At 71.9% G+C, this 55,603-nt stretch carries 51 protein-coding genes and 1 pseudogene (2 of these 52 cut by a window edge); 23 read left to right on the plus strand and 29 right to left on the minus strand.

The features are described from left to right. Both ACIBQ6_RS39615 and ACIBQ6_RS39620 read left to right on the plus strand, forming a co-directional pair. On the plus strand, positions 1-1,150 hold the 3' portion of the coding sequence (locus ACIBQ6_RS39615; protein WP_397218307.1) for a hypothetical protein. 488 nt of this gene lie to the left of the window's left edge; the window shows 1,150 of its 1,638 coding nt (coding positions 489-1,638); its start codon lies off the left edge, out of view; its stop codon occupies positions 1,148-1,150. 29 nt (positions 1,151-1,179) lie between these two features. Further along, positions 1,180-3,060: a glycosyltransferase gene (locus ACIBQ6_RS39620; protein WP_397218309.1), complete on the plus strand. Its 1,881-nt coding sequence runs from the start codon at positions 1,180-1,182 to the stop codon at positions 3,058-3,060. A gap of 9 nt (positions 3,061-3,069) precedes the next feature. Here the strand turns inward: ACIBQ6_RS39620 and ACIBQ6_RS39625 are convergent, their stop codons facing one another. Together ACIBQ6_RS39625 and pseB are read right to left on the minus strand one after the other, a co-directional pair. Next, complete coding sequence (locus tag ACIBQ6_RS39625; RefSeq protein ID WP_397218311.1) at positions 3,070-4,197, minus strand: DegT/DnrJ/EryC1/StrS family aminotransferase; 1,128 nt, start codon at positions 4,195-4,197, stop codon at positions 3,070-3,072. Beyond that, on the minus strand, positions 4,197-5,174 hold the full coding sequence (gene pseB, locus ACIBQ6_RS39630) for a UDP-N-acetylglucosamine 4,6-dehydratase (inverting) (protein WP_397218313.1): 978 nt from the start codon (positions 5,172-5,174) through the stop codon (positions 4,197-4,199). The genes ACIBQ6_RS39625 and pseB overlap by 1 nt, the downstream gene beginning before the upstream one ends. 105 nt (positions 5,175-5,279) lie before the next feature. Between pseB and ACIBQ6_RS39635 the strand changes: the two genes are divergently transcribed. Then, on the plus strand, positions 5,280-6,008 hold the full coding sequence (locus ACIBQ6_RS39635) for a cytidylyltransferase domain-containing protein (protein ID WP_397218315.1): 729 nt from the start codon (positions 5,280-5,282) through the stop codon (positions 6,006-6,008). Next, positions 6,005-6,979: a PseG/SpsG family protein gene (locus ACIBQ6_RS39640; RefSeq protein WP_397218317.1), complete on the plus strand. Its 975-nt coding sequence runs from the start codon at positions 6,005-6,007 to the stop codon at positions 6,977-6,979. The genes ACIBQ6_RS39635 and ACIBQ6_RS39640 overlap by 4 nt, the downstream gene beginning before the upstream one ends. On the opposite strand, the gene pseI is transcribed toward ACIBQ6_RS39640, so the two are convergent. Beyond that, positions 6,972-8,015, minus strand: coding sequence for a pseudaminic acid synthase (pseI, locus tag ACIBQ6_RS39645; protein ID WP_397218319.1), 1,044 nt, complete (start codon positions 8,013-8,015; stop codon positions 6,972-6,974). The two genes, ACIBQ6_RS39640 and pseI, sit on opposite strands and share 8 nt — an antisense overlap. After that, positions 8,012-8,536, minus strand: coding sequence for a GNAT family N-acetyltransferase (locus ACIBQ6_RS39650; protein ID WP_397218322.1), 525 nt, complete (start codon positions 8,534-8,536; stop codon positions 8,012-8,014). The genes pseI and ACIBQ6_RS39650 overlap by 4 nt, the downstream gene beginning before the upstream one ends. A 124-nt stretch (positions 8,537-8,660) precedes the next feature. On the opposite strand from ACIBQ6_RS39650, the gene ACIBQ6_RS39655 reads away from it, so the two are divergent. The 3 genes from ACIBQ6_RS39655 to ACIBQ6_RS39665 are packed head-to-tail and all read left to right on the plus strand — an operon-like array spanning position 8,661 to position 12,077. Next, complete coding sequence (locus ACIBQ6_RS39655) at positions 8,661-10,118, plus strand: glycosyltransferase family 2 protein (RefSeq protein WP_397218324.1); 1,458 nt, start codon at positions 8,661-8,663, stop codon at positions 10,116-10,118. Positions 10,119-10,166: 48 nt separating this feature from the next. Continuing rightward, entirely contained in the window at positions 10,167-11,024 is an 858-nt protein-coding gene (locus tag ACIBQ6_RS39660) for a CDP-alcohol phosphatidyltransferase family protein (RefSeq protein WP_397218326.1), read from the plus strand. 21 nt (positions 11,025-11,045) lie between these two features. Continuing rightward, positions 11,046-12,077: a sulfotransferase gene (locus tag ACIBQ6_RS39665; protein WP_358282256.1), complete on the plus strand. Its 1,032-nt coding sequence runs from the start codon at positions 11,046-11,048 to the stop codon at positions 12,075-12,077. On the opposite strand, the gene ACIBQ6_RS39670 is transcribed toward ACIBQ6_RS39665, so the two are convergent. The 8 genes from ACIBQ6_RS39670 to ACIBQ6_RS39705 form a co-directional block, all read right to left on the minus strand. Further along, entirely contained in the window at positions 12,074-13,135 is a 1,062-nt protein-coding gene (locus ACIBQ6_RS39670; RefSeq protein ID WP_358282257.1) for a glycosyltransferase, read from the minus strand. The two genes, ACIBQ6_RS39665 and ACIBQ6_RS39670, sit on opposite strands and share 4 nt — an antisense overlap. Continuing rightward, positions 13,132-15,765 (minus strand): CDP-glycerol glycerophosphotransferase family protein, encoded by a 2,634-nt coding sequence (locus ACIBQ6_RS39675; protein ID WP_397218328.1) that lies wholly within the window; start codon positions 15,763-15,765, stop codon positions 13,132-13,134. Before ACIBQ6_RS39675 ends, ACIBQ6_RS39670 begins: the two co-directional genes overlap by 4 nt. An 89-nt stretch (positions 15,766-15,854) precedes the next feature. Continuing rightward, positions 15,855-16,553 (minus strand): SRPBCC family protein, encoded by a 699-nt coding sequence (locus tag ACIBQ6_RS39680; protein WP_397218330.1) that lies wholly within the window; start codon positions 16,551-16,553, stop codon positions 15,855-15,857. Between the two features lie 75 nt (positions 16,554-16,628). Continuing rightward, positions 16,629-17,483: an FAD binding domain-containing protein gene (locus ACIBQ6_RS39685; protein ID WP_397218332.1), complete on the minus strand. Its 855-nt coding sequence runs from the start codon at positions 17,481-17,483 to the stop codon at positions 16,629-16,631. Further along, positions 17,480-19,825, minus strand: coding sequence for a xanthine dehydrogenase family protein molybdopterin-binding subunit (locus tag ACIBQ6_RS39690; protein ID WP_397218458.1), 2,346 nt, complete (start codon positions 19,823-19,825; stop codon positions 17,480-17,482). Before ACIBQ6_RS39690 ends, ACIBQ6_RS39685 begins: the two co-directional genes overlap by 4 nt. A 50-nt stretch (positions 19,826-19,875) precedes the next feature. Further along, positions 19,876-20,358 (minus strand): (2Fe-2S)-binding protein, encoded by a 483-nt coding sequence (locus tag ACIBQ6_RS39695; RefSeq protein WP_352362730.1) that lies wholly within the window; start codon positions 20,356-20,358, stop codon positions 19,876-19,878. 72 nt (positions 20,359-20,430) lie between these two features. After that, on the minus strand, positions 20,431-20,634 hold the full coding sequence (locus ACIBQ6_RS39700) for a hypothetical protein (RefSeq protein ID WP_358282264.1): 204 nt from the start codon (positions 20,632-20,634) through the stop codon (positions 20,431-20,433). Then, positions 20,624-22,351 (minus strand): PspC domain-containing protein, encoded by a 1,728-nt coding sequence (locus ACIBQ6_RS39705; protein ID WP_397218334.1) that lies wholly within the window; start codon positions 22,349-22,351, stop codon positions 20,624-20,626. Before ACIBQ6_RS39705 ends, ACIBQ6_RS39700 begins: the two co-directional genes overlap by 11 nt. A gap of 114 nt (positions 22,352-22,465) precedes the next feature. Here ACIBQ6_RS39705 and ACIBQ6_RS39710 point away from each other — a divergent pair, with 114 nt between their 5' ends. The 3 genes from ACIBQ6_RS39710 to ACIBQ6_RS39720 all read left to right on the plus strand — a co-directional run bounded on the left by ACIBQ6_RS39710 (position 22,466) and on the right by ACIBQ6_RS39720 (position 25,370). Further along, positions 22,466-23,674: a PspC domain-containing protein gene (locus tag ACIBQ6_RS39710; protein WP_358282268.1), complete on the plus strand. Its 1,209-nt coding sequence runs from the start codon at positions 22,466-22,468 to the stop codon at positions 23,672-23,674. Then, positions 23,671-24,303, plus strand: coding sequence for a response regulator transcription factor (locus ACIBQ6_RS39715; RefSeq protein WP_352323887.1), 633 nt, complete (start codon positions 23,671-23,673; stop codon positions 24,301-24,303). Before ACIBQ6_RS39710 ends, ACIBQ6_RS39715 begins: the two co-directional genes overlap by 4 nt. A 176-nt stretch (positions 24,304-24,479) precedes the next feature. After that, complete coding sequence (locus ACIBQ6_RS39720; RefSeq protein WP_358282270.1) at positions 24,480-25,370, plus strand: L,D-transpeptidase; 891 nt, start codon at positions 24,480-24,482, stop codon at positions 25,368-25,370. 235 nt (positions 25,371-25,605) lie between these two features. Here the strand turns inward: ACIBQ6_RS39720 and pcrA are convergent, their stop codons facing one another. Further along, the gene (gene pcrA / locus ACIBQ6_RS39725; protein WP_358283894.1) at positions 25,606-27,828 is read right to left on the minus strand and encodes a DNA helicase PcrA; all 2,223 of its coding nucleotides are present in this window, start codon (positions 27,826-27,828) and stop codon (positions 25,606-25,608) included. A 125-nt stretch (positions 27,829-27,953) separates the two neighbouring features. On the opposite strand from pcrA, the gene ACIBQ6_RS39730 reads away from it, so the two are divergent. Beyond that, positions 27,954-28,673 (plus strand): PIG-L deacetylase family protein, encoded by a 720-nt coding sequence (locus tag ACIBQ6_RS39730; RefSeq protein WP_397165176.1) that lies wholly within the window; start codon positions 27,954-27,956, stop codon positions 28,671-28,673. A 21-nt stretch (positions 28,674-28,694) separates the two neighbouring features. Here the strand turns inward: ACIBQ6_RS39730 and ACIBQ6_RS39735 are convergent, their stop codons facing one another. From ACIBQ6_RS39735 to ACIBQ6_RS39755, 5 genes are all read right to left on the minus strand, one after another. After that, a complete protein-coding gene (locus ACIBQ6_RS39735; RefSeq protein WP_397218336.1) occupies positions 28,695-29,123 on the minus strand; it encodes a PIN domain-containing protein in 429 nt (142 codons plus the stop codon). A gap of 299 nt (positions 29,124-29,422) precedes the next feature. Then, positions 29,423-30,142 carry a CPBP family intramembrane glutamic endopeptidase gene (locus ACIBQ6_RS39740; RefSeq protein WP_358282278.1) on the minus strand — a complete coding sequence of 240 codons (720 nt, stop codon included), beginning with the start codon at positions 30,140-30,142 and terminating at the stop codon, positions 29,423-29,425. Positions 30,143-30,209: 67 nt separating this feature from the next. Further along, a complete protein-coding gene (locus ACIBQ6_RS39745) occupies positions 30,210-30,467 on the minus strand; it encodes a WhiB family transcriptional regulator (RefSeq protein WP_352323895.1) in 258 nt (85 codons plus the stop codon). A gap of 66 nt (positions 30,468-30,533) precedes the next feature. Then, positions 30,534-31,181: a neutral zinc metallopeptidase gene (locus ACIBQ6_RS39750; protein WP_397218338.1), complete on the minus strand. Its 648-nt coding sequence runs from the start codon at positions 31,179-31,181 to the stop codon at positions 30,534-30,536. Beyond that, positions 31,178-32,578: a glutamate--cysteine ligase gene (locus ACIBQ6_RS39755; RefSeq protein WP_358282282.1), complete on the minus strand. Its 1,401-nt coding sequence runs from the start codon at positions 32,576-32,578 to the stop codon at positions 31,178-31,180. Before ACIBQ6_RS39755 ends, ACIBQ6_RS39750 begins: the two co-directional genes overlap by 4 nt. A 191-nt stretch (positions 32,579-32,769) precedes the next feature. Between ACIBQ6_RS39755 and galE the strand changes: the two genes are divergently transcribed. Next, positions 32,770-33,747, plus strand: coding sequence for a UDP-glucose 4-epimerase GalE (galE, locus tag ACIBQ6_RS39760; RefSeq protein ID WP_397218340.1), 978 nt, complete (start codon positions 32,770-32,772; stop codon positions 33,745-33,747). 86 nt (positions 33,748-33,833) lie between these two features. On the opposite strand, the gene ACIBQ6_RS39765 is transcribed toward galE, so the two are convergent. Genes ACIBQ6_RS39765 through ACIBQ6_RS39775 form a run of 3 tightly spaced genes read right to left on the minus strand, consistent with a single transcriptional unit; the run spans position 33,834 to position 36,373 of the window. Further along, positions 33,834-34,718: a hypothetical protein gene (locus ACIBQ6_RS39765; RefSeq protein WP_397218342.1), complete on the minus strand. Its 885-nt coding sequence runs from the start codon at positions 34,716-34,718 to the stop codon at positions 33,834-33,836. 48 nt (positions 34,719-34,766) lie between these two features. Further along, positions 34,767-35,537 carry a hypothetical protein gene (locus ACIBQ6_RS39770; protein WP_397218343.1) on the minus strand — a complete coding sequence of 257 codons (771 nt, stop codon included), beginning with the start codon at positions 35,535-35,537 and terminating at the stop codon, positions 34,767-34,769. A 20-nt stretch (positions 35,538-35,557) separates the two neighbouring features. Continuing rightward, entirely contained in the window at positions 35,558-36,373 is an 816-nt protein-coding gene (locus tag ACIBQ6_RS39775; RefSeq protein ID WP_358282290.1) for a hypothetical protein, read from the minus strand. Positions 36,374-36,726: 353 nt separating this feature from the next. On the opposite strand from ACIBQ6_RS39775, the gene sucC reads away from it, so the two are divergent. The 3 genes from sucC (at position 36,727) to ACIBQ6_RS39790 (ending at position 40,624) form a co-directional block, all read left to right on the plus strand. Next, entirely contained in the window at positions 36,727-37,908 is a 1,182-nt protein-coding gene (gene sucC / locus ACIBQ6_RS39780) for an ADP-forming succinate--CoA ligase subunit beta (RefSeq protein WP_352323902.1), read from the plus strand. 3 nt (positions 37,909-37,911) lie between these two features. Then, positions 37,912-38,787 (plus strand): succinate--CoA ligase subunit alpha, encoded by an 876-nt coding sequence (sucD, locus tag ACIBQ6_RS39785; protein WP_125644468.1) that lies wholly within the window; start codon positions 37,912-37,914, stop codon positions 38,785-38,787. Between the two features lie 199 nt (positions 38,788-38,986). Continuing rightward, on the plus strand, positions 38,987-40,624 hold the full coding sequence (locus tag ACIBQ6_RS39790) for a DUF6350 family protein (RefSeq protein ID WP_358282292.1): 1,638 nt from the start codon (positions 38,987-38,989) through the stop codon (positions 40,622-40,624). A gap of 13 nt (positions 40,625-40,637) precedes the next feature. On the opposite strand, the gene ACIBQ6_RS39795 is transcribed toward ACIBQ6_RS39790, so the two are convergent. Continuing rightward, positions 40,638-41,057, minus strand: coding sequence for a hypothetical protein (locus ACIBQ6_RS39795; protein ID WP_352323906.1), 420 nt, complete (start codon positions 41,055-41,057; stop codon positions 40,638-40,640). 76 nt (positions 41,058-41,133) lie between these two features. Between ACIBQ6_RS39795 and purN the strand changes: the two genes are divergently transcribed. The 3 genes from purN to ACIBQ6_RS39810 all read left to right on the plus strand — a co-directional run bounded on the left by purN (position 41,134) and on the right by ACIBQ6_RS39810 (position 43,609). Then, positions 41,134-41,763, plus strand: coding sequence for a phosphoribosylglycinamide formyltransferase (purN, locus tag ACIBQ6_RS39800; RefSeq protein WP_352366616.1), 630 nt, complete (start codon positions 41,134-41,136; stop codon positions 41,761-41,763). After that, on the plus strand, positions 41,760-43,304 hold the full coding sequence (gene purH, locus ACIBQ6_RS39805; RefSeq protein WP_358282295.1) for a bifunctional phosphoribosylaminoimidazolecarboxamide formyltransferase/IMP cyclohydrolase: 1,545 nt from the start codon (positions 41,760-41,762) through the stop codon (positions 43,302-43,304). Before purN ends, purH begins: the two co-directional genes overlap by 4 nt. Positions 43,305-43,432: 128 nt before the next feature. Beyond that, on the plus strand, positions 43,433-43,609 hold the full coding sequence (locus ACIBQ6_RS39810; RefSeq protein ID WP_352323910.1) for a hypothetical protein: 177 nt from the start codon (positions 43,433-43,435) through the stop codon (positions 43,607-43,609). Positions 43,610-43,721: 112 nt separating this feature from the next. On the opposite strand, the gene ACIBQ6_RS39815 is transcribed toward ACIBQ6_RS39810, so the two are convergent. Next, the gene (locus ACIBQ6_RS39815) at positions 43,722-45,218 is read right to left on the minus strand and encodes an FAD-dependent oxidoreductase (protein WP_397218344.1); all 1,497 of its coding nucleotides are present in this window, start codon (positions 45,216-45,218) and stop codon (positions 43,722-43,724) included. Positions 45,219-45,580: 362 nt separating this feature from the next. On the opposite strand from ACIBQ6_RS39815, the gene ACIBQ6_RS39820 reads away from it, so the two are divergent. After that, positions 45,581-46,066: a MarR family winged helix-turn-helix transcriptional regulator gene (locus tag ACIBQ6_RS39820; RefSeq protein WP_397218345.1), complete on the plus strand. Its 486-nt coding sequence runs from the start codon at positions 45,581-45,583 to the stop codon at positions 46,064-46,066. Here ACIBQ6_RS39820 and ACIBQ6_RS39825 read toward each other — a convergent pair. Together ACIBQ6_RS39825 and ACIBQ6_RS39830 are read right to left on the minus strand one after the other, a co-directional pair. Continuing rightward, positions 46,063-46,185, minus strand: coding sequence for a hypothetical protein (locus tag ACIBQ6_RS39825; protein ID WP_397218346.1), 123 nt, complete (start codon positions 46,183-46,185; stop codon positions 46,063-46,065). The genes ACIBQ6_RS39820 and ACIBQ6_RS39825 overlap by 4 nt on opposite strands. A 233-nt stretch (positions 46,186-46,418) precedes the next feature. Further along, positions 46,419-47,321, minus strand: a complete 903-nt coding sequence (locus ACIBQ6_RS39830) for an ROK family protein (RefSeq protein ID WP_358282303.1) — start codon at positions 47,319-47,321, stop codon at positions 46,419-46,421. 247 nt (positions 47,322-47,568) lie between these two features. On the opposite strand from ACIBQ6_RS39830, the gene ACIBQ6_RS39835 reads away from it, so the two are divergent. Together ACIBQ6_RS39835 and ACIBQ6_RS39840 are read left to right on the plus strand one after the other, a co-directional pair. After that, on the plus strand, positions 47,569-48,414 hold the full coding sequence (locus tag ACIBQ6_RS39835) for a bifunctional methylenetetrahydrofolate dehydrogenase/methenyltetrahydrofolate cyclohydrolase (RefSeq protein ID WP_358282305.1): 846 nt from the start codon (positions 47,569-47,571) through the stop codon (positions 48,412-48,414). A 76-nt stretch (positions 48,415-48,490) separates the two neighbouring features. Further along, positions 48,491-49,642, plus strand: a complete 1,152-nt coding sequence (locus tag ACIBQ6_RS39840; protein WP_358282307.1) for a C45 family peptidase — start codon at positions 48,491-48,493, stop codon at positions 49,640-49,642. A 6-nt stretch (positions 49,643-49,648) separates the two neighbouring features. Here ACIBQ6_RS39840 and ACIBQ6_RS39845 read toward each other — a convergent pair whose 3' ends face one another. Next, positions 49,649-51,232 carry a thiamine pyrophosphate-dependent enzyme gene (locus tag ACIBQ6_RS39845; RefSeq protein WP_397218347.1) on the minus strand — a complete coding sequence of 528 codons (1,584 nt, stop codon included), beginning with the start codon at positions 51,230-51,232 and terminating at the stop codon, positions 49,649-49,651. Continuing rightward, positions 51,229-51,453: pseudogene (locus ACIBQ6_RS39850) on the minus strand (ABC transporter ATP-binding protein); the annotation flags it as partial. The pseudogene ACIBQ6_RS39850 and the gene ACIBQ6_RS39845, both read right to left, overlap by 4 nt. A 109-nt stretch (positions 51,454-51,562) precedes the next feature. Here ACIBQ6_RS39850 and ACIBQ6_RS39855 point away from each other — a divergent pair. Then, positions 51,563-52,333 (plus strand): IclR family transcriptional regulator C-terminal domain-containing protein, encoded by a 771-nt coding sequence (locus ACIBQ6_RS39855; protein WP_397218348.1) that lies wholly within the window; start codon positions 51,563-51,565, stop codon positions 52,331-52,333. 49 nt (positions 52,334-52,382) lie between these two features. On the opposite strand, the gene ACIBQ6_RS39860 is transcribed toward ACIBQ6_RS39855, so the two are convergent. Continuing rightward, positions 52,383-53,255 carry a MurR/RpiR family transcriptional regulator gene (locus ACIBQ6_RS39860; RefSeq protein ID WP_352328557.1) on the minus strand — a complete coding sequence of 291 codons (873 nt, stop codon included), beginning with the start codon at positions 53,253-53,255 and terminating at the stop codon, positions 52,383-52,385. After that, entirely contained in the window at positions 53,240-54,670 is a 1,431-nt protein-coding gene (locus ACIBQ6_RS39865) for a glycoside hydrolase family 3 protein (RefSeq protein ID WP_397218349.1), read from the minus strand. Before ACIBQ6_RS39865 ends, ACIBQ6_RS39860 begins: the two co-directional genes overlap by 16 nt. Before the next feature lie 205 nt (positions 54,671-54,875). Here ACIBQ6_RS39865 and ACIBQ6_RS39870 point away from each other — a divergent pair, with 205 nt between their 5' ends. After that, positions 54,876-55,603 carry the 5' portion of a family 10 glycosylhydrolase gene (locus ACIBQ6_RS39870; protein ID WP_358282318.1) on the plus strand. It continues 685 nt past the right edge of the window, so only the first 728 of its 1,413 coding nucleotides appear in the window; it begins with the start codon at positions 54,876-54,878; its stop codon lies beyond the right edge, outside the window.

A 55,603-nucleotide genomic window follows, 5' to 3' on the forward strand; every position in this document is an offset into this window, starting at 1 on the left:
GGCCAGGCCCGCCGACCGGGAGGGCGGCGACGACCAGTGGGCCCCGCACGGGTTCGACCCGAGCCATCCGAGCGGGCCTGGCGCGCTCGACGGCGCCCTTGAGGGGGCGGGGCTGAGCGTCGAGCGCTGTTACGCGGCCTATCCGGGGCGGCAGGCCCCCCGGGCGTTGCTGGCGCGCGAGGCGCTCGCCTTCGACCTGCCGGAGGCGATCACGTTCCCGCTGAGCGCCAAGGGCGGCGACCGCATGCTGGTGGCCGACCCGCTGCGGCTGACCCGGCTGGTGTTCCGCCACCGGCTGGGGGAGGAGCTGGCCCCGCTGTGGCTCGCCGTGGCCACCCGGCCGCCGTCGCCCCCGCACACGCCAGGCGCGGAGGAGGCGGAGGGCGCGGTCGAGCTGCCGCTCGGCCTGATCGAGGAGGGGGCCGTCGTCCACGAGCTGACCAGGGGCGGCATGCGGCGGTTGCCCGACGGCGCCGAGCGTCCGGTCCCGGCCGGCCGGGTGGTCGAGGAGATCCTGGTCGAGGCGTGCGCCCGCGAGGACACCAGGGCCGTGCGCGAGCTGCTGTCGGCGCTGGCCGACTGGCTGGAGACCGACGGCGGCCCGTGCGTGACCGCCGACGGCCTGGTGCACGACGGCGAGCGGTTCGCCGCCATCGTCCAGACCGCCGCGCCGGCCGTGCCGCCCGAGCCGCGCGTGGTGCTGTGCAGGGTCCTGTGGCGGTTCGCCGTACGGCTGCTCGCGGCGGGCCACCACCACCCGTGGCCGTGGCCGCTGGAGGCCGACCAGCTCACGCTGACCCTCTGCGGCATGGCCGGACGTCCCTGCGACCAGGGCGACCTCGACCTGGCCCGCAAGTTCGACGCCGAGCTGGGCCACCCGGCCGAGCACGCCGACCCGCCCACCTACCGTGACCTGCTCGGCGCCCGCGACCGCCTGGCCGACCAGCTCACCGCCGCCCTGGCCAGGATCTCCCGGCTGGAGACCAAGCTCTCCTACCGCGAGCGCGAGCTGGTGCGGGCCAGGTCCAAGCTGAGAAGGACCCAGCGCAAGACCGCCGCCTACCGGCGCACGCTCGGGTACCGCCTCTCCCGCCGTCTGGCCCGCCCGCGCAAGGTCGCCCGCCGGGTCTTCCGACTGCTGTCCGGCTGACGAGCCGACGACAACGCTGAGGAGTGCATGTGCCGGTTCTTTCGGTGATCGTCCCGTTCCACAACGTCGAGAAGTACATCGGCCCCTGCCTGGACTCCATCTCCGGCCAGACGATGTCCGACCTGGAGGTCATCTGCGTCGACGACGGCAGCCGCGACGACGGGTGCGCCGAGGTCGAGTCCAGGCAGGCGGCCGATCCCCGGATCCGTCTCATCAGGCAGCCCAACCAGGGCGTCGGAAAGGCCCGCAACGTCGGCCTGACCCAGGCCACCGGCCGCTACCTGGCCTTCGTCGACGGCGACGACACCGTGCCGCGGGAGGCGTTCAAGCGGCTGGTGTCCTCGCTGGAGTCCACGGGCTCCGACCTGGCCTGCGGGAACGTCATGCGGCTCTACCGCAACCTGCTCATCCCCTCCTGGGCCCATCGGGAGGCGTTCGCGACGCCGATGCGGCGTACCCACATCACCCGCCACCCGCTGCTGATCCGCGACCGCATGTTGTGGAACAAGGTCTACCGCCGGTCCTTCTGGGACCGGCTGGGCCTGAGCTTCCCCGAGCGCATGTACGAGGACCAGCCCGTCGCCATGGCCGCCCACGTGGGCGCCCGCTCGGTGGACGTGCTGTCCAAGGTCGTCTACCACTGGCGGCAGCGTGACGAGCCCGGCTCCTCGATCACCCAGCGCCGCCTGGAGCCGGGCAACCTGCGCGACCGGATGTTGTCGGTGCTGCAGACCGCCGACCTGCTGGCCCGCGACGCGCCGGGGCTCAAGCCCGACTTCGACCGCGACACGCTCGACATCGACATGACGGTGGCGGTCGAGGCGGCCGCCACGACGGGGATGCGGCCCGAGCTGCTCGACCTGATGGTCCGCTACCTCGACGGCGTGTCCCGCGAGTCCTGGCTGAGCGTCCCGTTCGAGCACCGGATCCAGGTGCACCTGCTGCACCGGCGGCGGCTGCAGGAGCTGGCCGGGGTGCACGAGCAGGCCCGCGAGGGCCGGCTGCAACCCCGCGTCAGACCGGCGGGCCTGCTGCGCAGGCGCTGGTACGGCCGCCACCCGGCGATCCCGGCGCACCTGTCGGAGGTCTCCGGGGAGCTGGCCCTCACCGCCCGCCTGGTGTCGCTGGAGTGGCGCGACGGCGTGCTGACCGGCGCGGGCCGGGCCGCGCTGGGCCGCTTCGACGCCGGCGCGCTGCGCCGGGTGCGCCTGCGCGCCTGGCTGGCCGAGCGCGCGACCGGCGAGATCATCCGCCTGTCGGACGAGGTGAGCGCCCCGGTCTGGGAGACCGTCGAGCTGGAGGAGGGCGTCGAGGCGCCCGAGCACGCCTTCCCGTTCGCGTTCGCGGTCGATCCCGCGGTGTTCACGCCCGTCCAGCTCGCTCGTCGCGGCCACTGGGACCTGCGCGTGCAGCTCAGGGGCCACGGGCTGAGGCTCGACGCCAGGGTGGCCGGGCCGCGCTGGCTGCCGCCGCAGGTGCCCGCGCCGCGCCGCAGGTCGGGCGTGTGGCTGGTGCCGGCGCGCGGTTCCAAGGGCGGGTGGGGGCTGCGGCTGCGCAACGCCCAGGCGCTCATCGGCGAGTGCCGCGTGGACGACGGCGACCTGGTGTTCTCGGGCCGGATCAACGACCTCGGCGACGGCGAGCCGGTGGTGCGGCTGCGGCGCAAGAGCGACGGCGAGGAGATGTACTTCCCCGTCGCGCTGGCCGGCCAGGACTTCTCGGCGCGGGTGCCGCTGGCCGGCATCGACGAGAGCGTCGGCCGCGAGTCGTGGTGGGAGGTGGTCATCGACCAGGGCCGGCCCATCCGCCCGCTCGTGCGGCGGGCCGGGCGCCAGGTCGCCACCGTGGACGACCGGCGCTTCCTCATCGACCGCAGCGAGGACGGCTGCCTGCTGCTGGCCGAACGCTGAGGGCCGGGCTCATCCGGTGAGGATCGAGGTGAGGGTTTCGACGACGAGGTCCTGCTCGCCGTCGGTCAGGTCGGCGAACAGCGGCAGCGACAGCTCCTCGGCGTAGTACGCCTCCGCGCGCGGGCACAGCCCACGCCGGTAGCCGAGGTCCTCGAACACCGGGTGCCAGTACGCCGGGATGTAGTTGACCTGCACGCCGATGCCCGCGGCCCGCATGCGGTCGTAGACCTCCCGGCGGCGGCCGTCGCGCACCCGGACGGGATAGAGGTGCCAGCTCGGCGTGACGTAGGCCCGCCGGCCGGGCAGCGTGAGGCCGGGCACGTCGCGCAGCAGCGTGTCGTACCGGGCGACCAGCTCGGCGCGGCGGGCGCGGAACCGTTCGAGGCGGCGCAGCTGGCTGACGCCCAGCGCGCAGAGCACGTCGGGCAGCCGGTAGTTGAGGCCGAACTCGTGCACCTCCTGGTGCCAGCCGCCGTGGCCGGGGTCGCGCTGCCCGGCCGGGTCGCGGACCAGGCCGTGGTCGCGGAACCGGGCGGCCCGTTCGAGGCGGCCGGGGTCGGCCACCGCCACCGCGCCGCCCTCGGCGGTCGTGACGGTCTTGGTGGGGAAGAACGAGAACGTCGTCAGGTCGGCCACCGACCCCACCGGCCGGTCCTTGTAGGACGCGCCGATCGAGTGGGCCGCGTCGGCCACCAGCACCGCGCCGGCCCGCTCGGCGACCGTGCGCAGCTCGTCGTAGTCGGCGGGATGGCCCGCGTAGTCGACGCCGGTGACGGCCTTCGTGCGGTGGGTGACCAGCGCGGCGACCGAGTCGGGGTCGATGTTGCCGGTGTCGGGCTGGACGTCGGCGAAGGCCACCCGCGCGCCGCGCAGCACGGCCGTGGCCGCCGTGGCGACGAACGTGAGCGGCGAGGTGATCACCTCGTCGCCCTGGCCGACGCCGGCCGCCACGTACGTGACGTGCAGCGCGGCCGTGCCGGACGTGACCGACACGCAGGGCACGCCGCCGGTCCAGCGGGCCAGCTCGTCCTCGAACAGCCGGACCGCGGGGCCCGTGGTCAGCCAGTCGCCGCGCAGCACCTCAGCCACCGCCTCGATGTCGGACTCGATGATGGACTGCCGTCCGTAGGGCAGCATCAGCCGGCCACCATGTCACGCAGGTCGCGCACGGACAACCACCGGTCGTTGGTGTCGGAACGGTAGGAGAAGCCCTCGGGCAGCAGCTCGCCGGTCTGCGGCGCCTGATAGCCCCAGGTCGCGATCGTGGGCTGGACGACGTAGCGGTCGGCCAGGCGGAGGGTGCGGCGGCCGTCGTCGGGGCCGATCATCTCCTCGTGCAGCTTCTCGCCCGGCCTGACGCCGATCTCGTAGACCGGGCTGTCGGGGGCCAGCGCCTCGGCCAGGTCGGTGATGCGCATGCTGGGGATGCGCGGCACGTAGAGCTCGCCGCCCTGCATGAGGTCGAAGGAGTCGACCACGAACCGCACGGCCTGGTCGAGGGTGATCCAGAACCGGGTCATGCGCTTGTCGGTGATCGGCAGGCTGCCGCCCTGCTCGGCCAGCCGCAGGAAGAACGGCACCACCGAGCCCCTGCTGCCCACGACGTTGCCGTAGCGGACGACGGCGAAGCGGGTCTCGTGGGCGGCGGCGTAGTGGTTGGCCGAGACGAACAGCTTGTCGGCGACCAGCTTGGTGGCGCCGTAGAGGTTGATCGGGCTGGACGCCTTGTCGGTGGACAGGGCGACGACCTTGCGCACGCCGCAGTCGATGGCCGCCTCGACCACGTTCTGGGACCCGGCGACGTTGGTGCGGACGTACTCGAACGGGTTGTACTCGGCGGTGTCGACCTGCTTGAGCGCGGCGGCGTGGACGACGTGGTCGACGCCGTGCATGGCGCGGGTGAGGCGGTCGCGGTCGCGGACGTCGCCGATGAACCAGCGCAGGCGGTCGTCGTCGCGGAAGAGCTGCTTGAGCTCGTACTGCTTGAGCTCGTCGCGGGAGAAGACCACCAGGCGGCGCACCCCGAGCGAGTCGAGCGCGTGGCGGATGAACGCCTTCCCGAACGACCCCGTGCCTCCGGTGATCAGAATGGACGATCCACTGAGAATGCTCACGCGGCCCCCTGAAAATCGCGCTGACGAACTGTGGTCGTTGGAGCAGGCCGGTAGCATAGCGCGATCGATCAACCACGTATGGTCACACGGGGGAATGTGATTTTGATGCGTATTGTCGGAATCATCCAGGCTCGGATGGGCTCCACTCGGCTGCCCGGGAAGGTGCTGCGCGACCTCGGGGGGCGGTCCGTCCTGGGCTGGGTCGTGCGCGCCGCGCGCGAGTCGCGGGCGCTCGACGACCTCGTGGTGGCCACGACTACGCAGGCCGCCGACGACGCGGTGGCGGCCGAGTGCGACCGGCTCGGCGTGGCCTGCCATCGCGGGCCCGTCGACGACGTGCTCACCCGGTTCATGCAGGCGCTGGCCGGCCGGGAGGCGGAGGCGGTGATGCGCTTCACGGCCGACTGCCCGCTGCTCGACCCCGTCGTGGTCAGGGAGGCGGCGCTGGTCTTCCGCGCGGTCCCGGGCCTCGACTACCTCAGCACGAGCCTGGCCAGGACGCTGCCGCGCGGGCTCGACGTGGAGATCGTCGGCCGGGCGGCCCTGGAGCGCGCCGCCGCCGAGGCCACCGGCTTCCACCGCACCCACGTGACCTCCTACGTCTACGCGCACCCGGGCGAGTCGCGGCTGCTCGGCCTCGCCCACCAGCCCGCGGCCGACGACCTGCGGGTCACCCTCGACACCGAGGACGACTGGCGGCTCATCGCCCGCGTGGTCGAGGAGCTGGGTGACGCCTGCGTCCCGGTGCGCACGCTGGTGAGCTGGCTGCGGGCCCGGCCCGAGGTCTGCGGGCTCAACGCCCACGTGCGCCAGAAGGAGCTGCAGGACGCATGAGCGGGCGGGTGGGCGTGCGCTGCGACGCCGCGGCGGGGAGTGGGGCCGGACATCTGGTGCGGTGCGTGGCGCTGGCCGAGGAGCTGTGCGCGCGGGGCGTCGAGGTGGTCTTCCTCGGCGCGGTCTCCGGTTCGGAATGGGCCATGGACCAGCTCAGGAGCCGTGGCCTGCCGCTGGTGGCGGCCCCCGGGCGGCCCGACCGGCTCGCCGCGCTGGCGTGCGAGCTGCGGCTCGACGCCGTGGTGCTGGACTCCTACGAGCTGCCCGAGGGCACCGGCGGGGCGCTGCGGGCGGCGGGCTTCCCGGTGCTGGCGATCGTCGACGGCGACCCGCTGGGCCAGGAGGCCGACCTCTACCTCGACCAGAACCTCGGCGCCGAGGACCAGCCCTTCCCGCTGCCGCGCGACTCCTGGCGGCTCGCCGGCACCCGGTACGCGCTGCTGCGCGACAGCGTCCGGGGGCGGCGCAGGGTGCGGCAGCCGGGGCCGGTGCCGCGGGTGTTGTGCTTCTTCGGCGGCACCGACAGCGCGGGCGTGGCCCCCGCCTGGGCGGAGGCGCTGGCCTGCACGGGCGTGCCGTTCCAGGCCACGCTGGTCAGCCCGGAGCCGTTCGAGGCGGGCGAGGGCATCACCGTCATCCCGCCCACCGACCGCCTGCCCGAGCTGATGGCGGCCGCCGACCTCGTGGTCACCGCCGCCGGGTCGGCCATCTGGGAGCTGCTGCACCTCGGCGTGCCCACGGCGCTGAGCTGGGTGGCCGACAACCAGCTCGCCGGCTACCGGGCGCTGGTGGGCCGGGGGGTGGCCGCGGGGCTGGGCCGGGCGGCCGACGCCGAGGCCGTCGGCGTGCTCGCCCGGCTGCTCGCCGACCCCGCGCTGCGGGAGGAGCACGGCAGGCGGGGCGGCGGGCTGGTCGACGGCAAGGGCAGGGAACGCGTCGCCGACGCCTTCCTCGACCTGTGGGTCAGATGAGGTCCCAGGTCAGCGGCGTGCCGAGGGGCGCGTCACGGGTGAAGCGGCGGCCGGTCACCTCGTCGATGGCGTCGGGGGGCAGGCCGCCGGCGGGGCGGATCGACCGGACGTTCTCCCTGGTCACCGCCTCGCCCGCGCGTACGTCGCGCACCACGTAGAGCGAGCGGCGGAAACGCAGGCCCTCGCGCTCGGACTCGCGCGGCCCGAGCACCGGCCGGCCCAGCGACTGCCACGCGCGCTCGCTCTCCTCCACCAGCGCCGCCAGCTCGGGCGGCTCCAGCGAGAAGGCCGCGTCGACGCCGCCGTCGGCCCGCGACAACGTCACGTGCTTCTCGATCAGGCACGCGCCCAGCGCGACCGCCGCCAGGGCGGCCCCGATGCCGGGGGTGTGGTCGGAGACGCCGACCTCGGCGCCGGTGAGCGCGGCCAGCAGCGGCAGCGAGCGCAGGTTGCTCTCGGCGGGGGAGGCGGGGTAGGAGGCGGTGCAGGACAGCACGGCGAGTTGCGTGCAGCCCGCCTCGCGGGCCGCCGCCACCGCCGCCTCGATCTCGCCCGCCGTGGCCATGCCGGTGGAGATGACCAGCGGCTTGCCGGTGGAGGCGGCCAGCCTGATCAGCGGCAGGTCGACGATCTCCGACGACGCGATCTTGTACGCCGGCGTGTCGAGCTTCTCCAGCAGCTCCACGGCCGTGGGGTCGAAGGGCGCGGAGAAGGCCAGGAGGCCGTGCTCGCGGGCCCGCTCGAAGATCGGCTCGTGCCACTCCCAGGGGGTGTGGGCGCGTTCGTACAGCCGGTAGAGGTTCTCGCCGCCCCACAGCGCGTGCCCGTCGCCCACGCGGAAGGCGGGGCCGTCGGCGTCGACGGTGATCGTGTCGGGCCGGTAGGTCTGCAGCTTCAGCGCGTGCGCGCCGCCGGCCGCCGCCGCGTCGACGATGGCGAGGGCCCGCTCCAGGCTGCCGTTGTGGTTGCCGGACATCTCGGCGATCACGAACGGCGGCCGGTCGGCCCCGATCGTCCGCCCTCCGATGGACATCATCCTTGCTCCTCCTTGGTCAGCTGGACGGCGACGACCTCGCGCGGCACCCCGTCGACCGGCATCCGGTAGGTCGCGACCTCGGCGAACCCGAAGCGCCTGTGCAGCCGCCGTACCGGCTCGTTGTCGGCCAGCACCTCGCCGCGCAGGGTCGTCAGGCCGAGCGGGCCGAACGCGTGGTCGATGGCGGCCCGCTCCAGGCCCACCCACGCCCTCAGCACCGCGCCGGACCGTTCGAGGCCGTCGAGGTCGAGGTAGAAGCCCCAGTAGGCGCTGTCGCCGCCGAGCTCCGAGTACGTCACGACCCCTGCGCCGGTTCCGTCGTGGTCGTAGATCAGCACCTGCCTGGTCGCGTCCGCGCGGACGGCGGCCCACCAGCGGGCGTGCTCGTCCTCGGAGATCTCGTGGCCGGTGAAGCTGGCGGCGCGCACTTTCGGATGGTTGCGCCAGTGGCGCATAACGGGCAGATCATCGTCCCGGACGCGTCTCAGCACCGCTCCCCCTACCATTCGTGCTCGACTCATTGCACAACGTAGCGGATTCGATGCCGGGTAAAGAGCTCATCAGGGACGGGCATCGAACGCGGAACAGGCGAGGCGGCCACGGCATGCTGCCCTCGACCGCCTTCCACGAAAGCCAAGGAGCGTCATGATCCCCCTGCTCAGTGTCGTCGTCCCGGTCCACAACGTGGAGCCGTACCTGACGGAGTGCCTGAAATCGCTGGCCGCCCAGACCATGGAGGACTTCGAGGTCATCATGGTCGACGACGGCTCGATCGACGGCAGCCGGCGGCTGGCCGACGACTTCGTGGCCCGAGATCCCCGCTTCACGCTGATCGAGCAGCAGAACCTGGGGCCGGGGCCGGCCCGGAACGAGGGCGTCAGGCGGGCCAGGGGCACCTATCTGGCCTTCGCCGACAGCGACGACGTCGTGCCGCCGCACGCGTACGAGGTGCTGATCGCCAAGCTCGGGGAGACCGGCTCCGACCTGGCGTGCGGCGCGGTCAGGCGCATGGTGGACGGCGTGCTGGAGGAGTCGATCCTGCACGAGCGCGTCTTCCGGCGGCCCGTGCTGTGCACCCACATCACCGACAAGAAGGTGCTGGTCAGGGACCGTACGGTGTGGAACAAGGTCTACCGCGCCGACTTCTGGCGGCGGCACGGCCTGCGCTTCCCCGCCGGCATCTACGAGGACGTGCCGGTCGCCATGCAGGCCCACGTCCTGGCCACCAGCGTCGACATGGTGGACGACGTCGTCTACCACTGGCGCCGGCGCGACGAGGGGGAGACCTCGATCACGCAACGCCGCTCGCAGCTGCCCAACCTGCACGAGCGCCTGACCGCCATCCGCGCCGTGCGCGCCTTCCTGGACGACGGCGCGCCGGAGCTGCTGCCCGAGTTCGACGCCCTGGTGCTGGAGAAGGACATCGTCTTCCTGTTCCAGGCGCTGGAGTCGGCGCGGGAGGCGGGCGAGGACCTGGTGCCGCTGCTGGGGCTGGCCGACGCCTGGCTGGACGAGCTGAGCCCTCGTGCGCTGGCCGGCGCGCCCTCGCTGCGCCGCCTGGAGCTGCACCTCGTCCGGCGCGGCATGATCGACGAGCTGCGCGCGGTCCGCGACTTCCGGCGCAGCCGCGTGGACGGCACCCGGGTGCGCCCCCGCGGCTTCCGCACCGTCAACTGGTACGGCGACTACCCCTACTTCCGGCGGCGACGGCGGCTCGGCATCCCCGACGACGTCTACGACGCCCGCGACGAGCTCAAGCTGATCGCCAGGGTGGACGACTGCTCCTGGACGGGCGCCGCGTACCGCCTGCGCGGCGAGGTGGCCATCCACCGGGTCGAGCGCAAGGTGGGCAAGGTCAACGTGTGGCTGAGCGACGGACGCCGCCGGGTGCCCCTGGAGGTCCGGCGCGCCGGCCGCCACGGCGTGGTGGCCGACATCGACCCCAGGGCGCTCGAAGGCGGCGGCCCGACCTGGCGGCTCCTGGTCAAGGCCGAGACCCGCGGGCTCGTGCTCAAGGGCTCGTTCCGGGACGGAGACGCGCACGGTGCGTGGCGGTTTTCCCTGCAGGGTTGGTCAAGAAGCGGCATGGACATGCCCCAGTAGTTCCAGACAGTAATCGTCAGACGGCGTTCCGTAGCCATGCTGGGATCCATGAGGACCTATTCGCTGGATGACGTCTACGAGACACGCAAGCGGAGAGACTCCTGGTGGACCGTGTATTTCGTGGATCCGGTCGCCTGCCGGGTCGCCCTTCCCGTCGCCAACCGCACCCGGATCACGCCCAACGGGCTCACGGTGTTCTCGCTGGTCCTCGGCATGGTGTCAGCGGCCTGCTTCGCGCTGGACCAGCTCGTCGCCGGCGCCCTGATGTTCTACCTGAGCTTCACCATCGACTGCGTGGACGGCAAGATAGCCCGGCTCAAGGGCACGGGGACGCCCTTCGGCCTCTGGCTGGACTACGTGGGGGACCGGGTCAGGGTCGTCCTGTGCGCCGGGGGGCTGGCGTACGGGCAGTACGTCCTGACGGACGATGTCCGGTACGTGGTGCTCGGCGCGGCGGTGGCCGTGCTCGACCTGTTCAGGTACGTCAACGCCCCGCAGATGAAGCGGGTGCGCGAGGCGGTCAGGGAGGAGCGGGGCGAGCCGGAGCTGCCCGGCGAGGACACCGTCCCGCTGGAGTGTGCGCCCGCGGACCTCGACCTGCACCTGCTCGTGGAGCGCGGTCCGCGCCCCGGCGGCCGCAGGCGGCGGCTGCCTTCCTTCTTCAGGCGCCTCAACAGGTTCCTGGCCAGGCACCGGGTGCGTTCGCACCTGATCAGCGGCATCGAGTTCCACGCGGCGGTCTTCGTGGTGGCGCCGCTCACGGGGGCGTGGGCGCTGATCCCGCTCGCCATGGCCGCCGGCGTCCTGCTCCTGGCCAACGAGATCTTCCTTGTCTACCGGATGTGGCTCTTCACGCGCAGGCACAGCGTGCCCTCCCAGGAGAGCCGAGAGCACGTTCTCGTCTAAGTTTTCGGGGGTTAGTACGAAATGTCCGACCGGCCAGTCTTCGTCATTGGATGCCCGCGGTCCGGCACCACGATGCTCCAGCTCATGCTCCACTCGCACCCGCGCATGGCGGTGCCGCCGGAGACGCGCTTCCTCGTTCCCGCTTATTACCGGCGCCGCACATGGGGCGACCTGCGGGTCCCCCAGCGGCGCAAGGCACTGGCGCAGTGGATCGCGACCGACCGCAGCACGAAGTTCCGCGAGCTCAAGATCGACAAGGACGAGTTCATCCGGCAGGCCGTGGAGGGGCCGGGCTCGCTCGGCTCGGTCATCGGCACCGCCTTCCGCATGTACGCCGACCGCTTCGACAAGGCCCGCTGGGGCGACAAGAGGCCCAGCTACGTCAAGCAGACCGACCTGCTGCTGCGCCTCTTCCCCGACGCCCAGTTCATCCACCTGATCAGGGACGGCCGCGACTGCGTGGCCTCGCTGAAGGAGATGCCCTGGTACACGCTGGACTCCTTCCACGCGATCTCCACCTGGGCCGAGGCCATCGACGCCGGCGAGCGGCTGCGGCGCACGCTGCCCGACGACACCTACTACGAGCTGCGCTACGAAGACCTCACCGACGACCCGATGACCGAGATGAAGAAGCTCTGCCACTTCCTGGAGGAGGACTTCGCGCCGTCGATGATCTCCCCCCGCGAGGCCGCCGTCCAGGCCGTCCCGCAGCACAAGGTCTGGCACAGCAACACCCACCGCGAGGTCACCCGCAGCCGGGTCGGGAGCTGGGCCAACCGCCTGGACGACTGGGAGATCGCGCTCTGCGAGCAGGTCCTCGGCGAGCGCCTCCAGGCCAACGGCTACGAGCTGACCGGCGCGCCCAGGCCGGCCAAGGAGCACCTGACGGCCTGCCAGAAGACCATGCAGAAGCGCAAGGCCAGCCGGTCGCGCAAGGCCATGCGCGACCGCTTCAACCGGCTGCGCGAGCCCAGCCCGGTCGGCGCGCTGCTCACCTCCACGCAGAAGTCGCTGGCCGGCATCCCGCAGCAGCGTCCCGAGGTGACCGTCTAGCGCTGGATGTGCGCGAACAGCCGCTCCCAGCGGTCCAGCACGTGGTCGAGGCGGAACGCCTCGGCCCGTGCCCGGGCGGCGGCCCCCAGCCGCCGCCTCTCCTGCGCCGATCCCATCAGCGCGGCCAGCTCGGCGGCGAACGCGTCCACGTCCCCCGGCGGCACCCGTACCGGGCCCGCCGAGCGCACGCCGCCCGACACGTCGAAGGCCACCGACGGAACCCCGTGGGCGCACGCCTCCAGCAGCACGACCGGCAGGCCCTCGTGCTCGCTGGTCAGCGCCACCAGCGAGGCGTTCAGGTACTCCTCCCGCATCCGGTGAGCGGGCACCAGGCCGCGGAAGACCACCCGGTCCGCGACGCCCTCCCGGGCCGCGTGCGCCCGCAGCCGCTCGCGTTCCGCGCCGTCGCCGATCAGATGCAGCTCCCAGGACGGCGGCGGCTCGGCGCGGGCGAACGCGCTGATCAGCCGGTCGAACCGCTTGACGCCCTCCAGTCGCCCCACGCCCAGCACCCGCGGCACGTCCAGCGCCGACGTCTCCCGCGGCCAGGCGCCCAGCGGGTTGGGCAGCGTCCAGGCGTTGGGCAGCAGGGCGTGCTCGGAGAAGGCCCAGGCGTCGTCGTCGCTGAGGAAGAGCGCCTGGTCGAGGTCGGGGTAGTGCTTCTTGATCGAGGCCAGGTGCCAGCAGTCGCGGGCGTGGTCGTAGGAGCCGTGGTACTGGCCGATCGAGCGGAACCCGGCGGGCAGCAGCCCTGACAGCCTGGTCACCACCGAAGGCGACGTCAGCACCGCGTACCCGGGGCGCACGCCGCGCAGCAGCTCCTTCACCCTGCGGTCGGCCAGCCGCCTGGCCAGCGGGCCCTGCTCGCCGAGCGGGCCGCCCACGACGTGCTGCCGGTAGAGCGGCCGGTCCACGTAGCGGAAGGGCGCGGCGGCGCGGTGCAGGCCGACGACGTGCACCTCGTGGCCGCGTTCGGCCAGGCCCTGGGCCAGGGTGTGGGTGACCCGCTGGACGCCGCCGAGCGTGTCGGCGTCCAGGCAGGCGAAGACGACGGTCATCGCGTGCGCCCTTCGAAGAAGTCGTCCACGATGCGGGCGGAGGCGTCGCCGTGCTCGTCGGCGCACCACAGGGCGCGGAAGGCGGCGTACTTGGCGGCGAAGGCGGCGTGCACCTCGGGCAGGTTCCGCAGCACGTCCACCAGCTCGGCCGTGGTCGTCACGCACGGGCCAGGGGCGATGGCGGGCAGGTCGTGGTAGACGCCGCGCTCGGAGAGCCGGTAGTCGTCCCAGTCGTCGATGAGGAACACCATCGGCCGGCCGGTCAGCGCGTAGTCGCACATCACGGACGAGTAGTCGGTCAGCAGCGCGTCGGAGGCCAGCATCAGGTCGTTGATCTCCGGATAGGACGCGGCCGGCCGCACGAAGTGCCTGAGCCGCTCGGGCGGGTCGTACTTCTCGACCGGATGCGTGCGCAGCACCACCACCCACTCGCCGGCCAGCTCCGCGGCCATGAGGTCCAGGTCGGCGCGTACCGAACGGCCGCTCGTCCTGTCCCGGTCGCGGTAGGTGGGCGCGTAGAGCAGGACCTTGCGCCCCGGCGGGATCTCCAGCCGGGCCCGCACGTCGCCGGCCGCCTCCGCCCGCACCAGCGCGTCGCAGCGCGGGGTGCCGCACCGGTAGACCTTGCCGTCGTAGCCGTTGGAGGGCAGGAACACCCGCGAGAACTCGGCGCTCGGCGAGACCAGCGCGTCCCACCGGGCGACGGCGGCCCGCCACTGCTCGCGCGGCCGGTCGAAGTCGCCGCGCAGGTCGGGCGCGTCGAAGCCGATCGACTTGATGCCCTGCCCGTGCCAGGTCTGCAGGTAGCGGGTGCCGGGCGGCTTGGGGTAGTCCAGCGGGAAGCCGTGGCTGTCCACCCAGATCCCGGCGCGGGCCATCGTCCACAGGTAGCGCCAGCTTCCCCGGCGGACCAGCCGCACGTCGGCGGGGAAGTTCTTGCGGCCCTTGGCGACCGACCAGACCGCCTCGATCGGCAGGCCGCGCCGCCGCACCTCCTCGTAGATGGCGCGGGGGCTGCCGTTGTAGCCCTTGCCGACGTCCGACTCGAACAGGGCGAGGTCGTCACGCCGCGGCACCACCCTGATCAGCAGCTTGTACGCGCGCAGCTTGGCACGCGGTGTGTTGAGCTTCCTGAGCAGCAGCCGTCGCGCCCGCCGCAGCGCCGAGCGGGTGCGCGAGTGCGTGCGCACGCACAGGTAGGCGGCGTAGCCCTCGGCCTTCACCGTGCAGCCGGGCAGCTCGATCGGCTCCAGGTTGGGGTCCACGATCAGCCGGTCGGTGGTGACGTGGCCGTCGGGGCGGCGCCGGAAGCCGATGCGCAGGTCGCTCCTGCCGCAGGGCGCGAAGACGACCTGGCTGACGTAGCCGCCGTCGCCCGAGGGGACCGGCCGGATCGGCACCCGTTCCCGGCCCGCCTCCAGGAAGGCGTCCCACTCGGCCGGCAGCACGCCGAACGGGTCGTAGGTGCGCACGGTCATCCGCACCCGCTCGCCGTTCGTGGCCAGGCCGGTCACCTCGTGCCGCAGCCGGGAGTCGGTGTAGGGCAGCTCGGCCAGGCGCAGCGCGGTGATGTCCAGCCCCGGCGCGGCCGTGGTTCCCCAGTACGTGCGCCCGTCCACCTGCACGGCCGCCCGCGGCGCGGCCCGGGGGCCGGTCAGCGAGCCGGCCGCCACCCGCAGGTCCTCGATCCGGTCGTCCAGGATGAGCCGGCAGCAGACCCGGTCCATCGGCTCGATCCGGTCGAACACCGCGCCGGGGATCTCCTCCAGGTACGGCCGCACGACCGAGGCGAACTCCTTGACCCACACCGGGTCGCGCGCGGGCAGCGGGTTGAGGTAGACCCGCAGGTCCTGCCGCAGGAACCGGTACTGCCGGTGCGGCACCAGGTCGTGCGCGCCGTAGCCGCGCAGGATGTCGTCGCTCAGCCGGGCCGCGATCACCCGCTGCCGCACGTTGTCCATCTCGTCGATGCTCAGCGAGATCGACTCGTTCGAGCTCGCCCGGTGCCAGTGGTAGACCACCCACGGCACGATCGCGAACCGGCGGGCCAGCGCGTACAGCTCGGTGGCGAAGACGTGGTCCTCGTAGTGGATGTCCTCGGGGAAGCGCAGCACGTTGTCGCGCAGCCAGGCGACGTTGTAGAGCTTGTTGGTGCTGAAGGAGTCGAGGAAGAGCTCGGGCTCCGCGCGGATGCCCTCGACCACCCGCCGCCGGGCGAACAACGACGGATAGTACGGGCGCAGGCGTCCGTCCCGCTCGAACAGCCGGGAGATCTGCCCCGACACGAAGTCGGCGCCGGTGCGCTCGATCTCGGTGAGCAGGCTCTTGCACGCGTGCCTGGGCAGCTCGTCGTCGCTGTCGAGGAACATGGCGTACGGCGCCCTGGCCGCGTCGATGCCGTCGTTGCGCGGGGCTCCGCAGCCGCCGCTGTTGCTCTGCCTGCGCAGGTAGCGCACCCGCGGGTCCTCGGCCATGAGCCGCGCGGCCACCTCGGGCGTGCCGTCGGTGCTCGCGTCGTCGGAGATGATCACTTCCAGGTCGCGCAACGTCTGCCGCAACACCGAACGCACGGCCCTGGGCAGACGGGCCGCGTCGTTGTACGAGATCACGACGACGCTGCAGTCCGGCATGCCCATGTCCCCCCAGAAATGACCTGCGGGAATGGCACTTCCCCCTGATAGCGGGAAGTGACCGGACTTTATGTGGTTTTTGCTGAAAATCAGCGCATAAGGCGACGAACCACCCAGATGAGGATCGTGAGCGCCAGCAGGCCGCCCGCGATCGGCGCCAGCCGCCTGAGCAGCGGCTGCCCGGCGATCTCCATCAGGTCGAGCGCCTCCTCGTCGGGTGTGCGCGAGGTCCGCAGCGTGCCCGCGGGCCGCACGTCCGGCTCGGGGACGGTCACCGCGCTCAGGTGCCGCTCCTCCTCCTCCTGGGGCTGCTCCTGGGGTGCGACCGGCTCCACCATGGGCTCGGAGAGGAGCTGGGCGAGGTTGCCGGCGAACCTGTCGATCAGCTTGGCCCCGACCTCGGCCATGACCCCGCGCCCGAACTGCGCCGGCCGCCCGGTCACGTTGAACGTCGTCTCCACGGCCACCGAGGTGCCTCCCTCGGCCGGCGTCATGCGCGCCCTGACCGTGGCCGAGGCCGTGCCGGAGCCCCTGGCCTCCTTGCCCGACGCCTGGATGGTCAGCGTGTGGGAATCCTTGTCGACGTCCTCGAACCTGGCCGAGCCCCGGTAGGTGACGGTGATCGGGCCGACCTTGACCTTCATCCGGCCGGTGAACTCGTCGCCCTCGAAGATGTCGAGCGTCGCCCCGGGCAGGCACGGCGCGACCCGTTCGACGTCGAGCAGCACCGCCCACGCCTGCTCGACCGTAACCGGGACAGTGAACTCGTGCTCGAACCGCATCGCCATCGATCCGCTCCTTCCGAGGTTGGTTGCGACACTACGTCGGGGCGGGGGCGCCCGGAAGAGGCGCCCCCGCCTCACTCAGGGGGTTCCGGCGGCCGTGCGCACTGCCCGATGGGTCAGCACCCGGGCCAGGTGACGGCGGTAGTCGGGCTGGGCGTGCAGGTCGGCGGGGGGCGAGGTGCCCTCCGCCGCCTCCTCGCACGCCTGCCGCACCCGGTCGCCGAGCTCGACGCCGCGCAACGCGGTCTCGGTCGCGCGGGCGCGCACCGGGGTCGGGCCCATGTTCGTCAGCGCGACCCTGGCCTCGGCGATCGAGCCGTTGGCACGCCTGACCGCGGCCGCCACGCCGACGATCGCCCACGACTGCGCGGTCCGGTGGAACTTCTCGTAGTGGAAGCCCCAGCCCTCGCCCAGCTTCGGCACCTTCACGCCGACCAGGATCTCCCCGGCGCGCAGCGACGTCTCCAGGTAGTCGACGAAGAACTCGGCGGCCGGGATCTCCCGTTCGCCCCGCGCCGACGCGGCCACGATCACGCCGTCCAGCGCCAGCACCACGGCCGGCAGGTCACCGGCCGGGTCGGCGTGCGCCAGCGAGCCGCCGAACGTGCCCCGGTGCCTGATCGCGGGGTCGGCCACCCTGGCCGTGGCCAGCGCCACCAGCGGGGCGCCGGCGTTCACCACCGGGGACCGCATGACCTCGTCGTGCGTGGCCAGAGCGCCGATGAAGACGTGGTCGCCCCGGTCGTGCACGCCGTTCAGGCCGGGCAGCCGCCCGATGTCCACCAGCTTGGACGGATACGCCAGCCGCAACCGCAACAACGGCAGCAACGACTGCCCACCGGCCAGCGCCTTGGCGTCCTCGTCGGCGGCGAGCTCCGCGCAGGCCGCCGAGAGCGAGTCGGGACGCACGTAGTCGAACGGTGCGGGGATCATCGCCGCGCTCCTTCCAGCGCTCGCCAGACACGCTCGGGCGTGCACGGCATCCGGATGTCGCCGACGCCGTAGGGCCGCAGCGCGTCCACGATCGCGTTCACCACCGCCGGGGTGGAGGCGATCGTGCCCGCCTCGCCGACGCCCTTGACGCCCAGCGGGTTGCCCGTTGCGGGGGTCTCGGTGCGGTCCGTCGTGAACGACGGCAGGTCCGCCGCCGACGGCAGCAGGTAGTCGGCCATGGTCGCGGTCAGCAGGTTGCCCTCGGAGTCGTAGACGGCCTCCTCGAACAGCGCCTGCGCCACGCCCTGTGCGATGCCGCCGTGCACCTGGCCCTCGACGATCAGCGGGTTGACCACCTTGCCGACGTCGTCCACGGCCACGTACGAGCGGATCCTGGTCATGCCCGTCTCGGTGTCCACCTCCAGCGCGCACAGGTGCGTGCCGTGCGGGAAGGAGTAGTTGTCCGGGTCGAAGGTGGCCTCGGAGTCCAGCCGCGCCTCCACGCCGGCGGGCAGGTCGTGCGCCTGGAACGCGGCGTAGGCCAGCTCCTGGATCGTGCGGCCCGACCCGGTGCCGCGCACCTTGAACACGCCGCCGTCGAACTCCAGGTCGTCGGGCGAGCACTCCAGCATGTGGGCGGCCAGCTTCCTGGCCTTCTCCCTGACCTTCTCGCACGCCTGGAGCACGGCGATGCCGCCCACGACCAGCGAGCGCGAGCCGTAGGTGTCCATGCCCTTGTGCGCGACGGCCGTGTCGCCGTGCAGCACCCGCACGTCCTCGAACGGCACGCCCAGCGCGTCGGCCACGATCTGGCTCCACGCCGTCACGTGCCCCTGGCCGTGCGGGGACGTGCCGGTGATGACCTCGACCTTGCCGGTCGGCAACATGCGCACCGAGCCGTGCTCCCAGCCGCCCGCCCCGAACCTGGCCGCCCCGAGCAGCCTCGACGGCGCCAGCCCGCACATCTCCGTGTACGTGCTGACCCCGATCCCGAGCTGCACCGGATCGCCCCGGTCCCGCCGGTCGGCCTGCTCGGCCCGCAGCTTGTCGTAGCCGAACAGCGACAGCGCCCGCTCCGTGGCCGCCTCGTAGTTGCCCGAGTCGTAGGTCAGCCCCGAGATCGTCGTGTACGGGAACTCCTCGTGCCTGATCCAGTTGCGCCGGCGCACCTCCAGCGGGTCCAGGCCCAGCTCGGCGGCGAGCTCGTCCATCGTCCGCTCGATGCCGAACGTCGCCTCCGGACGGCCCGCGCCCCGGTAGGCGTCCGTCGGCATCTTGGTGGTGAACACGCCCCGGCAGCCGAACTCGTAGGCGTCCATCTTGTAGATCGCGTTGAACATGGACGCCCCGAGCAGCGGCACCCCCGGCGTCACCAGCATCAGGTACGCGCCCATGTCGGCCAGCAGGTCGACCTGGAGCCCCCGGATGCGCCCGTCGGCGTCGGCCGCGAGCCGGATGTGCTGGAGCTGGTCGCGGCCGTGGTGCACGGTCAGGTTGCCCTCGGAGCGGGACTCCGTCCACTTGACCGGCCGGCCCAGCCGGCGCGCCATCAGCAGGCAGAGCACCTCCTCGGCGGTGACCTGCAACTTCGAGCCGAAGCCGCCGCCCACGTCGGGGGCGATCACCCGCAGGTCGTGCTCGGGGATGCCGGTCACCACCGCGAGCATGACGCGCAGGATGTGCGGGATCTGGGTGGAGGTCCACATCGTGAACGAGTCGCCGTCGGTGTCCACCAGCACCGCCCGCGGCTCCATGGCCGTCGGGATGAGCCGCTGCTGCACGTACGTCCGGTCCACCACGACGGCGGCGCCCTCGAACGCCGCGTCGATGTCACCCGAGGTGATCTTCATGGAGAACGCCTGGTTGCCCGCCTCGTGCACCTTCGGGCTGTCCGGCGACAGCGCCTCGGTCATGTCGAGCACCGCGGGCAGCGGCTCGTAGTCGATCTCGATGGCCTCCAGCGCGTCGGCCGCCCGGTACCGGTCGGTCGCGACCACGCAGGCCACGGCCTCGCCGACGTACCGGACCTCGGAGGTGGCCATCGGCGGGTGGTCGGGGATGACGACGTCGTCGGTCACCGGCCACGCGCACGGCAGGCTGCCCTGCTCGGCGGCGAAGTCCTGGCCGCTGAACGCGGCCACCACGCCGGGCAGGCCGCGGGCCGCCGACACGTCCACCCGGGTGATCCGGGCGTGGGCCATCGGGCTGCGCAGGAACATCACGTGCAGCGTGCCGGGCCGGGAAAGGTTGTCCGTCCAGCGCGTACGCCCCGTCAGCAGCCTGGCGTCCTCCTTGCGCCGGCGCGGCCGGCCCACCTCGTGCACGCCGGCCGGCTCGTTGATCTGGCCGCTGCCGGCGATCTGCCCGGCGACGGCCTCAGGGCTCAGCTCGCTCACTGCGTCCTCACCGCCTGCCCCATCTCCTGCGCGCCGCGCTTCACGGCGCGCACGATGTTGCAGTAGCCCGTGCAGCGGCACAGGTTGCCCTCCAGCCCGTGCCTGATCGACTCCTCCGACGGCTCCGGGTCCTCCCGGACCAGGTCGATCGCGGCCATGACCATGCCGGGGGTGCAGTAGCCGCACTGCAAGGCGTGCTCTTCGTGGAAGGCCCGCTGCATCGGGTGCATCGACCCGTTCGCGCCCAGGCCCTCGACGGTGACGACGTCGCCGCCGTCGGCCTGCACGGCGAGCACGGAGCAGCTCTTCACGCTCTTGCCGTCGAGCAGCACCGTGCAGGCGCCGCAGTTGCTGGTGTCGCAGCCGACCGGGGTGCCGGTCCTGCCGAGCCGCTCACGGAGTAGATGAACGAGGAGGAGCCGCGGCTCGACGTCCTCCTCGTACTTGATCCCGTCGACGGTGACGGTGATTCGGGGCATACGTCCTCCCTCAGGAGCAGGGGGAAAGGCGGACACACCCGAAACTACGCCGGTGTTTTTCCCGGTCAAGGGTTACTTGCCGCGGACCACCCGAGCGATGATCGCCACCACCCCCGCGAAGGCCAGCCCCACCACGGTCAGCCCGACCAGGAGCAGCGCGTCCGTGAGCACGCGGGTCACCACCAGGATGCCGAGCACCACGAACAACGTGCCGCTCAGCAGGGCCATCCAGTCGGTCCGGTGCAGGCGCCGGACCCGCTCGACGTCACGCGCCACGCCGCACCTCCATGTCGCCCAGGCCGCCCCGCAGGTTCAGCACGATCGTGAACTCCTCGTCCTCGGACCTGACCTCGGGCTCCAGCACCTTGTCGAACTTGACGTCCACGCCGCCCCTGATCGACTGGTCGACCTTGATGTCGCCGACCTTGTTCATCGCGTGCACCTCGACCCTGGCCGTCGGCGGCACGATCACCGTCAGCTCGCCCACGGAGACCCGGGCGTCGAACGTCAGGCTTGTCCCCGGCAGCGCCTTCAGCTCCGTCAGGTCCAGCCGGCCGTCGCCGACGCCGACGTCGTAGACCTTGCCCGCCTCAGAGGGCTTGGTCAGGTACCAGGTGGAGTCGCCGAAGTTGCGCGGCAGGCTGCCCAGCATCAGCCCCACGCCGATCAGCAGCGCGACCGTGGTGCCCGCCGCGACGAGACCGGCGCCGCGGCCCCACCAGGCGGCGATGAGCAGGCCGGCGCCGATGGTGATGAGCACGGCGCCGCCGACGATGGTCGGGCTCACGCCCGCGGCCGACCTGGCCTGGACCGCCACGACGATCCCTCCCACTATGATCGCGAGCAAGATGGTGATGACCCCGATGAACGACTTGGGGCGCCGGGCCCGGGGGGCCGGGGCAGGGGCCGGGCGGCCGTACAGGGCGGGGTCGTAGGGCGACTGGCCGGACCGCCTGGCCGGGTCGAGCGGGCGGTAGGGGCCCTTCGGGGCGAAGGGCTCGCCGTAGCCGCTGTAGTCGATCGCGGTCCTGGGCTGCGGGCGGTAGGCGGGCGGCTCCTGCCGCGACGCCGCCTGAGCCTCGGCTTGCGGCCGCGGCTGCGGGGCCTCGACCCGCGTCTTCGGGGCCTCGGGGGCCTCAGGGGCCTCTGCGCCGGGCGTCTGTGCCTGGCGGGTCGCGTCGCGGGGGAGCTGGTGCTCCGCCGTCACGGCGCCGGCGGCCTCCATCGCCTGTGCGGCCTCGATCTTCGACATCTCGGCCCGGCCGGCCTCCGCCTGTCCCGCTTCAGGGGTTTCGGGCCGGTCCGTACGAGGTGTCTCGGCCTGCCGGCCGGCGGACATCGCCCGCAGCCGCGCGGCCACGGCCTCGGCGTGCGCGGCGGCCGTCGGCCGGGGAGCCGGGGCCGGAGCCGGGGCCGGGGACTCGGGGTGGGCCGTCACGGTGTCGCCGAGGCCGGACCAGCCGGGTTCGGCGGGACGTACCCGAGGTGCGGACGCGGGCGGCGCATAGGGCGGCGCGGGCGGCTCCGCGTCGGGGGAGCGCCGGCGACCGAGCCGCTCGGGCATCGAGCGGGCCAGGCCCAGCAGGTCGACGCCTCTGGAGTGGGCCGCGAGCAGCGAGACGGCCAGCAGCACGCCGACCACCAGCGTGCCGGTGTCGAGCCAGACGGTCGCGAGGTTGAGCGCGAGGCCGAACCCGAGCACCGCCGTGAGCAGCGCCATCACGGCCTCGGCGTCGAGGTCGCGGCGGGTCCACTGCTCGATGATCCCCGGCCCGCCGTTGGGCTCCTTCATCAGCAGGTAGGCCGCGATGTACAGGAAGATCCCGATGCCCGAACCGAGCAGGAGCACGGCGAACGCCACGCGGAACACCACGGGGTCGATGCCGGTGTGCCGCCCGAGACCGGCGCAGACGCCCATGAGGAAGCGCCCCTCGCTGCTGCGTCGCAGCTCCCGGGGCGGGGCGGCGGGTTGCCTGGGCGGAGCTTCTGTCATGGAACCATCGTGGACCGTCGGGCGGGGTGGCCGCATCCGGGAGACCCCTGACTCGACCCTGGGGGTTGTTCCCTGATGCCCGAAGTGCCCGCGACATGTGACGATGGCGATGTTATGGCAGACCAGAAGACACTTGCCGAGCCCACCGGCGATCGACCCTATCGCCGGATGCTCCGCCCCATGGAGGGCCGCCTGCTCGGCGGCGTGGCCCAGGGGCTGGCGGCGCAGCTCTCCCTCGATCCCGTCGTGATCAGGCTGATGTTCGTGCTGCTCAGCGTCGTGGACGGGGTCGGCATGGTGGCGTACGCCGTGCTGTGGATGATCACTCCGCGTGAGCCGTACGAGGGGCAGCCGCCGCAGCGCGACTGGAGCCAGCTCGCCGCGTTCAGTGCGATCGGCGTGGCGCTGGCCGCGTTCGGCTGGCTGACCGGGGCCTCGAAGGGCGGGATCGGCATGTTGCCGTTCGCCGTCGGCGGCATCGGCGCGCTCATCCTGTGGCAGCAGGCCGACCCCGAACGCCGCAAGAACTGGGTCAGCGGGGCCACCAAGAGCATCCGGACCAACCGGGTGCGCACGCTGCTCGGCGTGACGCTGGTCGTCATCGGCGCGGCCGGCTTCCTGTACGCCCAGGGCGAGCTGGCCCAGGCCAGGCCCGGTCTGCTGTTCACCGTCGTCGTGGTCGGCGGCATCGCGGTCATCGCCGCGCCCTGGCTGGCCGGCCTGTGGAAGGAGCTGCAGCTCGAACGGCGCGAGCGCATCCGCCAGGAGGAACGCGCCGAGGTGGCCGCCATGGTGCACGACTCGGTGCTGCACACGCTCACCCTCATCCAGCGCGTCTCCCACGACCCCCGCGAGGTCACCCGACTGGCCCGCTCCCAGGAACGCGAGCTGCGCAACTGGCTCTACCAGCCCGCCCAGGACGCCGACGCCACCGTGGCCGCCGCCGTACGCCGGATCGCGGCCGAGGAGGAGGACTCGCACGGCGTGCCCATCGAGGTCGTCTGCGTCGGCGACATCGACCTCGATCCGCAGGGCAAGCTGGCGGCGATGCTCAAGGCGTCCAGGCAGGCGATGGTCAACGCGGCCAAATATTCTGAGAGCCCGGCCATCTCCGTCTACGCGGAGGTGGAGGGCTTGGAGGTGACCATCTTCGTGAAGGACCGCGGCAAGGGCTTCGACCTTGAGGCGGTGCCCCTCGACAGAATGGGCATCAGGGAGTCCATCATCGGGAGAATGGAACGTCACGGCGGCACGGCCAGGGTCCGCACCGAGCCCGGCGAGGGCACGGAAGTGATGCTGACGATGAAGGTGGACAAGCAATGACACGCGTGTTGATCGTCGACGACCACCGGCTGTTCAGATCCGGCGTACGCGCGGAGCTGGGCGACTCGATCGAGGTCGTGGGCGAGGCGGAGGACGTCGAGACGGCGGTCAAGGCCATCGCCGAGCACCAGCCCGACGTGGTCCTGCTCGACGTGCACATGCCCGGCGGCGGCGGTCAGGAGGTGCTGCGCCGCGTCCTCAGCACCGGCTCGCAGGTGCGCTTCCTCGCGCTGTCGGTCTCCGACGCCGCCGAGGACGTCATCGGCGTCATCAGGGGCGGCGCGCGCGGCTACGTCACCAAGAACATCAGCGGCAAGGAGCTCACCGACGCCATCCGCCGGGTGGCCGACGGCGACGCGGTCTTCTCGCCGCGGCTGGCCGGGTTCGTCCTCGACGCCTTCGCCTCCTCCGAGGCGCCCTCGATCGATCCCGAGCTCGACTCGCTGACCCAGCGCGAGCGCGAGGTGCTGCGGCTGATCGCCCGCGGCTACGCGTACAAGGAGATCGCCAAGGAGCTGTTCATCTCGGTCAAGACCGTGGAGACGCACGTGTCGTCCGTGCTGCGCAAGCTCCAGCTCTCCAACCGGCACGAGCTGTCCCGCTGGGCCACCGCGCGCCGCCTGGTCTGACCCTGCTTTCTGGACCGTTACAAGGTCGTTACGGCGATCGGTAGACGAATCAGGCGTCTCAGTAGTCACACATGGAAGGAGAAGCACATAATCCAGGAGTAACCCCCTTGAATCGCGTCCCCCGGTTGCTTGCCATGGTCGCACTGGTCTCGGCTGCGGCCTGTTCGGCAGAAGGCGTGCCAGCCTCGCAGGCCCCGGCGGTCCGGACGACCGCCTCCGTGGGCCTCGCCGCGGCTGCCCACGTCGCGGCTCCGGCCAAGAAGGTCAAGCTCGACATCGCCGACATCACGCCCATGGCGGAGACGGCGGAGAAAGTCGGTGTCGGTTTCCCGATCATCGTCACGTTCGACCGGGATGTGAAGGACAAGGCCGCCGTGGAGGCGCTGCTGGAGGTCCAGGCCGACAAACCGGTCGAGGGCGCCTGGCGCTGGGTGTCGGCCCGCAAGGTCATCTACCGGACGAAGACGTACTGGAAGCCGCACCAGAAGGTGCTGTTCACCGCGCGCCTCAGCCAGCTGCCCGGCAACAAGGCCGAGGACGTCACCCGCCGCTTCGCCGTCGGCACCGCGAACATCTCGGTCGTCGACACCCGCAGGCACCAGATGAAGGTCTACCGGGACGGCAAGATCGCCAAGAAGATCGCGATCAGCGCCGGCCGGGGCGGCCTCATGCGCAACGGCGTGGACGTCTACCTCACCACCAGCGGCGTGCACCTCACCATGGGCAAGAAGTCCGTCGAGACGATGACGTCGTCCTGGATGGGGGTGACCGACCCCAAGGATCCGCGCTACTACAAGGAGGAGATCCCTTGGGCGGTGCGCATCTCCGACAGCGGCGAGTACGTGCACCAGAGCGCCGGCTACTACCAGTACCTCGGCCGCTCCAACCAGAGCCACGGCTGCGTGCGCGCCACCCCGCAGGGCGCCAAGTGGTTCTACGGCATCGCCCAGCGCGGTGACGTCGTCAAGATCACCGGAACCAAGCGCAAGCTCGACTGGCGCAACGGCTGGAGCTACTGGCAGCTCAACTGGACCCAGTGGAAGCAGGGCAGCGCCCTCAAGCCCTGACCCGGAAGCGGAGTGGCAGGGCCACCTCCAAGCGCCCTGCCCTCACCACCGCAAACCAAGCGCCGCACACCCCCGACCCGCCGCCGGGACCCGCCGCCGGGACCCGCCGCCCGGACCCGGCTCCTCAGAGCCTCGCCCCCCGCTGTCGAGGGCCGGTGCCTCGGAGCACCGATCCGCCCTACGCCGTCGGGCGCCCGGCCCCCGGCGAGGGGTGGGCGCCCGCTGACCTCAGGGGTCAGAGCTTCTCCAGGGGTGCGTACGCCAGCAGCAGCGTCTTCTCCCCGTCGGCGCCGAAGTCGATCTTGACCTTGGTCTTCTCCGCCACTCCGTCCACGGCCACCACCGTGCCGAGCCCCCACTTGTCGTGCGTCACCCGATCGCCGGGCGTCAGCGACAGGATCTGCCGCGACCCGCCGCTCTTAGGCGCCGGCCGCGCGGCCGGCTCCCGCCGCGTCGCCGCGCTCCAGGCCGACTTCTCGGGGTCGGTACGCCAGTCGATGAGCTGCCCCGGCACCTCGTTGACGAACCGCGAGGCCGGGTTGAACGACGGCGATCCCCACGAGCTGCGCACCGCCGCCCGCGTGAGGTAGAGCCGCTTCTGCGCCCGGGTGATGCCGACGTAGGCCAGCCGCCGCTCCTCCTCCAGCTCCTTCGGCTCGCCCAGCGACCGGACGTGCGGGAACACGCCGTCCTCCATCGCGGTCAGGAAGACGACCGGGAACTCCAGCCCCTTGGCCGTGTGCAGCGTCATCAGCGTGACGACGCCCTGCCCGCCGTCGGCGTCGGGGATCTGGTCGGCGTCGGCGACCAGCGACACCTGCTCCAGGAACTCCACCAGCGTGCCCTCGGGGTTGGCCTCCTCGAACTCCGAGGCCACCGAGACGAGCTCGTTGAGGTTCTCCAGGCGGGACTCGTCCTGGGGGTCTTCGGAGGCCTCCAGCTCGGCGCGGTAGCCGGTGGCCACCAGGATCTCCTCGGCCAGCGTCGACGGCGGCACGCCCTCGGCCTTGGCGATCAGCTCCTCCAGCATCGCCACGAACTCGCGCACCGCGTTGAGCGAGCGCGTCGCCATGCCGTACGCCTCGTCGGCCCGGCGCAGCGCGTCCCAGAACGAGATGCGCTCGCGCGAGGACAGCGCCTCGATCATGGCCTCGGCCCGCTCGCCGATGCCGCGCTTGGGCACGTTGAGGATGCGCCGCATCGACACGACGTCGGCCGGGTTGGCCAGCACCCGCAGGTAGGCCAGCAGGTCTTTGACCTCCTTGCGCTCGTAGAAGCGCACGCCCCCGACCACCTTGTACGGCAGCCCGGTGCGGATGAAGATCTCCTCGAACACGCGCGAGGCGGCGTTGGTCCGGTAGAACACCGCGACCTCGCTCGGCTTGACGCCCTCCTCGTCGCTGAGCCGGTCGACCTCCTGGGCCACGAACATGGCCTCGTCGTGCTCGTTGTCGGCGACGTAGCCCACGATCTTGGGACCGTCGCCCTGGTCGGACCAGAGGTTCTTCGGCTTGCGGCCCTCGTTGCGCGCGATCACCGCGTTGGCCGCGGCCAGGATGTTCTGGGTGGAGCGGTAGTTCTGCTCCAGCAGGATCGTGCGGGCGTCGGGGTAGTCGCGCTCGAACTCCAGGATGTTGCGGATCGTCGCGCCGCGGAAGGCGTAGATCGACTGGTCGGCGTCGCCCACCACGCACAGCTCGGACATGTCGGCGCCCGGACGCACGACGTCGCCGTCGGCGGTGCGCAGCTCGGGATGGCCCACCAGCTCGCGGATCAGGATGTACTGGGCGTGGTTGGTGTCCTGGTACTCGTCGACCAGCACGTGCCTGAACCGCATCCGGTAGTGCTCGGCCACCTCGGGGAAGAGCTGGAACAGCGTCACCGTGTTCATGATGATGTCGTCGAAGTCCATCGCGCCGGCCTCGGTCAGCTTGAGCTGATAGGCCTTGTACGCCTGCGCGAGCGTCTTCTCCAGGTGGGAGCCCGCCCTGTCGAGCGCGGTCTCGTAGTCGACCAGCTCGTTCTTGAAGTTGCTGACCTGCGCCGAGAACGAACGCGGCGGGTAGCGCTTCGGGTCGAGCTCCATCTCCCTGCAGACCATCGCCATCAGCCGCTGGGAGTCGGCCTGGTCGTAGATCGAGAAGCTGGACGGGAAGCCCAGCCGCTTGGCCTCGCGCCGCAGGATGCGCATGCAGGCGCTGTGGAACGTCATCACCCACATCGCCTTGGAACGCGGCCCGACGAGCTTGTCGATGCGCTCCTTCATCTCGCGGGCGGCCTTGTTGGTGAAGGTGATGGCCAGGATCTCGCCCGGATGCGCGTTGCGCTCGGCCAGCAGGTAGGCGATGCGGTGGGTGAGCACCCGCGTCTTCCCCGACCCCGCCCCCGCCACGATGAGCAGGGGGCTGCCATGATGGATCACGGCCTCGCGCTGCTGGGGGTTGAGGCCGTCGAGCAAGGGGTGGTCAACAGAGACTTGGGTCGGCACCCACCTAGGTTAAGACGCGCCACCGACAAACGGCGCCCGGAATGCCTTCGACGGGGTGCCGGTTGTCCTCCGTACAGGGTCCAGGAAGGGAAGCCATGCTGGCGGAAGCCGAGATCAACCGGGTACTTGTCGTGACCGCGCATCCCGACGACGTCGACTTCGCGGCGGCGGGAAGCGTGGCGCTGTTCGTGGAGCGGGGCGTGGAGGTCACGTACCTGCTCGTCACCGACGGTGACGCCGGCGGCAACGAGCGCACCCTCGACAACTCCGGCATGGCCGAGCTCCGCAGGACCGAGCAGCTCGCCGCCGCCAAGGCCGTCGGCGTGACGGACGTGCGCTTCCTCGGCTACTCCGACGGCCGGGTGGTGTCCTCGCTCGACCTCCGGCGCGACATCGCCCGGGTGATCCGCCAGGTACGCCCCGACCTGGTCATCACCCACCACCCCGACCGCAACTACCAGTTCGTCGCCCCCAGCCACCCCGACCACCGGGCCGTGGGCGGGGCCGCGCTCGACGCGGTCTACCCCGACGCCCGCAACCCCTACGCCTTCCCCGAGCTTTTGCGCGAGGAGGGCCTGGAGGCGTGGACGGTCAGGGAGGTCTGGCTGAACGGCGGCTCCACCCCCAACCACTGGGTGGACGTCACCGCGGTCATGGACCGCAAGCTCGCGGCCTTGCAGTCGCACGTCAGCCAGGTCGCCCACGTCGAGGGCTTCGTCGACTTCGTCCGTGGCCGCTTCGCCGCCTGGGCCGAGCAGGCCGGCTTCGGCGAGGGCCACTACGCGGAGGGCTTCCAGGTCGTGCCCACGGCCTGACCTGGTCGTTCCGCTCCCGGCTCAGGGGATCGAGCCCGGCGGCACCACCCAGAGCGCGGGCTGCCCGGTGACCTCGGAGATGATGTCGAAGGCCCGGTCGTAGTGCAGGATCGTCGCCTGATGCACCTCGGCACAGGCGGCGATCAGCAGGTCGCTCGGCCCGATGCCACGGTGGTGAGAGATCCCGACCAGCTGCCTCTGCACCTCGACGGCCCGCGACTGCACCTCCTGGTTCAGGGGCAGGCTGACGCACTGGCGCTGCGCACGCAGGATGCGCCGGTAATGGACGAGATCAGGGGCGCCGCGGAGCACCTCCAGATCGATGACGGCGCAGGTCGCGACGACCTGCGCCACATAGAGCGGGTGAAGGGCCTTGGCGACGACGTCGCTCGTCCGGATGCGGGTGAGGGCGCTCTTGTCGAGGAGGTACGTCAGTCCTGTGGTTGCCACACATGCCGCGTGATCTCCCGGTCCAGGAGATCCGGGCTTCCCTCTGTACGCCAGAACTCGAATGCCTCGATTGCGCCGGCCCTCTCCCGGTCCCTGTCGACGTCGATCACCGTACGCATGCAGCACCACCTCCGTACCTCCACCGCATATCGGGACTTCTGATCTTTGATAGCCGCATTCAGGGAGCCAGTGAGAGGTCCCGCGATGCGCGTCTCGGGTGAAGGTAAAGGCATCGAGGGGAACTTCCTGGACCGTTCCAAGGAGGTGAGGAAGGATTCTCATCTTCCGAGGTGGAAATCTCATCCCCCGCCGGAGGAAGTCTTCCCCCGGCCGTCGCGCCCGGCCTTCGCCGAGATCCTCGCGAAGAGGTAGCCGAGCGAGTTGGTCGCCAGGTGCAGCATCGACGGCGCCAGCAGCCCGCCGCGCCGCCGGAGCTCGCAGAAGAGCACCCCCGCCGCCGCCGTGGACACCACGCTGCCCGCCACCACCCGCGCGACGTCGAGACGGGCGGGCGACTCGCCCGCGGTCAGCGCGCCGAGCGCCGGGTTCGCGCGGGCCATGTCGATCGCCGGGAGGATGTGCCAGAGGCCGAACAGGGCCGAGGAGACCGCCGTCGCGGCGGCCGGGCCGTGCCGGCGGGCCAGCATGCCGTGCAGCGCGCCGCGGAACCCGACCTCCTCCAGCAGGACCGTGCCCAGGGGGACCTGGAGCAGAGCCTCCTCCAGGGCGCGGGCGCGCGAGAGCGACAGGGCGCGCTCGTCGTGGAAGAGCGGCCTGGTGCGGGGCACGGAGATGCCCACGGTGTAGACGGCGGCCACCGCCGTCGCCAGCGCGCCGCCGACGGCCGCTCCGCGGGACGCCTTCTCGAACCCCAGCTCACGCCACGACACCCCGTGCCCGCGTGCCATGGCCACGAGCGCGGCGGTGGCGGCGGCGGAGGTCAGGGGGGCGAGCCTGGGGGCGATCTTGTTGTTGAGGACGTTGGCGGCGGTGAGGACGGCGATCGAGCGCAACAGCACCCTTGCAGGCTACGTCGCATCACAGAACGTCGGCGTCCGGCGGGGGCGGGGTGGTCGGCGGGTGGGGTCAGGAGGCGGCGGAGTTGCGCCAGCCGGCGGGGAAGCGGGTGCGGCGGCGTTCCTGGGGGGTGAGGCCGCCCCAGATGCCTTCCGTCTCGCCCTCGCGTAAGGCGTAGGAGCGGCACTCGTCGATGACCGGGCAGCGGGCGCAGACCGCCTTCGCGCGGGCCTCCTGCAACGGTGAGGGCGCGAGCGGGAAGAAGAGGTCAGGGTCGCTGGACCTGCACGCGCCTCTGCGCAGCCAGCCGATCTCCTCCAGTGGCATGCCTCCACCGTAGAGGCAGGTCATGATCAGACACATCATCCTCTGGGTTGACCCGCGCGTACACCCTCAGCAGGCGCCCACGCCGTCCTCGTAGCCGCCGGCGAAGGAGGACTGGCGTTGCTCGGCGGTGCCGTGGGCGGCGGGGTCCAGCCAGTCGTCCGTGGGGTCGCCGGCGGCCTCCAGGCTGGTCATGAGCTCGTCCTCGTCGCCGGGCTGGGCGCGCAGGGAGCCTGAGCCGACCAGGGCCGCCAGCGTCCCGCCGGCGTAGCAGTCGGCCTGCAGCTCGGCCTGGACGTTCAGCTCGAAACCGGTCCTGAGCTGGGCCTGGACGGCGTGTCCGAACTCGTGGGGGATGATCACGTACACCGAGCCGTCGCCCATGTCGTTCCACAGGGACTCCATCCAGGCCTGGTCGTAGGCGATGAAGTGGCCCTCGGGGCAGTAGAAGGCGTTGTTCGGCACGGACGGCTCGCCCCCGCAGGAAGGCCCCGAACTCCCGGAGTAAGGGATGAAGTCAGCGATAGGCCGATAAGTCATCCCCTGCTGGTCGAAGAACTCCGTCCAGAACGACTCGGTGAGCGTGCGCGCGGCCCGGATGTCGTCCTCGAACGTGTCGGCCCCCTGGACGTCCCTGGACGCCGGCCGGGTGAGGCCGCAGCCGGCCAGCAGCAGGATGAGGGCCAGGACGAGGAGGCGGGGTCGCACGAGGTTCACACGTCCCAAGTGTGCACCGGATCGTTGCCGTGCATGCGGTCGATGTAGTCCAACGTCATGGCGCGTAACGCCTCATGGCGGTCGCCGCCCTGCGCGCGCACCCGTTCGACCTGCCACGTCGCGCCCGTGCGGCCGGTCAGGCAGCGTCCCTCGATGATGCCCAGCAGCCGGTCGGCGACCGGCGTGTGCACCCCCCACGCGGCCAGGCCCTCGCGCGCCATGGGCAGCAGCCGGCGCAGGATCAGCTCTGCCGCCGGCACCTCGCCCAGCCCCGGCCAGTACAGCCGGGCGTCCAGGCCGTGCCGGGCCGCGGCGGCGAGGTTGTCCTCGGCGGTGCGGAAGGACATCTGGCTCCAGATCGGCCGCTCGGCCGACGGGAGCACGCGCATCAGGCCGTAGTAGAACGCGGCGTTCGCGGCGATGTCGGCGACCGTGGGCCCGGCGGGCAGGACGCGGTTCTCCACGCGCAGGTGCGGCACGCCGTCCACGACCGCGTAGACGGGCCGGTTCCAGCGGTAGATGGTGCCGTTGTGCAGGGTCAGCTCGTGCAGCTGGGGGATGCGTCCCTGGTCCAGCTCGGCCCGCGGGTCCTCCTCCTCGCACAGAGGCAGCAGCGCCGGGTAATAGCTGACGTTCTCCTCGAACAGGTCGAAGACGCTGGTGATCCAGCGTTCCCCGAACCACACCCGCGGCCGCACGCCCTGAGTCTTCAGCTCGGCCGGACGTGTGTCGGTGGCCTGCTCGAACAGCGCGATCCTGGTCTCGCGGTGCAGCTCCTTGCCGAACAGGTAGGGGGAGTTGGCCGCGACGGCGACCTGGGGGCCCGCGATGACCTGGGCGGCGTTCCAGTGCGGCGCGAACGCCTCCGGGCTGACCTGGAGGTGGAGCTGGACGCTGGTGCACGCGGCTTCGGGCGCGACGCTGTCGGCGTGGGTGTCGAGGCGTTCCACGCCCTCGATGCACAGGTGCAGGTCCTCGCCGCGGGCGGCGAAGATCTGCTCGTTGAGCAGGCGGTAGCGGGGGTTGGCCGACAGCGTGCCCTCGCTGATGTCCTGCTCGCGCAGCGTGGGCAGGATGCCGACCAGCACCAGGTGCCCGTCCTGGGAGCGGGCCCGCTCCTCGGCGTGGTTGAGCCGCCTTCGTACGTCCGCCTCCAGGTGGAGCGGGCCGTCGCCGGTCAGCTCACGGGGCTCGACGTTGATCTCGATGTTGAACTGGCCCAGCTCGGTGGCCCAGTCCGGCTGCTCGATCGCGGCCAGCACCTGGGCGTTGCGCATGGCGGCCTCGCCACGGGCGTCCACGATGTTGAGCTCGATCTCCAGGCCGGCGCGGGGGCGTTCGAACTCGAAGCGGGACTCGCGCAACATCTGGGCGAAGACGTCGAGACATCGACGCACCTTTTCCCGATATTTCCGGCGATCGTCCCGGCTGAACACGACGACTGGCACGTCCCTGCCCATACCAGGAAATGTCGCACGGCTGGGCCGTCATGACCAGCCGGAGATCGACGCGATGTCCCCGCGGGCCGGACCACACGAAGATCATCGAGACGGCGCGCGCGCCTCCGACATCCCCGTAGGGTTCGGGCATGCGTGTATTGATTACCGGTGGGGCTGGCTACATCGGCAGCACGATCGGGTCGGCGTGCCTCGACGCCGGCATCGAGCCCGTGATCCTCGACAGCCTCGTGACGGGCCGCAGGGAGTTCGCCGACGGACGGGTCTTCTACGAGGGCGACATCGGCGACGGCGCCCTCGTCGACAAGATCTTCGCCGAGCACCCCGACATCGAGGCCGTCGTCCACTGCGCGGCCCTGATCGTCGTGCCCGACTCCGTCGCGGACCCGGTCGGCTACTACCGCGCCAACGTCGCCAAGAGCCTGGAGTTCACCGACCACCTGCTGCGCAACGGCTGCGAACGGATGATCTTCAGCTCGTCCGCGTCGATCTACCAGGCCGGCGCGGACCACACCGTGGACGAGAGCTCGCCGCTCGCCCCGCAGAGCCCGTACGCGCGGACCAAGGCGGTCTGCGAGGCCATGTTCGCCGACATCGCCGCCACCCGGCCGATCCGCATCCTGTCGCTGCGCTACTTCAACCCGATCGGCGCCGACCCGGCGATGCGGACGGGCCTGCAACTGCGCCGTCCCAGCCACGCCCTGGGCAAGATGATCGAGGCGTACGAGGACGGCGTGCCGTTCGCGATCACCGGCACCGACTACCCGACGAGCGACGGCACGGGCATCCGCGACTACGTCCACGTCTGGGACCTGGCCGCCGCGCACGTGGCGGCGCTGCGCCGGTTCGACTCCCTGGAGACCGACGTGATCAACCTCGGCACCGGCGCGGGCACGACGGTCCGCGAGCTGGCCGAGGCGTTCAACCGGGTCGTCGACCGGCCGATCGACGTGGTCGAGGCGCCCGCCCGGCCCGGTGACGTGGCGGGGGCGTACACGCGCAGCGACCGGGCGCGGCGGCTGCTCGGCTGGGAGACCCGGTTCACCGTCGAGGAGGGCATCAGGCACTCGCTGGAGTGGGCCGCCCTGCGCGACTCCCGCCTCGCCTGACCCGCGCCCGGCGGGCACGGGCCGGGCGCCGCGCCCGTCCCGCCAAGCGGCGACGGGGCGGGCGCGGGCCTCGGCACGGGCGGGTGCTACTTGGCGACGCTCACGCCGAACGGCAGGTCGAGGGAGGAGATGTCGTCCTTGCCGTTCTCGAACTCGCTGGAGACGTCCTCAGCCGTCGGAGCCTTGATCGACACGGCGCCGCCCCAGCCGGTGAAGCGGGTGTCGACCCGCACGCCGTCCTTCTTGGAACCGGAGCCGGTGATCGCGGCCTGCGGGAACGTGGCCACCAGACGCACCGGCAGGCCGGCCGCGTTGAGCGTGAGCTTCCAGCTGATGACGCTCTTCAGCGCCTTGGCCGTGGGACGCGTGTCCATCCCGGTCGCCCGGTACCAGGGCGAGACCTTCCGCAGGTCGCGGACGGTGATCGTGCCGGCGTAGCCGCCGCTCACCGGCTTGGCGGTCTTGAGCAGGGTCTTGAGCGTGGCCTGCTCGGCGACGTTCACCGGCTGGCCGAACACGCCGGTGATGCCGCCCGTCGGGCCGTGCGGTGCCTTGAACCAGGTCTCGCCCTCGGGCAGGACCGTGGTCCACATGCCGCCGGACAGGTACGACGTCGTGCCGATCCGGATCGTGCGCTCGGGCGTGGCGAGGGCCTTTTCCTCCTCCGAAGGCTCGTCGCCCAGGTCGGACACGTTGAGGGCGAACTTGCCCGTGATGTCCGAGGCGGCGACACCCGACCTGTTGAACTGGAAGGTTCCCGTGCGCCGGATGAAGACCTCGCTGCGCGTGCCGTCGGTGACGCTGATGCGCTCGCTGAACTTCACCCCCTTGCCGGGGACGAGCTGCTTCTTCACGGCGGCCACGGGGTTCTTGGGCGCGGCCGCCTGGGCCGGAGTCGCGAGCAGCGCGGGGGTGGCGGCCACCAGGGCGGCGGCCGTCGCCAGCGCGACGCCGGTGAGGGTTCGCTTCATGTGCGGTTGTGTCCTTGTTTCGAGGGGGATTGTCGACAGCTCGGCGGCTCAGTCGAACAGGCCGAGCGAGCTGGTGGAACCGTCGGGGATGGCCTGGCGGAGCTTCTCGGCTCTCGCCCGCTTCTCGGCCATCAGGTCCTTGTAGGTGATGACCTCGTCCACCGGAGGGGCCTTGACGCTGACCTTCGCGCCCCAGCCCGAGAGCCGGGTCTCGACGAGGCTCCGCGAGCCCGGGATGAGGCTCTGGCCGGTGACGACGCGGTCGGGCAGCGCCTGGGCGTTCAGGCCCAGCCGGTAGCGGAACCCTTCGTACGCGCCGGCCCCGCGCGCCTGCGCGAGCGTCAGCGCGCCCTGGCGGAGGCCGTCCTTGACGCCGGCGGCGTGCGAGACCAGGGCCTTGAGCGTCCTGGGCGCCAGCACGTCGACCGGCTGGGCCGAGGTGATGACCTTGCCCTTGAGGTGCTCCATGAGCACCCACGTCCTGCCTATGGGCAGGACGTCGGCCAGGTCGGCCGCCTGCACGTAGACCTTGCCGCCGACGCTGATCCAGCGTTGCCGGCTGTCGTCCTTGCCGATCGTCCTGAACACGACGTCGGCCGCGACGGGCCCGGACGCGCCGAACTCCACGGAGCCGGCCATGCGGGTGACCTCGCCGTCGCGCGGACGCTTCGACTCGGTCCGCGCGGTCTCGGAGATCGTCACCCCGCGGCCGGGGACGAACTGCCGCTTCAGGGCGCTGACGGGGTCCACGGCCGCCTGTGCGGGGACGGCCGGGATGAGTGCCGCGGCCGTCACCGCGGCCGCGAGCAATCGCTTCATGAGTGTCCTTAGGAGGGGGGCTACCTGATGCTGCCCAGGGAGTTGAGGGAGCCGTCCGGGATGTCCTGCGGAACGGCGCTGTCGTCGGCGAGGTCGGCGATGTCGGCCACCTGGTCGGCCGGCGGGGCCTTGACCTTGACCTTGGCGCCCCAGCCGGTGAAGCGGGTCTCGGTCGTGCTGTGGCTGGCGCCGAGGATGCCGAAGTCGAGGGTCCAGTCGCTGACGACCCTGGTGACCAGGCCCTTGGAGTTCACGGCGAGCAGGTACGAGACCTTGACCTTGGCGATCTTCTTTTCGACGCTCTGGCCGTAGATCTTGCCGAGTTCCTTCACCGTGACCGAGCCGCGGTAGATCCCGCCCTTGGTGCTCGCGGCGTGGGAGACGAGCATCTTCAGCACCTTGGGCTCGAAGACGTCCAGCATCTGGTTGGAGGTGCTCATCCGCAGGCCGGTGTCGGGGTAGCGGACCCACTTCTTGCCCTCGGGCAGGCCCTCGCTGTAAAGGCCGCCCTGCGCATATACGTGCTTGCCCACGGTGATGGTCCGCGACGGCAACAGCGACGCGTACAGGTCGGCGTTCTTGCCGGTGCTGCGATTGCGTACGTCCGAGGCGACGATTCCGGACCTGCCGAACTCCAGAACGCCGGACGTCTTCATGGTTCCGGTGCTCTTGCCGTCCATCGAGGAGCGGGACGTCTCGGTGAACCGTACGCCGTGTCCGGCGACGTACTGCTTCTTCAGCGCCTTCGCCGGATCCGCGGGCGCGGCCTGGGCCGGGGTCGCGGTCACGAGCGCCGCCGCGGAGGCCAGGGCCAGGCCCGCGATAATTCGCTTCATCCGATTCCTTCAGATCAAGAATGAGGGGAGCAGGAATCCTGCCAATTGAAGATCACGACCATATATCGACAGACACCGCATAAGGCAGCGAATTGGTGCACTTTCGGTGCAGAGGAGGACATGGTGAAGTGAGATCACCGTCACATAGCGGAAGAACCGTGCCCCGATGACCTGTGCAGGTCAAGCTTGGGGCTAGGCTTCACTGGCGGAAACGCCCGGCACGCACCCCTGAGCGTAGGAGCTCGCCGTGAGAGAGCGAGGCACGAAGCCGACACGAGCGGCGAGCGGACGCGACCGTCAGCGCAGTTGCCCGGGCCGTCGAACATCAGTCGGATAAGCAAGGACGGACCCTCGTGGACCTGTTCGAACATCAGGCGAAGGAGCTCTTCGCTGACTACGGCATCCCGGTGCCACGCGGCATCGTCGCCAACACCGTGGAGGAGGTGCGGGCGGCGGCTGAGGAGCTGACCGGCCGCGTTGTCGTCAAGGCCCAGGTCAAGACCGGCGGTCGCGGCAAGGCCGGCGGCGTGAAGGTGGCCGACGACGCCGCCGACGCCGTCGAGAAGGCCACCGCCATCCTCGGCATGGACATCAAGGGCCACACGGTCCACAAGGTGCTCGTGGAGGAGGCCAGCGCGATCGCGGAGGAGTACTACTTCTCCTTCCTGCTCGACCGCGCCAACCGTACCTTCCTCGCGATCTGCTCCGCCGCCGGCGGCATGGACATCGAAGAGGTCGCCCACAGCACGCCCGAGAAGGTCGCCAAGGTGCCGGTCTCGGCCCTCGACGGCATCGACCGCGCCAAGGCCCGCGAGATCGCGGTGGCCGGCGGGCTGCCCGAGAAGTCGCTCGACGGCGCCGCCGAGCTCATCGAGAAGCTGTGGCACTGCTTCGTCGACGAGGACGCCACGCTGGTCGAGGTCAACCCGATGATCCTGTCGGCCGACGGCCAGGTGAAGGCCCTCGACGGCAAGGTCACCCTCGACGAGAACGCCGGCTTCCGCCAGGCCGACCACGAGGCGCTGGCCGACAAGGCCGCCGAGGACCCTCTGGAGGCCAAGGCCAAGGAGAAGGACCTCAACTACGTCAAGCTCGACGGCAACGTCGGCATCATCGGCAACGGCGCGGGCCTGGTCATGTCCACCCTCGACGTGGTGGCCTACGCGGGCGAGGCGTTCCCCGGCAAGCCGTCCCCGGCGAACTTCCTCGACATCGGCGGCGGCGCCTCGGCCGAGGTCATGGCCGCGGGCCTGGAGATCATCCTCTCCGACCCGAGCGTCAAGTCGATCTTCGTGAACGTCTTCGGCGGCATCACCGCCTGCGACGCCGTGGCCAACGGCATCGTCTCGGCGTTCAAGCTGCTGGAGAGCCGCGGCGAGGCCGTGACGCACCCGCTGGTGGTCCGCCTCGACGGCAACAACGCCCAGCTCGGGCGGCAGATCCTGGCCGACGCCGCGCTCCCGCGGGTCGAGCTGGTTGACACGATGGACGACGCGGCCAAGCGGGCCGCCGAGCTCGCTGCGGTAGGTGCGTGAGTCATGGCTATCTGGCTGACCGAGAACAGCAAGATCATTGTTCAGGGCATGACCGGCGGTGAGGGCACCAAGCACACCCGCCGCATGCTCGCCTCCGGCGCGAAGGTCGTCGGCGGCGTCAACGCCCGCAAGGCGGGCATCACGCACGAGGGCCTGCCCGTGTTCGGCACGGTGAAGGAGGCCATGGAGCAGACCGGCGCCGACGTGTCGGTCGTCTTCGTGCCGCCGGCCCATACCAAGGCCGCCGTCAAGGAGGCCGTCGACGCCGAGATCCCGCTCTGCGTCGTGATCACCGAGGGCATCCCGGTCCACGACTCGACCGAGTTCTGGGCGTACGCGGTGGCCAAGGGCAACAAGACCCGCATCATCGGGCCCAACTGCCCCGGCATCGCCTCGCCCGGCGCGTCCAACGCCGGCATCATCCCCGCCGACATCACCACCGCCGGCCGCATCGGCCTGGTCTCGAAGTCCGGCACGCTGACCTACCAGCTCATGTACGAGCTGCGCGACTTCGGTTTCTCGACCGCGGTCGGCATCGGCGGCGACCCGGTCATCGGCACCACGCACATCGACGCGCTCCAGGCCTTCCAGGACGACCCCGACACCGACGCGATCGTGATGATCGGTGAGATCGGCGGCGACGCCGAGGAGCGTGCCGCGGCCTACATCGAGCAGCACGTCACCAAGCCGGTCGTGGCCTACGTCGCGGGCTTCACCGCCCCCGAGGGCAAGACGATGGGCCACGCCGGCGCCATCGTCTCCGGCTCGGCCGGCACCGCCCAGGCCAAGAAGGAGGCCCTGGAGAAGGTCGGCGTCCGCGTCGGCAAGACCCCCTCCGAGACGGCCCGCCTGATGCGCGAGATCATGCAGTCCCGCTAGTCACGCTGGAAAGGCCCCGCCTGGCCGCCGCCATGCGGGGCTTTTCCATGCCGCCGGGCGTCCCAGGGCCCGCCGGGCGGCGCGTAAAGGGCGGGGAAAGGGCGCGAGGCGCGTTCGCGGGGGTCTCGCGGCGACAAAGTGGACCCGCTGCGGCGCGTCAACCAAGCGATGGTTGGGAAAGATTGAGAAAATCACATCTGTGACGGCCATTCTCGACCAGTTGCGTACCGCCCCCAAGTCGGTGCTCGGCAAGCTCCCCGGGGTCTCGACCGACGACGACGAGACGAGGCGGCCGCTACCCGTGTCGGGCATGCTCGCCGCCGCCTGCACGCTCGGCGTCGGCCTGGCCGTGCTCACCACGCTCACCCTCGTCGGCTGGATCGCCGCGCCGCGCGGCACGCTCGGCGCGGGCCTGCCCGGCGTGTTCCGCGCCGCGGCGCAGCTCTGGCTGGCCGCGCACCACGCGGGGTTCGCGATGCCCGGCGGCCGGGTCGGGCTGCTGCCCCTCGGGCTGATGGTGCTGCCCGCCTTCCTGCTCTACCGCGCCGGCCGGTGGATGGCCCGCGATGCCGACCTGCGGCTGCGCCTGCCCGCCCGGCTGCCCAAGAACAGCCCGCGCGAGCAGGCCAACGCCCGCCGCCGCGCGCAGCTCGTGCTGGTCGGCCAGGCCGGCGTCTCGCTGGCGGCCCCCTACGCGCTGCTGGCCGGGCTGATCGCGCTGGTGGCGAGCAACGAGATCACCCAGCCGTTCATCGGCGAGGCGCTGCTCAGCCACTTCGTGCTGGCCTTCCTGGCGGGTTCGCTGGCCACCGCGCGCATGATCGGCCCGTGGCGGATCATGCTCAAGCTGCTGCCCGAGCGGCTGCGGGCCGTCACGGTCGGCACGGCGGTCGCCACCACCGCGCTGCTGGCGTCCGGGCTGGGGCTGGTGCTGGTCGCGGTCGTGCTGAACTTCGGCCAGGTCAGGGACCTGTCGAACGTGCTCGCGCCCGGCTTCGTCGGCGGTGTGCTGCTGTTGCTGCTCCAGCTCCTCTACCTGCTCAACGCCGTGATCTGGGCCTCCTCCTACATCGCCGGCCCCGGCTTCGCCATCGGCGCGGACACGCTGGTCGCCCCGACCGGCGTCGAGCTCGGCACGGTGCCGAGCCTGCCGCTGCTGGGCGCGCTGCCCGAGAGCGGGCCCGTGCCCGCGTGGATGATGGCGGTGATCGCGCTGCCGTTCGCGGCGGGCGCGGTGGCGGGCGTGTTCGTGGCCCGGATCTCGCCCTCGCATTCGTACGAGGCCGCCCCCCTGTGGGGCTTCCTGACCGGCGTCTCCACCGGCCTGGTCGCCGGCCTGCTGGCCGCGCTGTCCGGCGGGCCCATCGGCGGCGGCCGGCTGTCGGCGATCGGCCCGTCCCCCTGGGAGGTGGCCCTGTCGGTGGCCCTGGAGGTGGGCGTGGCGGCCGGCATCTCGGCGGGCGTGGCCAACCTGCTGCTGCTCAACAAGAAGGCCCGCGCGCCGCTCGACAAGGCCGCCGCCCCGGTCCGCAAGGCGGGGGCGGCCATCGCCAAGGCGGCCAGCAAGGTCGGCCTGGCCGAGTCCGACCCGCGCCCCCTGCCCGGCCACTGGATGGACGCCACCGAGGCCGACACCCAGGAGATCCCGGTCATCAGGGACGACTGGCAGGACGAGCACGCCTCCGCCGAGGCCGAGACCCTGGCCCAGGCCCGCCCACGCCCGGCCGAGCCCTCGGACGGCCCGGCCCGCCCGCCGCGCAAGGACATCGTGGACGAGTCCGACGACCGCGGCGGCCACGTCATCTACGTCGACCCCTACGCCTGGGACCGCGACTAGGCGGCGCGCGGGGCTAGGACTGCATCGCCCCGAGCAGCTGGAGGACGTCGGGCGGCAGCTTGCGCTGCGCGGCGTCCCTGAACTGGGTGAAGCACTCGCCCTGGGCCGAGACCGTGCCCGCGCCCTTCATGCACTCCTGGTAGGCGGAGTATTCGTCCATCAGGTAGAGCTGCATCCCCGTGGCCATCGCCGACAGGGCCAGCGCGATGGAGGAGATCGTGATGCCGCCGACGGCCGTGCCGGTGGGCTTGTGGGCGCTGCGCAGCCGCGGCAGCGCGCGGATGCCCGACATGAGCGCGAACAGGGCCATGACCAGGCCGGCGAGCGGCAGCATGAACGTCATGGCCAGCGCCGCGATGGACAACCAGATCGCACGGCGACCCGCTGAATCGGCGGGCTGCTGACCCGCCGGTGCCTGCACCGGTGTCGACACCTGACCTCCTCTGCGTCGCCGGGCGAGGAACAGATACCCTGTCAGCCCCACCCTGTTTCCATTCTTTGGAGTGTGCGTGTCAAAGGCTGGGCGGCTCGTCGTCCTCGTCTCCGGCTCTGGAACCAACCTACAGGCCCTGCTGGACGCTTCCGCCGACCCGTCGTACGGTGCGCGCGTGGTGGCGGTGGGCGCGGATCGGGACGGCATAGAGGGCCTGGCCAGGGCCACCAGGGCAAATGTTCCGACGTTTGTTGAAAAACTGGGCGATCATGCGACTCGGGCGGACTGGGATGCCGCTCTCGCCGCCAGGATCGCATCGTACGAGCCCGACCTGGTGGTGTCGGCGGGCTTCATGAAGATTTTGGGCGCGCCCACGCTCGACGCCTTCCCCGTGCTCAACACCCATCCGGCGCTGCTGCCGTCCTTCCCCGGCGCCCACGGCGTGCGCGACGCGCTGGCCCACGGGGTGAAGGTGACCGGCTGCACCGTGATGCTGGCCGACGCGGGGATCGACACGGGCCCGATCGTCGCCCAGGAGGCGGTGCCCGTGCTGCCGGACGACGACGAGCCGGTCCTGCACGAGCGCATCAAGACCGTCGAGCGCCGCCTGCTCGTCGACATCGTCGGCCGGATGGCCCGCGAGGGCTGGACGGTCAGCGGACGCACCGTCCGCATCGGCAACCAATCAGGAGGGGAAAGCACGTGACTCGCATCGCCATCCGGCGCGCGCTGATCGCTGTCTACGACAAGTCCGGGCTCGAAGAGCTGGCCAGGGCACTCGACGGCGCCGGCGTGGAGATCGTGTCGACAGGCGGCACGGCCGCCGCGATCGCGTCCCACGGGATCCCGGTGACCAAGGTGGAGCAGCTCACCGGCTTCCCCGAGTGCCTCGACGGCCGGGTCAAGACGCTGCACCCGCGCGTGCACGCCGGCCTGCTGGCCGACCTCACCAAGCCCAGCCACGTGGCCCAGCTCGACGAGCTGGAGATCGACCCGTTCCAGCTCGTGGTGGTCAACCTCTACCCGTTCCAGCAGACGGTGGCCTCCGGCGCCTCCGACGAGGAGTGCGTCGAGCAGATCGACATCGGCGGGCCCGCGATGATCAGGGGCGCCGCCAAGAACCACGCCACCTGCGCGGTCGTGGTCGACCCCGCCGCCTACGGCGACGTGCTCGCCGCGCTGGACGAGGGCGGCTTCACGCTGCACGAGCGCCGCCGCCTGGCCGGTGTCGCCTACGCCCACACCGCCGCCTACGACGTGGCCGTGGCCAACTGGTTCGCCGGGCCGTACGCGGGCGGGGAGGAGGAGTTCCCCGAGTTCACCGGCGTCGCGTACGAGCGCAAGGCGACCCTGCGTTACGGCGAGAACCCGCACCAGCGCGCCGCCCTCTACACCGCCGGCTCCGGCGGCCTGGCCAACGCCGAGCAGCTGCACGGCAAGGAGATGTCCTACAACAACTACCTCGACTCCGACGCTGCCTGGCGGGCGGCCTGGGACTTCGCCGAGCCGTGCGTGGCCATCATCAAGCACCAGAACCCGTGCGGCATCGCCGTCGGCGCCGACGTGGCCGAGGCCCACCGCAAGGCCCACGCCTGCGACCCCGTCTCGGCCTACGGCGGCGTGATCGCGGTCAACCGCGAGGTCACCGTCGAGCTGGCCCGGCAGATCGCCGACGTGTTCACCGAGGTCGTCGTGGCCCCCGGCTTCAGCGCGGAGGCGCTGGAGGTGCTGCGGGCCAAGAAGAGCCTGCGCCTGCTGCGCTGCCCGGAGGGGCCGTCCCAGCCGCTGGAGTTCCGCCGCGTCGACGGCGGCCTGCTGCTGCAGGCGGTCGACCGGATCGACGCCGGCGGCGACGACCCGTCGGCGTGGGAGCTCAAGACCGGCGCGGCCGCCTCGCCCGAGCTGCTGGCCGACCTGGCCTTCGCCTGGCGCGCCTCGCGCTCGGTGAAGTCGAACGCGATCCTGCTGGCCGCCGGCGGCGCCACGGTGGGCGTGGGCATGGGCCAGGTCAACCGCGTCGACTCCTGCCGCCTCGCGGTGAGCCGGGCGGGGGAGCGGGCGGCCGGCTCGGTCGCCGCCTCCGACGCGTTCTTCCCGTTCCCCGACGGACCGCAGGTGCTGATCGAGGCCGGGGTCAAGGCGATCGTGGAGCCGGGCGGCTCGATCCGCGACCAGGAGGTGATCGACGCCTGTGAGCAGGCGGGCGTCACCCTCTACTTCACCGGCACCCGCCACTTCTTCCACTGATCACCGGTTCATCGGATAAAGGGCAACAAGAGATCACTTGTTGCCCTTTATCCGTTTTGGCGGCGAGCATCGGCACTCCCCGGTTACCCTGATTGCCGCCCTGCTGTGCTGATTCCCCCGGAGTTTCCATGCTCGACGCGACCCTGCATGCCTTCGTGACCATGAACGGCTTCTCGACCAGCCCGTTCGTCCTGCTGGTCCTCGCCTTCATCGGTGCCTACCTCGGCAGCCGGGTCGTCGAGCTCATCCCGTACACCCGCCGGATCATCGAGCGCCGCGAGGCCCGCTTCGCCGAGCGCGACTAGCCGCCGGTTCTCAGATCTGCCGACGGACGCCTCGGCGCGCCGGCGGGCCATGGTGAGGCCGCTGCCGTACGAGCGAGATCGTGAAGCACTCGTTCCGGCCCCCGGTAACGCGTCACCGCACGGGACGGACGCCGACGCCGTCGAGGTAGGTCTCGATCGCGCCGAGTTCGGCGGTGCCGACCACGGCCGCGACGTATCCGTCCGGCCGGATGAGCGCCCACTGCTCGGGCGACAGCCCGTACGCGCTCCGGACATGGCCTCCGGTGTCGAGGATGTCGTCGCCGATGACGTGGATGCGCAGGCCCCTGCGCGGTTCTGGGACCGCGGCGTCGCCGGGCTCGTAGCCGAGCAGGGTCCAGTGCGGTCCCTGGAACAGGCTGAACAACCGTGTGGCCGGCCCACCCGCGCCGGTGACGGGGGCGTCGGGCGCGCGGTCGCCGGCCGCCACGCCCTTGTGGCGCTCCAGGCCGGTCAGCGACAGCGACGAGTCCGGGTAGCCGACATCGAGCTGGGTCACCTCGCGGCCCCGGCGCATCTCCCGGTTCCTGGCCGCTTCGAGCAGCCTCTCGGACAGGCCGAGGACCGCCTCGGCGACCGGCCGGCGCTCCTCCTCGTAGGTCGCCAGCAGTGACTCCGGCGCGCCGTCGAGCACGGCGGCGAGCTTCCAGCCGAGGTTGTAGGCGTCCTGGATGCTCGTGTTCAGGCCCTGCCCGCCGGTCGGCGGATGGCAGTGCGCGGCGTCCCCGGCCAGGAGCACGCGCCCACGCAGGTAGGCGTCGGCCAGCCGGGCCTGCATCGTGAACACCGATGCCCAGGACACCTCGCGGATCACGATGTCGTCCTGGCCGCCGCGCTCGTGGAGCAGGGCGGTGAGCCCTTCGGGCGAGAGGTCGACGTCCACGTCGAGGGGGACCGGGGCCATGTACTGGAACATGCCGGTGCCGTGGAGCGGGCACAGCGAGACGCTGCGCTCGGGCTGCTCGTTGCCCCAGCGGTGCCAGACGCGCGACGAGGCGCCGTCGGCCCGCACGTCGGCCACGAGCGCCCGCACGCCGAGGGACTTCCCGCGGAACTCGATGCCGAGGGCCTTGCGGACGAAGCTCGATCCGCCGTCGGCGCCGACCAGGTAGGCGGCTCGCACGGTCCGCTCCCCGCCGGAGGTGGCCATCCGCGCGGTCACGCCGTCGGGGTCCTGGTCGAAGCCGACGAGTTCGCAGCCGTACTCCGGGGCGTGGCCGAGTTCGGCCAGCCGCTCCCGCAACCGGCGCTCGGTGCGGAACTGCGGAACGAGCAGCGGGATCTGGTACGGCTCGGCGGGCGTCGGCTCCGGCAGGATCCCGGCGTGCCTGTCGACCGGTCCGTCGGGGGTGTAGGTGCGCAGGGGAGGATATTCGCCTCCCGAGGCGACGATCCGGTCGACCACGCCGAGGTCCTCGAACACCTCCTCGGTGCGCGGCTGGATGCCCTTGCCCCGTGAGCCGATGAACGGATGCGGCGCCTTGTCGATCAACCGGAACGCGATGTTCCTGCGGGCGAGATCGATGGCGAGGGTCAGTCCCGCCGCGCCGGAACCACAGATGATCACATCAAGGTCTTCGTTGCGTGCCACGGTTCACTCTCCGTCGGTGGCGGCCGGGCAGGTCGGCCCGCCCGGCGCGAATTTATGTGTATTAAGCACGGAGTATGATCCGCAGCCGGAGCGGCCGTCAAGCCGCCGGTCGCGGTCGACGCGGCTTCCTGATCATCGAACACATCACTTTGAGCTGCTCTTTCGTGTCCAGCTAGGCATGGAGAAAACTCTGATCCGGGTGTTGTGAGCACGCTGTTCCGGTGCCCGAAAATTATGTGTATTCTGAGCACATCTTCGCGTCCTCGCCGTGCGAAGGAGGCGTCTCCGCAGGTCTGCCGGAGGCTGCCGGTATTCTTGGCACCTCCCCGTCCGCAAGGGCACGTAAGGCATCGGTGGCGAGCATGGCTTCCCAACACCGCCGGCACATCACGTTCCGGCGCCTGCATGAATCGCTCGTCGACCTGATCGCGCTCATGAACCTGCCGCAACGCGACGAGGTCCTCATGGCCGAAGCGGGCATCGATCTCGACCGCGCGTTGTTCAAACTGATCGTCGGAATCCGGCGGTTCGGGCCGATCGGCGTGGTCGAACTCGCCGAACGGGCCGGACGCGACCACACCACCGTCAGCCGGCAGGTGGCCAAACTCGCCGAGCTCGGCCTGATCGAGCGGCGTCCGAACCCGGCGGACCGACGGGTCAAGGAAGCCGTGATCACCAGCGCGGGCCGTCGCGTGACGGACGCGCTCGAGGAGGCCCGGCAGCGGCTCGTCGACTCCGCGTTCGCCGAATGGAGCGACCGGGACCTCGTTCAGTTCGAGCAACTGATGCGCAGGTGCGTCGACGACATGCTCGCCATGTCCGCGGCCGACAAGGAAGGGAGCGGCTAGGGCGTCGAAGCCGGCGGGCCGCCCCCGGCCATCGCCTGCTGCGCCAGGTTGTCGGCCGGCTCGGCGACGCCGGGCGTGCCGAGCGCGACCTGCAGGACGTGCTCGCCCCTGTCGACCATGCCGCCGTCCGGCCGCAGGTGGCCGAAAGCGATCAGCGTGAGTGCCGGGATCGGTGACGTTCGGCCTCCCGGCGGGGCGGCGTCGAGCTCGCTGACCCGCTTCTCACCGCCATCCCGGGTGAGGTGGCCGGCGTGCCCAGGAGAGTCAGGGCCTGGGCCGAGCGGGAGTCCGGCGCGACGAGCCAGCGCTCAACCTGGTCGAGCCGGCGGCCGGACCGTCACTCGCGGCCGGCTCACTGGCCGGACAGGCGCCAGGCCAGCCGGGCGGCCCCGGCCAGGCCCGCGCGCACGCCCAGCGTGGTCGGCCGCACCCGGACCGCCCGGACGAACGCCAGCCCCGCCACGTCGTCGAGCGCCCGCTCCAGCGGGCCGAACAACACCGCGCCGGCCGCCGACACGCCGCCGCCGATGACCACGGTGTCGAGCTCGACCGCGGCCGCCGTGGAGGCGATCAGGCCGGCCAGCGCCCTGGCGCCGCGCTCGAAGGCCGAAAGCGCCACCGGATGCCCAGCGGACGCGTCTGCGGCCAGCGCTCTGGCGTCGCGGTCGCCGGTGGGCGCCCAGCCGTTCTCCAGGGCCCAGCGGGCCAGGTTGGGGCCGCTGGAGTAGCGCTCGACGCAGCCCCGGCCGCCGCACTCGCAGCGCTCGCCGCCGGGATCGACGCTCATGTGACCGACGTGCCCCGCGTTGCCCGCCGGGCCGAGCAGCGGCGCGCCGCCGATCACCAGGCCGCCGCCGATGCCGGTGGACACGACGACGCCGAGCAGCGACGTGCTGCCCTGCCCGGCGCCCAGCCAGTGTTCGCCGAGTGCCATGCACTGGGCGTCGCCGGCCAGCACCACGGGCAGGCCGGTCAGCCGCCGCAGCTCGTCGCGCAGCGGGAAGCCGCGCCAGCTCGGCATGTTCACCGGGCTCACCGTGCCCGTGGTGAGGTCGAGCGGGCCCGCGCAGCCGACGCCGACGGCGTGCGGTGCCGGGCCCCCGCCGGTCACCTCCGCGACGAGGGCCGCCAGCGCGGACATGACGTCGGCGCGCGGCGTGGGCCGTGCGGCGGAGCGCAGCAGGGAGCCGGCCTCGTCGACCAGCGCGGCGGCGAGCTTGGTGCCGCCGATGTCGACGGCGAGTACGCAGGTCATCCGGGTATGGGCCGGCCGGGCCGGCGGAGGCCGCCGAGGCGTGGCAGGGGGAAGCGGGCGCGCAAGGGGAACCTCCGTGGGACAGGGTGCCGGCGCCCGACACGATATGCCTTTCCTTGATCGATGACAACGATGTCATCGTTTCCCTGTGGACGACAGACGCCGCCTGCCTCCCATCTGTGGAAAAACTGTGGACGGACGCGCGGCCGGTGCCGGGAAGCCGACCAGTCATGGAAGGATTGACGGCATGAGCGCAGTGAAACTCGACGGCAAGGCGACAGCCGCCAGGATCAAGGCAGACCTCGCGACCCGGGTGGCCGCGCTCAAGGACCGCGGCATCACGCCCGGCCTGGGCACCGTCCTGGTGGGCGACGACCCGGGCAGCCAGATCTACGTCGCGGGCAAGCACCGCGACTGCGCCGAGGTCGGCATCGCCTCCATCCGCGTCGACCTCCCGGCCACCGCCACCCAGAAGGACGTCGAGGCGGCCGTCGACGAGCTCAACGCGTCCCCGGCCTGCACCGGCTACATCGTCCAGCTCCCGCTGCCCAAGCAGATCGACACGATGGCGCTGCTGGAGCGCATGGACCCGGCCAAAGACGCCGACGGCCTCCACCCGGTCAACCTCGGCCGCCTCGTCCACATGGTCGACGCGCCCCTGCCCTGCACGCCCCACGGCATCGTGCTGCTGCTCCAGGAGTACGACGTGCCGATCAAGGGCGCCGACGTCGTCGTGGTGGGCCGCGGCATCACCGTCGGCCGCTCGCTCGGCCTGCTGCTGACCCGCCGCAGCGAGAACGCCACGGTGACCCTCTGCCACACCGGCACCCACGACCTGGCCGCCCACGTGCGCCGCGCCGACATCGTCGTGGCCGCGGCCGGCGTGCCCGAGCTCATCACGCGGGACATGGTCAAGCCCGGCGCGGCCGTCCTCGACGTGGGCGTGTCGCGGGTCCACGGCAAGATCGCCGGTGACGTGGCCCCCGACGTCGAGGAGGTCGCCGGTTTCCTCACCCCCAACCCGGGCGGGGTCGGGCCGATGACCCGCGCGCTGCTGCTGTCCAACGTCGTGGAGGCGGCCGAGCGTTCCTGAGTGATCGGGGGATGAAGCCCTGATGGGGGGAATGGGAAGAAGAGCCAGCCCTACCCCCATCACGGAAGGCCGATTCATGGACACCCCGCTCATCGCTGTCGAGGGCACCTACGAGGAGATGGGGGCCGAGGTCGGCCACCGTACCGCCGACCTGGTCGCGCGGAGCGTCGAGACCTACCTGCGGCGGTTCCGCGACAAGTCCGGGCTCTCCTCGGCCGACGTGCTGCGCTGGGGCCAGACCTTCCTCGACGTGGCCAGGGCGTACGACCCGAGCATCGCCGCCATGCTGGAGGGCCTGGCGGCGGGCGCGGCGCAGCCGGTCGAGCACATCGCCGCGCTCAACGCCCGTACCGAGCTGCTCGACGGCACCGGCTACCACGACGACGGCTGCACCGCGCTGGCCGTCCTGCCCAAGTACACCCGCGACGGCCACACCCTGCTCGCCCAGAACTGGGACTGGCATCCCGAGCAGGGCGCGGTCACCTTCCTGCTGGCCACCCGCGACACCGAGGGGTTCGCGGTGCTCACCCTGGCCGAGGCGGGCATGCTCGCCAAGTCGGGGCTCAACTCGGCGGGGCTCGGCGTGTGCGCCAACCGCCTGCAGTCCGACCGCGACCAGGCCGGGGCGGGGGTCCCGTACCACTTCCTGCTGCGGGGGGTGCTGCAGGCCGACCGCATGAGCCGGGCCCACCGCAAGGTGCTCGACGTGCCGCGCGTCTCCTCGGGAAACCTGCTCATCGCCGACGCCGGAGGCGAGGCCATCGACCTGGAGGTGGCTCCGGGCGCGTTCGGCGCGCTGCTGCCGCGCGACGGCCTGCTCACCCACGCCAACCACTTCGAGGCCGAGCTGCCGCTGGAGGACATGAAGGCGGCCAGGTCCGGCCTGACCCTGCTGCGCCCCGAACGCGTGCGCCACCTGCTGGAGGACACCGCCGCCGAGCGCGCGGTCGGCCTCGAACACGTCGTCGCCGCCCTGCGCGACCACTACTCCTTCCCCGACGGCGTCTGCCGCCACCTCGACCCCGACGCCGGCCCGGCCGAGGAGTGCCACACGGTCTACTCCGTCGTCATGGACCTCGACGCCCGCGAGCTGGCGATCGCCGGCGCGCCGCCGTGCGCCCGCCCGTACGAGCGGTGGGCCCTGGACGAGGTCTTCAAGCCGGACGCCACCCCCGAACTCTGCTTCGACCCGGCAGCCGACGACGGTCGCCGCCCTCCGGCCTGGTGAGCCGGCTCACGGCCGGAAGTCCCGGTCCACGGCCACGGTGACGTCGAGCAGCAGGGGCTCCTCGCGGGCGGCCAGCGACGGGATCACCTCGTCGAGCACGGCCCCCAGCTCGGCGGGGCCGTCCACCCGCCGGGCGGGGCAGCCCAGCGACCTGGCCAGCGCGGCCATGTCCACCTCCGCGAACGGCGGCCAGGGGGCCTTGCCGCCCTGCCGGTCGGCCAGCCGGTCCATGACCGCGTAGCGGCCGTTGGCGAGCACGACGAACAGCGCGCCCACCCGGTAGTGGGCGGCGCTCCACAGGGCGTGCACGCCATACAGCGCCGAGCCGTCGCCCACGACCGCGACCACCGGGCGTCCGGGCAGCGCCATGCGCAGGCCGACCGCGGCCGGCACGGCGAACCCGAGCCCGCCCATGGCCGCCGAGACGAAGCCCAGCGGATTCCTGGCCGGGACCAGCCGGTGCAGGTCGGGACGGGACGACGGCGTCTCCTCCAGCAGCACGACGTCGCGGGGCAGCCGCCGGGCCAGCTCGCGCAGCACGTACGCGGGCCGCAACGGCTCCCCGCCGGGCACCTCGGGAGCCGGGGCCGGTGGAACGGCCGCCGCGGCGGCGGGACGGGCCGGCAGCAGGGCCGCCAGCCGCTCGCAGACGGCCTCCGGCGGGGCCAGGACGGCGAGGTCGGCCGGGCTCCGGTGCGCCTCGGCCGGGTCGTCGGTGACCACGGCGACCGCCGTCCCCGGCTCGACCAGCGGCCCCGGCGCGTACGGGTACTGCCGGAACACCGGCGCCCCCACGGCCAGCACGACGTCGTGCGGCGCGAGCACGGCCCGCAGCCGCTCCCGGTCGGCCGGCAGCACCCCCGCGTACTGCGGATGGTCCTGCGGGAACCCCGCCAGCGCCCCGAACGACTCCTGGAACACCGGGCACGCCAGCCGCTCGGCCAACCGCACCAGCGGCCCCCAAGCCGCTCCCGCCCCCGCCACGATCGCCGGTGACCGCGCCCCGGCCAGCAGCTCGACCAGCGGCGCCAGGCCGGCGTCGGGCACGGCGGCGGGCCGCAGCACCCGGGCCGGGGCCGCCGGGGTCTCGCCGGCGAAGGGCGCGTCCCAGTCGTCCATCGGCACCACGACCAGGGCGGGGCCCCGGTGCGTGACCGCCTCGTGAAAGGCCCTGGCCAGCGCGCCGGGCACGTCCTGCGCCCGCACCGGCTGGTCGGTCCACACCGGGTAGTCGCCGGCCAGCCCGGCCAGCCGCCCGGCGAGGAACGGCTCCAGCGCCAGGTGCCGCCGGTCCTGCTGCCCCACCAGGACGACCAGGGGCGCCCGGTTCACCCGGGCCGTGGCGAGGGCGCCCACCGCGTTGCCCAGCCCGGCCGTGGTGTGCAGCACGGCCAGCGCGGGCTCGGCGTGCCCGATGGCCCAGCCGGTGGCCATGCCGACGACCGAGCCCTCGTGCAGCGCGAGCACGAAGCGGAGGTCGTCCGGCAGGCCGGTCAGCAGCGACACCTCGGTCGAGCCGGGGTTGCCGAAGATCGTCGTCAGGCCGTACCGCCGCAGCACCTCGAACGCCGCCGCCCGAACTGTGCTCATCGTGCCCCTCTCGCCTGCTGGATCCGCCGGTAGACCTGCCCGCGCAGCTCGCCGGAACGCGGCAGCGACCGGGTGGTGAGCTGGTCCCGGTCGCGCGGCAGGTCGATGGCCAGGTTTTCCAGGTCGGCCCTGGTCTGCGCGTCCACGGCGGCGAACGGCTCGTCCATGAGCAGGATCCCGCGGCTCGCGACGGCCCGCGCGATCGCCACATGCTGCTGCATGCGACGCACGGCTGCTCCTAGGTGTTCGCTATGCGCACAGGTGTTCTCTGTCCGAACAGCTCCATATGGCGGAAACTACGCCCTTGTCGGCTTCCGTCAAGGGATCACCATGGTCGATCATGTGCAGTCGCTGGCCAGAGGGCTGGCGGTGATCCGCGCGTTCAGCGCCGCGGCGCCCGAGCTGACGCTCAGCCAGGTGGCGCGGGCGACCGGCCTCAGCCGCGCCGCCGCCAGGCGCTTCCTCATCACCCTGGCCGACCTCGGCTACGTGCGCAACGACGGCCGGCTGTTCGCGCTCACCCCGCGCGTGCTGGAGCTCGGGTACGCCTACCTGTCCGGCCTGTCGCTGCCCGAGGTCGCCGGCCCCCACCTGGAACGCCTGGCCGCCGAGGTGCACGAGTCCGCCTCGGTCGCGGTGCTCGACGGCGAGGACGTCGTGTACGTCGCCCGCGTCGCCACCGCCCGGATCATGAGCGTGTCGATCCGCATCGGCACCCGCTTCCCGGCCTACTGCACGTCGATGGGCCGGGTGCTGCTGTCCGCCCTGCCGCCCGGCGACCTGGACGACTACCTGGGACGGGCCGCGTTACGTGTGCTGACCTCCAGGACCGTCGTGCGGCCCGACGCGCTGCGGGCCGAGCTGGAGCAGGTGCGCCTGCGCGGCTGGGCGATGGTGGACCAGGAGCTGGAGGAGGGCCTGCGGTCCGTCGCCGCGCCCGTACGCGACCACGCCGGCCGTACGGTCGCCGCCGTGAACGTCTCCACGCACGCCGGCCGCACCAGCCTGCACCAGGTCAGGACGGGGCTGCTGCCGGAGCTCCTGGCCACGGCGGCGCGCATCGAGGCCGACCTGGCGAAGGTCTCGGTGACCCGCGCCTGACGCCCTCTTGCCGGTCGCCGGTCGCCGATCGCCGGTCGCCGGTCGTCCGTCACCGGTTGCGGTAGCGGTCGGTCGCGTCGCGGGTGGCCCGGATCGCCGCCTCGGCCCGGTCGTAGGTGCGCTGGGCCAGGCCGACGAAGATGCAGTCGACGATCAGCAGCTGGCTGATCCGGCTGGCCAGCGCGCCGGGCCGGAAGGCGGTCTCCCGGCCGGCCGACACCAGCGTGTGGCTGGCCAGGTCGGCCAGCGACGAGCGCGGGTTGTTGGTGATGGCCACGATCAGCGCCCCCGCCTCGGCCGCCGTACGGGCCGGGACCAGCACGTCGGGCGTCTCGCCGCTGCAGCTGATGGCCACCGCGACGTCGCCGTCCCGCAGCAGCGCCGCGCTGGTCAGGGCCAGGTGGGCGTCGCTGAACGGATGGCTGGACAGGCCGATGCGCAGCAGCTTCTGCGACATGTCGGCGGCCACCAGCCCGGAAGCCGCCACGCCGTAGACGTCCACCCGCCGGGCCACCGCGATGGCCTGGACGACCTCGCCGAGCTGGTCGGGGTCGAGCTGCGCCGCCGTGTCCGCCAGCGCGTCGGACTCCGCCCGCGCCACCTTGGCGATCACGTCGGTCAGCGGGTCGTCGGGGGCCAGGTCGCCGGGCACCAGACGTTCGGGCTGCTTGGCCACGGCGGCGGCCAGCGCGAAGCGCATCTGCGAGTAACCGGCGAAGCCGAGCGCCCGCGCGGTGCGCACGATCGTCGCCTCGCTGGTGCCCGACACCGCGCTGAACTCGGTGATCGTGCTCCGCACGACCAGCCCCGGGTCGTCCAGGATGATGCGCCCGATGGCCTGCGCCGCCGGGGTCAGCGACGGCAGCACCGCCCGCACGGTGGCGACCGGGTTCGCGGGCTCGGTGTTCAACGGGTCAGCCATTCGGCCGCCGCCTGCGCGGAGACGCGGGAGATGCCGTGCGTGGCGAGGTGGGCGGCCCCGACGGGCGCGTCGCTGATGCCGGTGTCCACCACGATCGCGTCGGGCCGGACGGCCAGCGCCCGCGCCAGCGCCTCGCGCACCCACGGATGCCGGGCCGCGTCGTGCACCACGAGCACCACGGGACGGTCGTCGAAGGCGGGCAGCTCGCCGTCGCGGTCGAGGCGCACCCGGGCGGTGTTCGGCAGCCGGGCGGCCAGCGCCGCCGCGATGCCGGTCGGCGTGGCGGGATCGACCGCCTGGTTGAGCCGGGTGTTGACCTCCACGACCAGCGGCCCCCGGTCGAGCACGGCGGTGCCGGTGGTGGTCAGCGCGGCCCTGGCGGCCTCCAGGCCGACGCCCTCGTCGATGTCGGCGCGGGCCTTCTCGCGCAGCTCGGACCGCTCGGCGTACCAGGTGGACAGGGCGAGCACCCGGCCGGCCGCCTCGGCCAGCCGCTCCTCCGCCAGCCGGCCCGTGCGCACCGCCTCCACGATGGCGTCGCGCATCTCGTGCAGGCTCCGCTCGTCGGCCCGGCCGGCGCAGATGGTGTCGACGCCGGCGGCCAGCGCGCGCACCGCGATCTCGCCGGGGCCGAACATGGCGGCCACGGCCTGCATCTCGATCGCGTCGGTGACCACCACGCCGTCGAAGCCGAGCTCGCCCCTGAGCAGGTCGGTCAGGGCGCTGTGGCTGAGCGTGGCCGGCATCGACGGGTCGAGCGCGGGCACGAGCAGGTGGCCGGACATGATCGAGCGCACCCCGTGCGCGATGGCGGCCCGGAACGGCGGCAGGTCGCGTTCGTCGAGCACCGCCCGCGAGGCGTGCACGGTGGGCAGCGCCAGGTGGGAGTCGGTGGTCGTGTCGCCGTGCCCCGGGAAGTGCTTGGCGCAGGCGGCCACGCCCGCGCCCTGCACCCCGGCCACGTACGCGACGGTGTGCCGGGCGACCAGCTCGGGGTCGGGCCCGAACGAGCGCACGCCGATGACCGGGTTCTCCGGGTTGGCGTTCACGTCGGCGGAGGGGGCGTAGTCGAGGGAGATGTCGAGTTCGGCGAGCATCCGGCCGATCTGCCGGCCGACCCGCTCGGTCAGCTCGACGTCGTCGGCCACGCCCAGCGCCCGGTTGCCGGGGAAGGAGCTGCCGGCGAGCACTTCGAGCCGGGTGACCGCGCCGCCCTCCTCGTCGATCGCGACGATCGCGCCGGGGTTCTCGGCGCGCACCGAACGGACGAGCTGCTCGCCGATGGAGTTGCGGGCGAACAGGATGACGCCGCCCAGGCCCTCGCCCAGCGCGCGGCGCAGCCAGTCGGGAGGCGACGTCCCTTCGAACCCCGGCTGGAGCACCGTCATCGCAAGTCGGACCAGCTCTGCGCTCATGCGGCATTTTCCTTCACAGTTGTTGATCTGAAGGTAATTTTCTGTCATCGTCGCCCTCGACACAACCATTGTCGAGAGGCCACCCCCCATGCCCAGCAGAAGGACTCTCCTGAAGGGTCTCGCTCTCGCCGCCGCCGCGTCAGCCGTGCCGCTGCCGGCCTTCGCCCAGGCAGACTACGTCCCCCCGCTGCGTCAGATGCGCGGCATGTGGATCGCTTCCGTCGTCAACATCAACTGGCCCTCGAAGCCGGGGCTGAGCGCCGACGAGCAGAAGGCCGAATACCTCGCCTGGCTCGACGTGGCCGTGCAGCGCAAGCTCAACTCCGTGTTCGTGCAGATCAGGCCGACCGCCGACGCGTTCTGGCCGTCGCCGTTCGAGCCCTGGTCGCAGTACCTGACCGGCACCCAGGGCCAGGACCCCGGCTACGACCCGCTCGGGTTCGCCGTGGAGGAGACCCACAAGCGCGGCCTGGCCTTCCACGCCTGGTTCAACCCCTACCGCGTGTCGATGCAGCCCGACCCGAGCAAGCTGCACCCCGATCACCCCGGCCGCAAGAACCCCGACTGGATCCTGCCGTTCGGCGGCAAGCTCTACTACAACCCGGGCATGCCCGAGGTCCGCAAGTTCTGCCAGGACGCGATGATGGACGCGATCACCCGCTACGACATCGACGGCCTGCACTTCGACGACTACTTCTACCCGACCAACACCACTGCTTTCGACGACAGCGCCGCCTTCGCCAAGTACGGCGCCGGCTTCCCCGACCTGGCCTCCTGGCGACGCAACAACGTCGACCTCATGGTCAGCGAGATGCAGCAGCGCGTCCTGCAGGCCAAGCCGGAGATCGCCTGGGGCATCAGCCCGTCGGGCATCTGGCGCAACAAGGGCACCGACCCGCTCGGCTCCGAGACCAACGGCGGCCAGTCCTACGA

Origin of the sequence: Nonomuraea sp. NPDC049655 (genome assembly GCF_044465465.1) — a bacterium.
Classification (GTDB): domain Bacteria; phylum Actinomycetota; class Actinomycetes; order Streptosporangiales; family Streptosporangiaceae; genus Nonomuraea.

Bases quoted from the DNA above. Each gene is read 5' to 3' on its own strand.
- ACIBQ6_RS39715 (WP_352323887.1), top strand. From the start codon at position 23,671: ATGACACGCGTGTTGATCGTCGACGACCACCGGCTGTTCAGATCCGGC.
- ACIBQ6_RS39660 (WP_397218326.1), top strand. From the start codon at position 10,167: ATGAGGACCTATTCGCTGGATGACGTCTACGAGACACGCAAGCGGAGA.
- ACIBQ6_RS39770 (WP_397218343.1), bottom strand. From the start codon at position 35,537: ATGAAGCGATTGCTCGCGGCCGCGGTGACGGCCGCGGCACTCATCCCG.
- ACIBQ6_RS39765 (WP_397218342.1), bottom strand. From the start codon at position 34,718: ATGAAGCGAACCCTCACCGGCGTCGCGCTGGCGACGGCCGCCGCCCTG.
- ACIBQ6_RS39685 (WP_397218332.1), bottom strand. From the start codon at position 17,483: ATGATCCCCGCACCGTTCGACTACGTGCGTCCCGACTCGCTCTCGGCG.
- ACIBQ6_RS39710 (WP_358282268.1), top strand. From the start codon at position 22,466: ATGGCAGACCAGAAGACACTTGCCGAGCCCACCGGCGATCGACCCTAT.
- ACIBQ6_RS39625 (WP_397218311.1), bottom strand. From the start codon at position 4,197: ATGCTGCCCTACGGACGGCAGTCCATCATCGAGTCCGACATCGAGGCG.
- ACIBQ6_RS39655 (WP_397218324.1), top strand. From the start codon at position 8,661: ATGATCCCCCTGCTCAGTGTCGTCGTCCCGGTCCACAACGTGGAGCCG.
- ACIBQ6_RS39705 (WP_397218334.1), bottom strand. From the start codon at position 22,351: ATGACAGAAGCTCCGCCCAGGCAACCCGCCGCCCCGCCCCGGGAGCTG.
- pseI (WP_397218319.1), bottom strand. From the start codon at position 8,015: ATGATGTCCATCGGAGGGCGGACGATCGGGGCCGACCGGCCGCCGTTC.
- ACIBQ6_RS39855 (WP_397218348.1), top strand. From the start codon at position 51,563: ATGGTCGATCATGTGCAGTCGCTGGCCAGAGGGCTGGCGGTGATCCGC.
- ACIBQ6_RS39745 (WP_352323895.1), bottom strand. From the start codon at position 30,467: ATGCCACTGGAGGAGATCGGCTGGCTGCGCAGAGGCGCGTGCAGGTCC.
- ACIBQ6_RS39730 (WP_397165176.1), top strand. From the start codon at position 27,954: ATGCTGGCGGAAGCCGAGATCAACCGGGTACTTGTCGTGACCGCGCAT.
- ACIBQ6_RS39820 (WP_397218345.1), top strand. From the start codon at position 45,581: ATGGCTTCCCAACACCGCCGGCACATCACGTTCCGGCGCCTGCATGAA.
- ACIBQ6_RS39680 (WP_397218330.1), bottom strand. From the start codon at position 16,553: ATGGCGATGCGGTTCGAGCACGAGTTCACTGTCCCGGTTACGGTCGAG.
- ACIBQ6_RS39650 (WP_397218322.1), bottom strand. From the start codon at position 8,536: ATGAGTCGAGCACGAATGGTAGGGGGAGCGGTGCTGAGACGCGTCCGG.
- ACIBQ6_RS39775 (WP_358282290.1), bottom strand. From the start codon at position 36,373: ATGAAGCGAATTATCGCGGGCCTGGCCCTGGCCTCCGCGGCGGCGCTC.
- ACIBQ6_RS39810 (WP_352323910.1), top strand. From the start codon at position 43,433: ATGCTCGACGCGACCCTGCATGCCTTCGTGACCATGAACGGCTTCTCG.
- ACIBQ6_RS39840 (WP_358282307.1), top strand. From the start codon at position 48,491: ATGGACACCCCGCTCATCGCTGTCGAGGGCACCTACGAGGAGATGGGG.
- ACIBQ6_RS39695 (WP_352362730.1), bottom strand. From the start codon at position 20,358: ATGCCCCGAATCACCGTCACCGTCGACGGGATCAAGTACGAGGAGGAC.
- ACIBQ6_RS39640 (WP_397218317.1), top strand. From the start codon at position 6,005: ATGAGCGGGCGGGTGGGCGTGCGCTGCGACGCCGCGGCGGGGAGTGGG.
- galE (WP_397218340.1), top strand. From the start codon at position 32,770: ATGCGTGTATTGATTACCGGTGGGGCTGGCTACATCGGCAGCACGATC.
- sucD (WP_125644468.1), top strand. From the start codon at position 37,912: ATGGCTATCTGGCTGACCGAGAACAGCAAGATCATTGTTCAGGGCATG.
- ACIBQ6_RS39675 (WP_397218328.1), bottom strand. From the start codon at position 15,765: ATGCCGGACTGCAGCGTCGTCGTGATCTCGTACAACGACGCGGCCCGT.
- ACIBQ6_RS39670 (WP_358282257.1), bottom strand. From the start codon at position 13,135: ATGACCGTCGTCTTCGCCTGCCTGGACGCCGACACGCTCGGCGGCGTC.
- ACIBQ6_RS39830 (WP_358282303.1), bottom strand. From the start codon at position 47,321: ATGACCTGCGTACTCGCCGTCGACATCGGCGGCACCAAGCTCGCCGCC.
- ACIBQ6_RS39635 (WP_397218315.1), top strand. From the start codon at position 5,280: ATGCGTATTGTCGGAATCATCCAGGCTCGGATGGGCTCCACTCGGCTG.
- ACIBQ6_RS39845 (WP_397218347.1), bottom strand. From the start codon at position 51,232: ATGAGCACAGTTCGGGCGGCGGCGTTCGAGGTGCTGCGGCGGTACGGC.
- ACIBQ6_RS39860 (WP_352328557.1), bottom strand. From the start codon at position 53,255: ATGGCTGACCCGTTGAACACCGAGCCCGCGAACCCGGTCGCCACCGTG.
- ACIBQ6_RS39835 (WP_358282305.1), top strand. From the start codon at position 47,569: ATGAGCGCAGTGAAACTCGACGGCAAGGCGACAGCCGCCAGGATCAAG.
- ACIBQ6_RS39665 (WP_358282256.1), top strand. From the start codon at position 11,046: ATGTCCGACCGGCCAGTCTTCGTCATTGGATGCCCGCGGTCCGGCACC.
- ACIBQ6_RS39865 (WP_397218349.1), bottom strand. From the start codon at position 54,670: ATGAGCGCAGAGCTGGTCCGACTTGCGATGACGGTGCTCCAGCCGGGG.
- ACIBQ6_RS39825 (WP_397218346.1), bottom strand. From the start codon at position 46,185: ATGGTCGACAGGGGCGAGCACGTCCTGCAGGTCGCGCTCGGCACGCCC.